We start from the raw sequence: 57,223 nt of genomic DNA on the forward strand, positions 1-57,223 counted from the left end.
CAAGACTCCCCCATGCGGCCCGTAAGGCGGCGCCGCATCGCGTTAGAGACGCCGCGGCAGCCGGTCGGGCCGCCGCGGTTCCACTTAAGTGAAGATCAGGCGTGGACCACGGCGGAGGCCGGATCCTGCAGCGCCGGCGAGGATTGCTGCAGGAAGTGCCGGATCAGGTCGCGGGCGCTGATCACCCCGACCAGGGTGTGATCCTCCATCACCGGCACATGCCGGATATGGTTCTCGTCCATCAGCCGCAGCACCGTCTCGATGCTGTCGCGCGGCTCGCAGCTGATCACGGTGCGTCCCATGAAGGCCGAGACCGGCATGGTCAGCGCCGCGGCGCCATGCGTGGCTAGCGCCCGGGCGACGTCGCGTTCGGAGAACACCCCGACCACGACATTGCCCTCGGTGCGGCACACCTCCTTGACGACGAGGGCGCCGATGATCTCCTTGGTCATCAGCGCGACGGCGGTGGCCACCGTCTCGCCGACGCGGATCATGACGACGCGCGAGTCCTTCTGGCGGAGAATGTCTTCGGCCCTCATTGGCTGGGTTCCTCCTCTGGAAAACGGCTCTTCCGGCCGCTCGGACAAGGGTCAGGCCGGCACCAGCGCCGGTGCCGGTTTCACGTTACGGCTGTAGAGCCCGGCGATCTCGGCGCGCTGCTGCACCAGGGCCAGGACGGTGTCGACCGTCGGCGTCGGCACCCCCACCATGCGGCCGAGCTCCTGGATCACGGTGACCAGCGGGTCGATCTCCATCGGCCGGCCGCGATCCAAGTCCTGCAGCATCGAGGTGCGGTGGGCGCCGACCGCGCCGGCGCCGTCCAGCCGCCGCTCGATATCGACCCGGAAATGGACGCCGAGCCGGTCGCCGATCGCCTGCGCCTCGGCCATCATCCGCCGCGCCACGTCGCGGGTGGAGGGGTCGCCGGTGATGACGTCGAGCGTCGCATGGGTCAGGGCGCTGATCGGGTTGAGGCAGAGATTGCCCCAGAGCTTCAGCCAGATCTCGTCGCGGATGTTGTCCCGCACCGGCGCGTTCAGTTCCGCCGCCGTCATCGCCTCGCTGAGGGCGGTGACGCGGGCCGACGTGCTGCCGTCCGGCTCGCCCAGCGGGAACTTGTCGCCGTAGTGATGCTCGACCACGCCGGGCGCCACCACCTCGGTGGCCGGATAGACGATGCAGCCGATGCCGCGCTCCGGCCCCAGCCGCCGCCACTGCAGCCCACCGGGATCGACCGTCTCGATGGTGCGCCCCTCGAGCGCGCCGCCATGGCGGTGGAAATACCAGTAGGGCAGCCCGTTCACCGCGGTGACCACCGCCGTCTCCGGCCCGAGCAGCGGCTGGATCGCCTCGACCACCCCCGGCACCGAATGCGCCTTGAGACAGATCACGACATAGTCCTGCGGGCCCAGCTCGGCCGGGTTGTCGGTGCAGCGGATGCGGGCGGTGCGGGTTTCGTCGTCGATCTTGAGGGTCAGGCCGTTCTGGCGCATCGCCTCGAGATGCAGGCCGCGGGCGACGAGGCTGACCTCGACCCCCGCGCGATGGAGCTGGACGCCGAGATAGCCGCCGATGGCCCCGGCGCCATAGATGCAGAGTTTCATGGCCGCGCCTTCCTCCCAGTGATTGGAGTCAGGGCCGCTGAGCAGCCGACCGGATCATCGTGGTATACAAAATACCCAATGTCAATCGATCCAAGGGAGGAAAACGGCGCTGTCGGCCGGTCACTGCGCGGTCGGCCCCTTCTGCTCGCTTCCGGTCGGCGCGCTCTGCTGGACGCCCGGCGCCGGGGCAGCGTCCTTCGCGGCCGGTGCCGGCACTGGAGCCGCATGGGAGAGGAGTATCAGCGCGATCCAGAGCGCGGCGAAGCCGATCGCGATCGACACCGCCCGACGCAGATCGGCCGTCAGGGCGCCGAGGAGCATGGACTCGCCGCGCCCGGCTTCGCTCGCCGGATGCTGTAGGTTCCACTCCGACAGCACCCGGCCGAAGGCATAGAAGCCCGAAACCGTCATCGCCTCCGCGACGAGGCCGACGGGACGGAATTCCGGGACTCCGACATACAAAGGCCCCAGGGTGAGATTGAGCCCGATGCCCGTGGCCACGGCGACAACGCCCACCAGCGCGCCCAGAAGCATCAACCACCGGCGGATGGCCACGCCGTCGACGCCGATCCAGAAGGCGATGACCAGGACGTGCGACAGCGCCAGCAGCGACAGGTTGCCCCGCATGCCAAGCTGGATATTGACCACCTCCACGTCGATCCAGCCGATGGCGAACAGGATCGGCAGGAAGCCTGCCGCCCCCGCGAATGCAGGCGGGATCCGCCAGATCCAGCCCCCCGCGCCGTCCTGATCCGTCCCGCTGCTCCGCATCCGGGCGATGGCCAGCACCAGGCCCCCCCCGACCATCGTGCTGGTGGAGGTGGAGGTGAAGCCCAGCGATCCCAGCCCCGAACTCAGCGTGATGCCGAAGATGCCGGTGCCGACGCCCACCATCGTCGCGATCGCCAGCGCCCAGGCGACCGGCCGGAAGGGGACCCGACACAGGCCGAGCAACATCACCAGCACCGTCACCAGCGACAGGGCAGACGCGATCACCACCGCACCCGAGAATTCCGGCGTCACGATCAGCAGCGTCCCGGCCCCCGTCAGCAGCGCGGTAGCGAGACGGCTGATTCTTGTCATGCCGGCGATGGCCGGAAGCAGCAGGGGATCCACGACCAAGCGGGCGACCAGGAGGGCCGCGAGCCAGAGGCCCCAACTGCCATTGGTGGCGGCGAAGGGCAGCTGCAGCGTGACCAGCATCGGCGCCAGCATGATTCCCACCGGCACCAGCGCCGCCGCCCCGTAGCGCCGCGCCAGCCAGGCGCTTAGCGGCAGGGCCAGCCAGGGAACGCCGGGCCAGGTGAGCAGGCCGGCGGAGGGGAAGAGCACGATCGTGCAGGCCAGGAGCGGCAGGGCCCGAAGCCAGAGCCCCCAATCCACCACGGGCCGGGCCCAGCGGAGGGCGGCGCGCAGCCCGGCCCATTCGACGGCGGTCACGGAGCAGGCCAGGAGAACAAGCCTTGTAATCATTGTGCTGTCCTCGGCGGCTGCGGCGCCAGCCCCCGACATGACAGCGACGACGACGCCGAGGCCGACCAGCTTGGCAGCACCGGCGGCCAGCGCCGCGGACCGCAGGCGATCCCGTTCGATACCCATGAACGCAGCCACGCCGAGGACCCGGAGCGGCAGCAGCGGGAGGGCCAGGAGCATGAGCGCCCAAACCGGGACGTTGGGCCCGATCACACCGGAAAGCGGCCAGATCGGATATTCGACGCTCAGGCTTCCGGCCGACCGGCTGAGCCATCCGAGACCCGGGCCGATCAGCCCCAGCGCCACAGCATAGCCGAGCAGCGGAACCAGCGCCCGCCGCGCCGGGCCGCCGCTCAGCAGGATCACCAGGCCCCCGCCTCCCAGCAGGCGCAGATCGGCGGCCAGCCAGAGAACCAGCCCCAGGCCCTCGGCCTGGAGCTGCTCGAAACCGACCAGCCGTAGCACCGACCAAGCCGCGGTCCCGGCCAGCGCCTGGCCACCCATCGCTAGGAGCCCCCAGGCAACGGTCGTCGCCGCCGGCACGCCCGGCGCCATCCCGGAGGCTGCGGCAAGCGTCACGATCAGCACCGCGGCGGCGATCGGCAGCTCGGCCGAAAGCCAGCTGGCGAGCCCGTCGGCCGGGGTGGCGAAGGCGAGCCAGGCGAGCACGGCGCAGCCGCCCAGCGCCACGCCATGGATCACACCCCAGGGGGCGGGCCAGGCGGAGAGCCAGGCCTGTGCCCCTTGCGGCGAGGCCGCACCGAGCCGGGCCAGCGCCGGCGACAGCGCGATCGGGACCGTCGCCAGCCCTGCCGTCACCAGCGCCCCCTGCCAGGCGCCGGGCAGCGCGCCGCCGCCGCAGAGCCCGAAAGCGAGGGAGAGGATGGCGGAGATGACGCTGACCACCATCGGGTCGACTCCGGCATATGAGCCCGGCCTCCCGGCGTGCAGCCGGGCGGTCAGGACCAGGCTGGCCAGGAGGTAGATCAGCGACAGGGCGACGCAGATCGTGCCGATGACCGGCGCATTCGCGGCCAGGATGGAGACCGCCGTGGCGGCGGCGAGGATCCGGTCGGCACCGAATACGGCGACGGCGCCCAGCACCACCGCGGCGGCGCCGGAGGCCAGCTTCCGGCGGGTGTCGTTCGGCTGCACGCCCAGCTGGTCGAGCAGCCCGGCCAGGATCGGATCCTCGCGCACCAGCGTTTCGGGATGGTGCCGCACCAGGCGGGCGAGCCGGCCCCGCTCCGCATCCCCCAGCGTCAGGGGCTGCTCCCCGGCGCCGGCGAGCAGGAGCAGGACGGTGTCGAGAGCGGCCAGGCGCTGCGCCGGCGCCAGCTGGGCCAGCAGCGCCGCCCGCAGCCAGGACGGCATCGGCGCGCGGCGCAGCCAGGGCAGCCGCGTCAGCCGGCCGAGGGTGGTCTCGTCGATCGCGAAGCCGGCGGCCCCGAAGCGCAGCCCCAGCCGGACCGTGAGGCCGGAGCCGGGCAGCGGCGAGACGGCGGCGCCGGCGAGCAGGAGGAAGCCCGTGGGGCCCAGGAATCGCCGCAGCGCCGCCACCAGCCGGCGCCGCTCCGGCCCGGTCGGCGCGGTTCCCCGCAGCATCGACGGGTCGGAATCCAACTCGGCCGCCAGGTCCCTCGGCGGGCCGCGATCGGGCTCGGGCAAGGCCGGCGGCGGATGCTCCTCGGGCGCCGTGAGCCAGTCGGCGAGCTGCGCCAGCCCGTCCGGGCCGAGCGGCAGGATGATGAACCCCTCCCGCGCCAGGAGCCGCTCGGTCGCGCCCCAGTCCGGCTGCGGCACCGGCGTCAGCAGCACGCGCGGCGTGAAGTGGCGCAGCGGCGCTAGATGCTCCGCCAGGCCGTCGGTCAGCTCATCGACCAGCGGCCGCCCGTCGGACACGACCAGGAGCCGGCGGCCGGCCGCCCGGGCGGCCGTCGCAGCCAGCGTGCCGGCGCCCGCGCCGACACGCCCGGTCCAGGGCCGCAGCAGGGCCGGATCGGCAGCGAAGGCGTAGGCGTCGACATGGACCTGCGCGATCTCCAGCCGGCGCAGCAGCAGCCGGCCCAGCATCGCGGCCTGGTCGTCCGGCCCGCGGTGCTCGGCCAGCAGCAGGTAGTCGGGCAGCCGCGGCCGCCCGCCGAACACGATCTCCGGCACGCCGCCGGCCCGCACGGTGGCCCGGATCGAAGCTGGCATGTCCTCCCAGAGGCCGTAGGGCAGGATGTGCTCGCGCAACGCCCGCAGCACCGACCGCAGCGGACCCGGCGCCAGCAGGTCGAGCCGCGCCGCCTCACCCGCCACCAGGCGCTGCCGCAGGCCGCTCTGGGGCAGGGGCGCGGCGGCGGCGCCCGGCCGGCGGGCCCACAGCAGCAGCAGCCAGGCCACCCCGGCGGCCAGCAGGCCGACCGCGAGCGGCAGCAGCTCCGGCACGCCGGACATCGCCACCGGGACGGGCGCGGCATTGCCGCCGGCCTCGCCGCCGCCTCCGGCCAGGACGGTCAGCCCCGCCAACACCGCCAGCACCAGGGCGAATCCCGCCGCCGCCATGCCCGCCGACCGGTCGGATCTGAGCCCCGGCACCGATGTCTCATCGGCAGCGGAGATCGGCTTCGGCCGGGACCGCGCATCGGCCTCCCGGTTCGCCGATCGCCGGGCAACCTCCTCGCGCAGCACCTCGCGCACCGCGCGCTGGTCCGCCTCGGTCACGCTGAGCAACGGCGCCAGCCAGTCGGCCGCGTCGGCGGGGTCGGCCAGCACCACCCCGCGGGCCGCCAGCCGTTCCAGCAGCACGGTGCAGCGGACCTCCCGGTCCACGCCGATCCGCAGGCGGAACGGCGGCCGGCGGAGGATCGCCAGCAGCCGGCGCAGATCCGGGACGGCCGGATGGAGAGCGGGATCCGCCGCGGCTATTTCTTCTGCGGCCATTGCTCCAGCAGCTCCCGCCCGACCTGCAGATCCGCCTCGGTCTTCAGCAGCGCCCCGAGCGTGTCCGCCACGTCCCGGGAGTTGCCGCGCAGGTCGGCGATCCCCTGGCGCTCCAGCAGATGCAGCCACTGCAGCATCTCGGCGAGGCCCGGCGGCCGGCTGATCCGCGGGTCCTCCCGCAGCCGTTGGACGATGGCGCGGGCCTCCGCCCGGCGCGGGTCGTTGCGCTCGAGGGATGCAATGTGCAGGCCGATGATCTCGTCCAGCCGGCCCTCCGGCCAGGCGATGTGGTGGTAGACGCAGCGGCGCAAGAACGGCTCGGGCAGCGCCCGCTCGACATTGCTGATGATGACGACCGGCGGCTGCGCGCGGGGCGGCAGCTTGACCCGGACGCCCAGCTCCGGGATGTCGAACTGCATCCGTTCCAGCTCGGTCAGGAGATCGTTCGGGAGGTCGCGCGGCGCCTTGTCGATCTCGTCGATCAGGACGACGGTCGGAAGCGACCAGTCGATGTCGCGCTGGAGGTCCTTCTTCGCGTCATCCTCGTCCCGCTCGAAATCGAACAGATCCTTGAACCGCTCGAGGCCGTGCATCGCCGCCGCCCCGGAGGCGATCGGCTCCAGCGGCGCGTCCGGACCGCCGGCCCGCAGGATCGCCCGCCCCAGGGCGCGGAAGCTGAGATACTGCCGCAGATCCTCCTCCCCGGACGACGGGGCCGCAGGGCCGCTCCTGCCCGCGATATCCAGCGCGGCATCGGCGGCCTGCCGGCCCGCCGCCATGGTGCGGAAGGCGGCCCGCATGCGGCCCAGCTCGTCGAAGCGGTACAGCAGGTCGCGCGCGCTGCTGACCGAGGTGACGGCGAAGAAGGCGAAAGGCGCGCCCTGCTCCTCCGCCAGATGGCGGGCGAGCCGGGTCTTGCCGACGCCGGGGGCGCCGGTCAGCAGCAGCGGCATGCCCAGCAGCATGGCGGCGTTGACGGCGCGCACCAGGTCGGGGGCCGGGCGGTAGACGTCGTGCCGGTCCATCAGCCGCTGCACCGCCTCGGGCCGCTGCGACAGCGGCCGCGGCCGGCCCGCGCCGCCGGTGTAGAACTGCGCAGTCTGCGGCCGGTCGCCCCTGTAGGCACCGCGCTTGGACGGAAGCAGAGCGTCCTGGCTGGAGAATTCGATGGGAGGGTCGGCGATGGGAGGGTCGGCCATGGGTGGGTCTCCGATGCGGGCCTGTCAGGGGGGCTGTTTGCCGGTCTTGAGGTAGATGTCGAGTGCGCGCAGCCGGAACGAGACGGGCAGGAAATGCTGATCCAGATCGCGCGCGGCCTCGATGAGGTGCTCCGCGGCATGCCATTCCTGCAGATCCCGGCACCAGTCGCGCACCATCCGATCGTCGCATGGTCTCAGGAATACAACCCCGGCCGAGAGCACTCCGAACGCCTGGGCGAGCTGCGGCGTCAGCGTGTCGGCGATGCCGGATATCGTGTAGATCACTCCGCAGGGCGGCAGATCGCCGATCGCTCGCGCGTCCTGCCAGAACCGGCGCCAATCCTGCAGCGGCTTGACGTCGCCGTCGGTGAACTCCTGTGCATTGATGCGCATCTCGACCCAGGCCGCCTGACCGGGCTGGTGCAGCCCACGATGCAACGCGCCGGCGATATCCGTCTCGGTCCGATCAGCGGTTGCGAGGCGGAGCAGTCCGACGCGCGCACCGATGAACCGCGCCTCCGGCTGGGACCCATCCGTCCATTCGATCGGCACGATTTCGCGGCGCAGAGGATTCACGCGCGCCGGGCTGTCGGGTTTGGCGTGCGGATCGCGGCCCGCCAGGGTGCGTTCCTCGATCCGCCGGACGAACAGGTCCAGCATGTCGTCGTCGCGGCCACAGACGAGGACCTCCACGGGGCCCGGCCTGATCAGGCCGTCGATATAGTCCGCGGGTGCCCGCCGGTCGAACAGATGGACCACCTTGGCCAGCGGCGAGGGAAAGGCCGGTAGCACGATTGCCGGGGAAGCAGAAATCGGCGGCACGACTGCCGCCGGTCCCGGGCCGCCGCCGCCCCAGGGAATCAGCATCGGCTCCTCGTCCAGGGCTTCAGCCAGCGCCGCGACGAACCTGCCGTCCGCGAAGGCATGGGATAGCCGCGCAACGTTGAGCAGTCCCCCCGCGAAATTGGGCAGCACGCTTTCCACGACACCGAAGATGTGAAGGTTTCCGGCAACGTCCTCGCGTGCGATGGCGGCGCCCGACATGCCCCGCCACATTCTGACATCGTTGGGTACGACCGCCGCGGGGACCATCCAGGAATACGGATTGTTCTGCGCACCGATGGTCAGGTCGCCCCAGAGCCTGGATTCGGACGCCCGGCTGTCTGCATCCCACATCGCTTCGGGAAAGCCGGCGGCGCGCACGTCGGACAGGTGGCCGGCAAGGTCATAGGATGCAAAAATCAACTTCCCGAGAACTGGGGCCTGGTCTTCGTCCTCGAGGCTCAGCAGCGCCAGATCGAGCCCGTTCCCGCCGCGCCACACGACCTTCGCCCGGTAGGCTTCGCCCTGCCATTGCGCATTCCTGCCGGAGGGGCGATCGCGGATCAGCCTCAACTTCCACCCGGTATCGACCGCCCCGGCCTTCTTGAGCGTGACCACATGCTCTGCCGTCAGGACCAGCCCGGGCGCGATCAGCCGACCCGAGCCGAAGGACGGCTCCGGCTCGTTCCTGTAGATCGCTGCGACATCCGCGAAGAACAGGTCGGAGGAAAGAGGCGCCATCCTCAGTTATCCCGACTAGGACAGTCCTCCGGTGCGCGTGGACCTCACCTTGAGTGGCTCGCCCTTGTCGTCCGTCGCCTTCAGCGTCAGCTTGACCCGATGCTGATTGCTCTTGCCGGCCGTGGCCTCGGCGGACAGGTCGAGGAAGGCGAACAGCTTGAAGCCGCCGCTCGCCTTCACCTCCGTGTCGAAGGTGATGCCGAGCTCCAGCTCGATAGTCTCCGGCGTGAAGACGATGTCCTGCCCCTTGCCCTCGAGGACCGCCTCGCGCAGCTCGTCGCGGAGCTGCTTGATCGCTTCGGCCAGCGTGACGCGCATATCTCCTCCTGGAATAGCTGTTTGAAATTTGGTCGTGAAATTAATCGCCTGATCTTACCAAGTTTCGGCCGAGGCGTCATGATGCCCCATCGCCAGTCCGGGCGGCGTGCGCTGGACTCTCGTCTACGGTATACTTGTGACTGGCGGCGCCCGGGGCTATAGCCGAGGGGAACGCCGGCCGCGCAGGCTGACAGAAGGGCCTTCGATGAGCTTCCCGCAGATCGACGTCAAACCGCTCGACACCGAAACGAGCTTCCGGATCAAGGCCTATAAGGCATTGAAGCAGGCCATCACCGAGATGGACATCTATGGCCATGCCGGCGAGATCAAGCTGGAGGAGCGGCAGCTGAGCGAGATGCTGGGCGTCAGCCGCACCCCGATCCGCGAGGCGATGACGCTGCTGGAGCAGGAGGGCTTCGTCCGCTCCGTGCCCCGCCGCGGCATCTTCGTGATCCGCAAGAGCAAGGCCGAGGTGCTGGAGATGGTCACGGTCTGGGCGGCGCTGGAGAGCATGGCCGCGCGGCTGGCCACCCAGGTCGCGACCGATGCCCAGATCCGCAAGCTGCACGACTATGTCGACATGTTCCACGACCGCAACCCGGAGGAGCATGTCAGCGAGTATTCCGAGGCGAACATCGCCTTCCACAAGCAGATCATCCGGATCAGCGGCTGCCAGCTGATCGTCGATATCACCGACAACCTGTTCATCCACATGCGCGGCATCCGCCGGGTGACGATCGGCCAGGACCACCGGGCGCAGCGCTCGGTGGTCGACCACCAGAAGATCGTCGCCGCGCTCGAGGCCCGCGACGCCGACCTGGCCGAGAAGCTGGTGCGCGAGCACACGCTGGGCCTGGCCGAGCATGTGCGGAAGCACGGCGACTTCCTGGACTGATCTCCCCTCGCCCGGGCTGCCCTTGCAAAAAGGATGATCGCCATCATCTAACGCTCATTGAATGATGATCGTCATGTGAAGGAGCGATCAAATGGGACTGTTGGATGGCAAGGTGGCCCTGGTCACCGGTGGCACCTCCGGGATCGGCCGTGCCAGCGCGATCCTGTTCGCCCGCGAGGGCGCCAGGGTGGCGCTGACCGGGCGGCGGGCGGCCGAGGGCGAGGCGGTGGCCGCGGAGATCGTGGCGGCCGGCGGCGAGGCGGTCTTCCTCCAGGCCGACCTGACGCAGACCGACGCCATCCCCGGCCTCATCGACCGGGTGGTGGCGCAGTTCGGGCGGCTGGACGCTGCCTTCAACAATGCCGGCATCTCCGGCGGCGGGCCGATCGAGACGCTCGACGAGGCGCGCTGGGACAGCCTGGTCGACACCAACCTCAAGGCCCATTTCTTCGCCCTGAAGGCCGAAGCCGCGCAGATGAAGGCGCAGGGCGGCGGCGGGGCAATCCTGTTCAACGGCTCGGTCCTCGCAGGCATCGCCGCGCCCGGCACCTCGATCTACAGCGCGACCAAGGGCGGCATCGTCTCGCTCGCCCGCGCCGCGGCGGTGGAGTTGGGGTCGCACGGCATCCGGGTGAACTCGATCAACCCGTCGATCACCCGCACCGAGATGACGCAGGGCCGTATCGTGACGAACCCGGACGGCACCGAATCCCATCCCCTGGCCACCGGCATCCCGCTGAAGCGGCTGGCCGAGCCGGAGGAGATCGCGCAAGTCGCCCTGTTCCTGCTGTCGGACCGGGCCTCCTATGTCAACGGCCAGGCCATCGTCGTGGATGGCGGCCAGAGCGCGGCCTGAGGCCGCCCTCCGCTCAATCCAGCGGCAGCAGCAGCGCGTCGATCTTGCCGGGGAATTTGGCCAGCAGGACCGCTGCCTTCTGCCGCAGCGCCGGGTCCTGGTAGGCGCGGGTCGCAGCCAGCAGGTTGCCCAGCGCCTCGTCGAGGCCATCGCCCGGAGTCAGCTCGGGATAGGACCAGGACGGGTCGATGGTGCCGGCCATGGTGACATAGCCGGCGACGAAGCCGTAGCCCTTCTGCAGACCGTGGCTGTCCACGGAGAAATGCCACAGGTCAGTCGGGTCGGTGTCGCCATTGGTCAGCCCGGCATCGACCAGCTCGGAATAGCGGCCGAGCCGGCTGTATGCTTGCGGGTTGAACTGGCTGTAGTGGAAGGCGCGGGTCCGCTCCAGCTCCGCCATCTGGCGGCCGTCCTTGTCGAACTGGCCGGCCACCCGGCGCAGCGCCGCGATCTTGATCTGCCGCTTGGCGACATCCGGCTGGTCGGTGAACAGCGCGAAGGCCGTCACCTGGGCGTCGTACCAGGTGCCGTGGTTGTTGTGCCAGTTGCCCTCCTCGAAGCCGTTCTCGCTGGTCAGCAGCCACAAAGTGAAGATGCGGTACCACAGCTTGATCCGCTGGTAGTCGGCCTCGCGCAGCGCGCCGCTGGGGCGGATCAGCTCGACCGCATCCATCACGTCGATGAAGGCGCGGCTGTCGATGATGCCGATGCCGCGGCCGTCGACGATGCCCGGGATGGCCTGGGCATAGGTCATGTTCGGGTTCATCCGCGTCTTCGGCTGGATGAACCACACCCGCAGCATCTCCGCCGCCTTGACCGCGTATTTCGGGTCACGGGTGAAGGTGTAGGCCAGCCCGAGGCTGCGCAGGTCGCTGCCGAAGCCGGACAGGCGGACGCTGTCGGTGGCGTCGGTCTTGCTGTCCGGGTTGGTCTGGCCGTCACGGCGGATATAAGGCAGGCCGGTCGGCGTGTCCGGATTCGGCCACCAATAGGGACCGAAGCTGAAATAGTCGTGCTTGTCGCCCGAGGCCGGGGTCAGCGTCTTGTCGGTGACCGACGGCGCCGGCTTGGCCAGTGCCTTGTCGGCGGCCTGCAGCAGCGCGGCGTAGGACGGCCGGTACAGCGGATCGCCCGCCGCGATCTTCGCCCGTGCCTGCTCGATCTTGGCCGGGTCGTAGGTGAACCAGCGCGGCTGCGCCGCCATGGCCGACGCGGCCGCCAGGAACAACGCAAGCATGGTGCAGGCGAACGCCCAAGCGCGCATGGCCGAATCCCCCCGATGGATATTTAATCCCAGGAGTAGATATCGACCGGGACTCCGGCTCAATCCTTTTCCGTGTGCTGGCTCGATTTGCCGGCTGTGTGCGGAGAGAGCAGATTGCCCTCATCGAACATTGGGCTTATGCTTGCAACTGTTGCGTTAAAGTTCGATCGAATTTTTCGAAATTCCGTTTCCACCACTTGATCTTTTCAGTCCGACAGGGGCACTGGCGGATTTTTCGGGAGGCTGAGGATGATTTCGCTCGAGGATTTGAAGGAGCTTTTCCCCAAGGGCCGCGAGCCCATCCTGGAGGCTCTGGCCAAGCAGTCCAAGACCGTGTTCGCCGAGTTCGACATGGCCGACAAGCCCAACCGGCTGCATTTCTTCCTGGCGCAGGTCGCCCATGAATCCGGCGGGCTCTCCGTCATCGAGGAGAACCTCAGATACAGCGCCAAGCGGATGACCGAGATCTGGCCGTCGCGCTTCCCCACCCTGGCCTCGGCCGAGCCCTTCGCCGGCAATCCGGAGGCGCTGGCGAACAAGGTCTATGCCAGCCGCATGGGCAACGGGGTACCGGAATCGGGCGACGGCTGGAAGTACCGGGGCCGCGGCTACATCCAGATCACCGGCCGCGACGGCTATCGCGCCATCGGCAACGCCATCGGTGTCAACCTGGAGAACGATCCTGACCGGGCCTCGGACCCGGACGACGCGCTGCGCGTCGCCTGCGGCTTCTGGAAATGGAAGAACGTCAACGCGGCCTGCGACGAGGGCGACTTCCTGAAGGTGACGCGCCTGGTCAATGGCGGCACCACCGGCCAGGCCGACCGGGAGGTCTGGCTGGCGAAGGTGCGCAAGGTGCTCAAGCCCGCGCCCGCCACCCAGCCCGCGAAGAGCACGCCGCCCACCAAGGAGGAGATCCGCAAAGTGCAGCAGGCGCTGCGCGACCGCGGCTTCACCTCGGTGACGGCCGACGGCATCATCGGCCCCAAGACCAACGCCGCGATCGACAAGGTCCGCAGCGACAACGGCCTGAAGCCGGGATCGATCGACGCCGATCTGAAGAGGGCGCTGAAGATCGCCTGATCCGGCGGCGTCACGCCGCGGCGGCGTCGTCACGCCCCGGCGGCGTCCTCCCCGGCCCGGGCCAGCACCCGGCGGGCGCGGGCGACGACCGGGGCGTCGACCATGCGGCCGTCGACCTTGGCCGTCCCCTGCCCCGGCTGCAGCGCCGCGACCACCCGGCGGGCATGCTCGAGCGCAGCCTCGTCCGGGGTGAAGGCGCGGTTCAGCACCGCCACCTGGGCCGGGTGGATGCAGCTGGCGCCTTCGAAGCCCTGGCGCGCCGCCTCCTCCGCCGCGCGGCGCAGGGCGTCGAGGTCGTCGATCCCGGCCAGCGAGCCCATCAGGCCGAAGGCGGCCAGGCCGGCGGCCCGCGCGGCCATCAGGATCTGCAGCTTGGCCAGGCGCATCACCTCGGCGGCCGGCTCGGCGCCGATCTCGGCCGACAGGTCCTCGCCGCCGCAGACCAGAGCGAGGTTGCGCGGCGTGGCCGCGGCGATCGCGGCCCGGCGGTCGAGGCCCGCCAGCGTCTCGATCATCGGCACCAGGCGGGTCCAGCCCTCCGGCCGTCCCGTCTCCCGCTCGACCTCGCCGGCGCGCTCCGCGATCAGCCGCGGCCATTGCGGGTCGTCGGTCTTCGGCACGAACAGCCCGTCCGCCCCCGCCCGCACCGCGGCCTCGACATCGGCGGCGGCGTGGGCCAGCCGGCTGTTGATGCGGACGAAGATGCAGGCGCCGGCGGCGCCCGCCTGCGGCACCGCGGCGGCCAGCGCCGCGCGGGCGGCGGGCTTGGCGGCTTCGGCGACGCCGTCCTCAAGGTCAAGGATCACGGCATCGGCGCCACGCCCGGCGGCGCCGGCCACGAAGCGCTCGCGGTCGGCCGGGACGTAGAGCAGCGAGCGCAGGCGGCGGAAGCGGTTGTCGGTCATGGCCGTTCGCCTCCAGCGCTGAACGTCCTGAGTCCCCCCTCCCCTCGCGGGAGGGGGCTAGGGGGAGGGGGTTCGGGCAGCAGGAACCGACCACCTCGATCGAAGGGTACAAATGGATCCAGGACGGGCGGCGTCACATCTCTTCGATCGACAACCCCCTCCCCCTGCCCCCCTCCCGTAAGGGGAGGGGGGACTTTAAGGGGAAGGTCGCTTCCCAGCGAATCCAGCATCACCCCAGCGCCCCCGCCGCGCGCAGGCCGTCGATCTCCGCGTCCGAGAAGCCGGCGCGGCGCAACACGTCCCCGGCGTCGGCGCCGGGCTCGGGCGCCAGGCGGCGGATCGCGCCCGGCGTGGCCGACAGCCGCGGCAGCACATTGTGCACCGGCAGGGGGCCCAGATCCGGGTCGGGGATCGACACCACCACCTCGCGCTCGATCACATGGTCGTCTTCCATGAAGTCGGCGATGTCGTGCACCGGGCCGACGGTGATGCCCTCGGATCGGAAGACCGACAAGGCCGCGTCGCGGTCGCGGGCGCCGATCCATTCGCCGATGACGGCGTCCAGCACCACCCGGTTGCGCACCCGGTCGGCGTTGGTGGCGAAGCGCGGGTCCCGCGCCAGGGCGTCGCCGCCGACCAGCAGCAGGATGCGCTTGGCCATCCGGTCGGTGGAGCCGGACATGGCGATCCAGCGGCCGTCGCGGGTCTTGTAGACGTTGCGCGGCGCGCTGTTGCCCGAGGCGCTGCCGGTGCGCTCCTTGACCTGGCCGGTGACGGCATAGCTGCCGGCCTCCGGCCCCAGCACGGAATACATCGCCTCCAAGAGCGACAGGTCGATCACCTGGCCACGGGCCATGCCGCGGTCCCGGGCCCGAAGCGCCGCCAGCACCGCCTTGGCGCCGTGCAGCCCGGCGATCATGTCGGCCAGGGCCAGGGGCGGCAGCACCGGCTCGCGGTCGGCGAAGCCGTTGCGCGAGGCGAAGCCGGACATCGCCTCGACCAGCGTGCCGAAGCCGGGCAGCCGGCTGGCCGGGCCGGTCTGGCCGAAGCCGGAGATGCGCACCAGGATCAGGTCCGGCGCCATCGCCTGCAGCCGCTCCGGCGCCAGCCCCATCTCCTCCAGCACCCCGGGCCGGAAGTTCTCAATCATGACGTCGGCGGTCGGAATCAGCCGCTCCAGCGCCGCCATGCCCTCCGGCTTGCGCAGGTCGAGCACAACCGACAGCTTGTTGCGCGACAGCTCCTTCCAATAGAGGCTGTGGCCCTTGACCTGCCAGTCGCGCAGCGGGTCGCCGCCCGGCGGCTCGACCTTGATCACTTCGGCGCCGAAATCCGCCAGCTCCAGCCCCAGCGCGTTGCCGGCGACGACGCGCGACAGGTCGAGCACGCGGATGCCGGAGAGCGGCCCCGCGCGCTCCGGCTCGATCTTGGCGGGACGCGCCTCAGCCATTTGCCGCCTCGCGGATTTCGATCACCCCGGCCTGCATGCGCCCGGCCGAGGGTAGCCGCAGCCCGGCCATGCCATAGGCCAGCGTGCTGTCGCGGGCCTCCAACAGCAGCTTGCCGTCGACCGACAGGGCCAGCCGGTCGCCCACCGCTTCCAGCGCCAGGCTGTAGCTGCGGCCGAGCTCGCGCCGGAACGGCGCCCGGGCCAGCACGGTCTCACCGAAGTCGCGGCGTAGGATCGCCACCTCGTCGGCCGAGACGAAGCCGGCGGCGTAGCAGCGCTCATTGCCCTGGCCGCGGGCGCAGACCAGGTGCCCGTCGCCGGCCAGCGGCGTCACCTCCGCCGTCACCGTCAGGTCGCGGGCGTAGAGATGGCCGGTCCACAGGTCGGCATCGGATGCCGAGAGGGCATGGATGCGGCCGTCCTCGATCTTCCAGACGCCGCGGTTCCAGGTGCAGCGGGTGATACCGCCCCACTCATTCGCCTCGATCCGCGGGTCGAGCCGGGCCGAGCCGGCGCCGGCGACGGTGAACTCGTCGATGAAGATCCGGCCAAGGAACTTCAGCCGGCCGAAATACTCGACCTTGATGCCGATCTCGTCGACCGCCTCGCCGCCCGTCTCCGGCACGGTGAAGCGCAGCTCCTGCCATTCGCCGGCGGCCGGCTGGGTCCAGGCGCCGATCTCGTCGATCGTGCCGCTCATCGCCCGGCGGACATAGGGCACGATGCGGAGATGGCCATCGCCCTCCCAGGGGTCGAGCCAGAGGCGCAGGGTCGCCTCCTGCCCGGTCGCCACCACCGGCGAGAACATCGGCCGGTAGCGCTCGTCGTCGAAATCGCTGCGGCGGTAGAACGGCTTCCAGAAGATCCGGCCGCCATCGCCCCGCTCCAGCCGGTCCAGGAGGGCGCAGAGCGCGCCGCGGCCGGTGGCCTTGCATTCGTCCGACCAGGACAGGGCGATGCGGTTGTCGGGCTCGGTGCGGAAGCCGTGGGTCGATCCCGGCAGGTCGAAGTCGAAGCGCAGGCCGCGCCGCTCCATATCCGCCGCCCAGTCCGCCGGCGGCTCCTCTCCCGCCAGGCGATGGGCCAGCACCGCCAGCTCGCGGCAGAAGCTGGGAATGTCGACGATGTTGAGCGACCCGGTGATGCCGGAGGCGACGATGCCGTCATTGATCGGCTTGCGGTAATGCGCCGCCACCCCGGCGATGCCGGCCAGGGTGCCGACGATGGCCCCGGCATTGCCGGCGTTGCAGTCGGTGTCCCAGCCGCCCATCGTCGCGATCTCGACCGTGCGCGACAGGTCGCCCTGGCCGTACAGCAGGGACAGGATCAAGAGGCCGGCATTCGGGATGATGTGGCAGACACCGGGATAGCGGTCATAGCCGAACTCGCTCTCCAGCATCCGCCGGCAGGCGCGCCAGTCCTTCGGCTTCACCCGGTGCTGGGCCTGCACCGCATGGGCGACGCGGGCGTATTCGCTGCCGGCCGGGATGGCGGCCAGGCCCGCCTCCACCACCTCCTCGATAGTCTCGGCGACGAAGGCCTTGGCGATGGCGGCGGCGACGAAGCGGGCGCCGTGCAGGCCGTTGCCGTCATGCGAGACGCTGGCGGCGCGGGCGGCCAGCTCGGCGGCGCGGGCCGGATCGCCCGGGCACACCCAGCCCCAGGAATCGACGAAGATCTGGCCGCCGATCTGCTCGGCGATCACCGCGCCGTTGCGGGCGATCGAGCCGGAGTCCGGCGCCGGGACGCCGGATTGGAGATTGGCGAAGGCGGTGTGCTCGGTCGAGATGCCGTAGCCGCCCCACCAGAACATGCCGTGCAGCTCGGCGGCATAATTCAGCCAGGTGCGGCCGACATCCTGCGGCGACGGGTCCAGCCCGAAATCGCGCAGTGCCCGGATGAAATAGACCGGCCCGTTGGTGTCGTCGTCGGCGGCGAAATTCTTGAAGTCGCGCAGATAGCCGGTGATCTCGCCATAGGTCTTGTCGATCCGGTCCCAGGTCCAGATCGTCGGCTCGACCGGGGCGCCGAGGCGCACGCCGATGGCCTTGCCGAGGAAGCCGGCATAGATGCGGTCGAGGGTGTCAGCAGGGATGGGCATTCCGGGGCCTTGGTCTTCGGGCGGGTCAGCGGCCGGCGGCGGCGCGGGCGGGCTGGGCGGGGTCGGCGGTCAGCGCCAGGCGCTGGGCGTCGCGGCGGCGGGTGCGGTCGAGATCGGCGGCCAGGATGGCGGCGGCGGCCTGGTGGAAGCGGTCGGCCTCGGCGGCCAGGTCGAAGCGGTTGGCGCGGTCCAGCAGGTCACGGTCGGCCGGGTCGATCACCGCCTCGCCATGCATCGCGCCGAGGATGGCGCCGGCCATGCAGCCGATGGAATCGGTGTCGCGGCCGGAATTGACGCCGTCGACCACCGCCGCGCGGAAATCGCCGTCATGGATCAGGCAGAAGCCCAGCGCCAGCGGCAGCTCCTCGATCGTCCGCAGGCGCGACGGGGTGTAGTCATGCGTCGGCAGCCCGGCCTTCTCCATCCGGCGGTGGACGTCGTCGCCCATGCTGGAGTAGCGGCCGATGATCGACTGGAACTCCGCCGTCACCCTTGCATGGTCGGCGCGGTGAGGCCGGAGCTGCCGCGCCACCTCGGCGATGTCGGCGATCGCGGCGCGGGTGCCGTCCTTGGCGAGATCGATCGCCGTATCGACAACCGTTTCAACGGTGGTGCCGGGCACCATGGCGGCGGCGACGCAGGCGGCCATCACCCCCGCCGCCTCCAGCCCGTAGCTGTGCTGGTGGCCGGCGGCGAGGTCGACGGCCTCGTCATAGGCCGCCTTCGGGTCGCAGGCGTTCACCGCCCCGACCGGGGCGATGTACATGGCGGCGCCGCAATTGACCATGTTGCCGATGCCGCCCTCGCGCGGGTCGCAGCTGGTCAGCTGGTGGCGCTGGAAGATCCACTTCTCCGGGTAGAACAGCCGCTCGATCAGCATGGTCTCGCGCTGCATCTCGGGGATCCAGCGCGGCGTCCAGGCGATCTGGCGGACCATGCCGCCGGCCATGTCCCAGGCGTCGAGATGGCGGCCCGCCTCCTCGTAGACCGCCATCAGGCACAACGTCATCAGCGTGTCGTCGGTGATGATGCCGTGGCCGCGGATCCGGCCGCCGCGCGCCGTCTCCGGCGCGTCCTTGCGGTGCCAGTCGACATCCAGCGAGGTGACCCGGCCGTAGCGCTGCCGGATCTCGGCCGCGGACAGCTTCTCGATCGTGGCGCCCATGGCGTCGCCGAACGCGACGCCATGCAGCATGCCCCGGATCCGGCCCTGCAGCGAGGACCCGGCGTCAGTTGGTTCCATTCAGCTTGGTCCTCGCATATTCGGTGATCTCGGCGCCGCCCTTGGCATTCCACTCGGCGACATACTCGTCCCACTTGTCGATCGGCAGCTCGCCGGAGATGAACTTCCAGACATAGCTGCGATAGACGTTCTCCGCCGCGTCCAGCCGGGCCGTGTACTCGCTCGGGAAGACGAAGGCGTCGTCCGGCGCATAGTATTTCTGCGCCAGCGCGATCGACTTCTGGGCCTGCTCGGACAGCAGCGGCACCGGCGGCGTCCAGGCGTCCGGCTGGTCGATGACGAAGCGCGGATACCAGGTCGCCATCTTGTCGGTGGTCTTGACGGTGCCGCCGTCCTTCACCCACTCCTCGCCCTCGAAGCCCATGCGGTCGATCTGCTGGCCCTCGGGGCTGGCCATGAAGTCCATCAGGGCGACCACATCCTCCTTGTGCTCGGAGATGGCGGACATGGCGAAGCCGCGGCTCTCGCGGCTGACGTCGACGGCGCGCAGCCCCTGCCCGCCCGGGCCCTTCGGCGGGTCCAGCGGCACCAGGGTCGTGCCCGGATGCACCTGGCGCATCTTGCCCTGGTAGATGTCCATGTTGACGCCGACCACGCCGAGGATCACGCCGACCCGGCCGGAGTAGAACTTGTCCTCACGCGTGTCCCACTTGGTGGTGATGAAGTCGGGGTCCAGCAGGCCTTCCGCGAACAGCTTGCGGTAATAGGCGACCTTGTCGCGCTCCTGCGGCGAGACGCGGGAATGGATCCACTGGCCGGAGGCATCCTTCAGCCAGGTGGCGCTGACGCCGAAGGCCTGGTTGAAGATCTCGTCCAGCTCGTCGGTGGCGCCGGCCGGCGGGATGGTGGCCACCGTGATGCCGTAGGTGTCCTTCTTGCCGTTGCCGTCGAGATCGCCGTCCGCGATCTTGCGGAACAGGGCCTCCCAGTCGTCCAGCGTCTGCGGGGCCGGCAGGCCGGTCTTCTCCAGCCAGTCCTGGCGCATCACCCCGACCTTGGCCCGCACCGGGAACGGGTAGATCAGATAGGGGTAGTTCTCGAGCCGCGGCTTGTTGTGCGCCCACAATGCGTTCTTCAGGTTCGGCGCCTTGTCCAGCCAGGGCCGCCAGTCCTCGAGCAGGCCCTGCTCGACGATCTTCTGGTCGCCGCCCTGGAAATAGATCAGGTCCGGGATGTCGCCCGACAGCAGCATCAGCGACAGCTTATCGGCATAGCCGCCGGGCGGCACGTCGACCAGGTCGATCTTGATCGGATGGCCCTTGGCGGCCATGCCGGCCTCGATCGCCGCCACCAGCTTGACGTCGTCCGGGTTCGCCTTGGTGAAGTCCTTGCTGACGACGCGGAGGGTCACCGGGTCGGCGGCCTGCGCCGACGAAACCATCGCCGCCGCGAACACCAGGGCCAGCGCGGAACCCAGCAGCATCTTGTTCATTGCGTCTCTCCCATGTCTCTCTGTTTTGTCGGCCGATGCGCGGGTCATCCCTTGACCGCCCCGCTCATCGTGCCTTTGGTGAAGAACTTCAGGATCAGCGGATAGATCGCCAGCACCGGGATCAAGGTCAGGATGATCATCCCGGCCTTCAGCGCCCTGAGGTCGATCTGGCTGCCGCCGGTGTATTTGTTCATGGCGTCCAACCCGACCATCAGCGACTTGTCGCCCTCGACCACGAACTGGCGCAGCACCACCTGCAGCGGCCATTTGCCGGTGTCGCTCAGGTAGATCATCGCCCGGAAATACTCGTTCCAGTGCAGCACGGTGTAGAACAGGGTGATGGTCGCGATCGCCGGCAGCGCCAGCGGCGCCACCACATGCCACAGGGTCTGCAGCGGCGAGGCGCCTTCGATCTCGGCCGCCTCCAACAGCTCCTTCGGGATCTCCTCGAAGAAGCGGATCAGCACGATCAGGTACCAGGCGAAGACGCCGCGATAGAGGATCACCGACCAGTAGGAGTTGAGCAGGCCGAGCTGCTTCATCACCAGATAGTCCGGCACCACCCCGGGCTCGAATACCACGGTGACCAGGATGAAGATCAGGATCGCCCGCCGCCCCGGCAGCCCCTCGCGCGACAGGGCCCACGCCATCAGCGTGGTGGCGACGACGTTGATCACCGTGCCGGCGATGGTGATCAGCAGGCTGTTGGCCAGGCCGCGCAGCACCTGCGGATGGGTCAGCAGCACCCGCCAGACATCGAGCGAGAAGCCGTGCGGCAGCACCGCCAGGCCGCTCATCCCCGGCACCTCGGCGCTGTCGGACAGCGACACGGCCAGCAGGTTCAGGATCGGCTGGACCGTCACCACCACCATCAGCAGCAGGGTCGAGCAGATGATGGCGTATTCGATGCGCTCGAAAGGCGTCTTGCGGATCTGGGAGGCGGCCATCACCACACCCCCTTGCCGGTGACGCGCTTGGCGACGAAATGGGCGACCAGGATCATGGCCATGCCGATCACGCCCTTGAACAGCCCGGCGGCGGTGGCATAGGCGTATTCGCCGCCCACCAAACCCATGCGGTAGACATAGGTGTCGAGGATGTCGATCCGGTCGCGGATCGCATCGTTGGAGAAGTTGAACACCTGGTCGAAGCCGGCGCTCATGAAGGCGCCGAGATTGAGGATGAACACCGTCGCCATGGTCGGCACCAGCGCCGGCAGGGTGACGTGCCAGATCTTGCGCCAGCGGCCGGCGCCGTCGATCGTCGCGGCGTCGTAGAGCTGCGGGTCGATCGCCATCACGGCGGCAAGGAACAGCAGCGAATCCCAGCCGGCGCTGCGCCACATCTCGGAGAAGACCAGGACCCAGAGGATCGAGCCCTCCGAGGTCATGAACGGCACCGGCGCGATGCCGACCAGGCCGAGGATGTCGTTGACCGTGCCGTCGGTCGGCGACAGCACGGCGATGAACACGCCGGCAATGACGATCCAGGACAGGAAATGCGGCAGGTAGATCGCCGACTGCACGAAGCGGCGGTAGCGGCTGCCCTGCACCTCGTTGACCAGCAGCGCCACGATCACCGGCACCGGGAACAGGATCACCAGCTTCATGGCGCTGATCAGCACCGTGTTCCACAGCACCTGGTAGAACACCGGGCTCTCGAACAGCGCCCGGAAATGCTTCAGCCCGACCCAGATGCTGGGGCCGATGATGCGGTAGTCCTGGAACGCCAGCTTGGCCTGCCACATCGGCAGGTAGTGGAAGACCACGAAGTACAGCAGGCCCGGCAGCAGCATCAGGTAGTAGCCGCGCCAGTGCCAGGCGCGCCGAAGACCGGACCGGCGGGCTTTGGGAACGTTCCCAGAGACGGCCTGCGTCAGGCCCGGAGAGCTTTGATCGAGGCCGGTCACGTCAGGCGGACTTCTTGCGGAGGTTGCGCAAGGCAGGCGGCGGGGCGGCGACCGAGGCGCGCTCGACCACCCGGCAGGGCAGCACCGTGTGGACGATCTCGCCGGCGCCGTCGATTTCGGCCTGCAGCTGGCGCATCGCGTGGACGCCCATGTCGTAGCGCGGCTTGTCGACCGTGGTCAGGCCGGGATCGGTGAAGCTGCCGGCCTCGACCCCGTCCATGCCCATGATCGAGATGTCGCGCGGGCAGGACCGGCCGGCGGCGCGGGCGGCCAGGATGGCGCCGACCGCCATCAGGTCGTTGGCGGCGAAGATCGCTGTCATCCGGCCCCCTTCCCGCTCGATCAGCCGATGCGTCGCCGCCTGGCCGGAATCCGCGGTGTAGTCGCCCTCGTCCATCGGCAGCGACGCGGGGTCGAAGCCGTGGCGCTGCCAATGCGCCTGCGCCTCGGTGACGAAGCGGGTGCGGGCGACGCGCCGGTCGCGGCCGTTGATCAGGCCGATATGGCGGTGCCCGGCGGCGATCAGGTAGTCGAGCGCCAAGCGCACGCCCTGGGCGACGTCGCTGCGCACGCTGGAGAATTCGGGGAAGCGCTCGCCCGAGGAGCCGATCACCACCACCGGCGCCTCGGTCTGGCGCAACAGGCCGCGGTCGTCGGTCGCCGGATTGAGGATGATGCCGTCGACCCGGGCCTGGCGCAGCGCCTGCAGGTGGCGGCGCTCACGCTCCGCATCCCAGTCGGAGCTGAAGATCAGCAGCGACCGCTTCTCCGCCTCCGCCCGGTCCTGGGCGCCGCGGGCGAGGTCGGCCCAGAACGGGTTGGAGATGTCGGGGATGACCAGGCCCATCATCCGGCTGCGGCCGGTGCGCAGGCCGAAGGCCAGGTGGTTGCGCTCGTAGCCCGATTGCCGGACCGCCTCCTCCACCCGCCGGCGGGTCTCGGCATGGACCGCGCCGACGCCGGACAGCACCCGCGCCACCGTCGTCTTCGACACGCCGGACAGGCGGGCGACATCGATGATCGTGGGCTGGCGCTTGCCGGTCAAAGCCGTCTCCCCGGTGGAACATCGCCCTGCCTCTTGGACAGGTTGTGTGGGAACGTTACCAATTCCCTTGTCCACCCGTCAAGCGGGCATCGCTGAGGATGATGATGCCGCATTCGTTCCGGAACTGGAAAGACTATTTTCCCAGCTTGAAAAAATCTGCGAGCGGGCCGGAACCGAACCGCTCAGCCGCTATTGACGCTGATGAGGCCGATGTGGGCGCGTTTCCGCCGCGGCAGCCTCGCCGAGTTTCCAAGACCAGCGGGCGCAGCCGCCTCGGTGCGCGTCGCCGTAGACAGGAAGAAATACTTCGGCCTGAGGCGAAGCGATTTCTTTTGCCTGACAATAAATTTGTGCGCGAATGCCCCATGAGTATCACGATACGACGGAATGGAAAGATCATTCCAATTTACAAAACATTCACATTTGCTGGTGCGAATCGCAGTGCGAGGCCGAACGAATGGGTCATAATGGCCCTAATACTAAAGAAGGATGTGGTGGAATGAATGACGATCGCGACGAGCGGATCCGACGCCGCGCCTATGGGATCTGGGAGGCTCTGGGCCGGCCCGAGGGCGGGCATCAGCAGCACTGGACGCAGGCCGAGGCTGAAATCCTGGCCGACGAAGGCACGGGCACCGGGAGCGCTCCGGAAGGGGCGGAGGAGCTGGATGCTGATGGCGCACCCAAGCGGGGCTGAGCGGATGCAGGTCTTGCGGCCGGAGGGCCGGCGATGACCCCGCCGGCCGCCGCCCGCGCCGCGCCGGCGCTGCAGCCGGAACGCACCACCCATGCCATGCCCTTCGGCGCCGAGCTGCGCCCGGATGGCGGCACCCGCTTCCGCCTGTGGGCGCCGGATGCCGAGGCCGTGACCCTGCTGCTCGGCCAGGACGGCGCGCCCCTGCCCCTGGAGCGCCTGGACGACGGCTGGTTCGGCCGCATCGTGGCGGGCGCGCCGGCGGGCACGCCCTATCGCTACCGCCTGGCCGACGGCACCGCGGTGCCGGACCCGGCGTCACGGGCCCAGGACGGCGGCCCCTTCGGCCCGTCCCTGGTCACGGATCCGAACGCCTATGACTGGCAGGAAACCGACTGGCGCGGCCGCCCCTGGCACGAGGCGGTGGTCTATGAGCTGCATTGCGGCGCCATCGGCCGGCCGGGCGGCTTCGCCGCGGTGGAACGGCGGCTCGACCACCTCGCCAAGCTCGGCGTCACCGCCATCGAGCTGATGCCGGTCGCCGATTTCCCCGGCGCGCGCGGCTGGGGCTATGACGGGGTGCTGCCCTTCGCCCCGGCCTCGATCTACGGCACGCCGGACGACCTCAAGCGCCTGGTCGACGCCGCGCATCGGCGCGGGCTGATGGTGCTGCTGGACGTCGTCTACAACCATTTCGGCCCGGCCGGGAACTTCCTGCCGCTCTATGCGAAGTCCTTCTTCGACGCGGACCGGCCCACGCCCTGGGGTCCGGCGATCGACTTCCGCCGGCCGCAGGTGCGCGCCTTCTTCCGCCACAACGCCCTGTATTGGCTGGAGGAGTTCCGCTTCGACGGGCTGCGCCTCGACGCCGTGCACGCGATCCGGGACGACAGCCGGCCCGACATCCTGACCGAGATCGCCGGCGCCGTGCGCGCCACCTTCCCCGACCGCCACATCCATCTGGTGCTGGAGAACGACCGCAACGAGGCGCGGCGGCTGCGCGGCACGCCCTGCCCCGCGGGATGCTACGAGGCGCAGTGGAACGACGATGTCCACCACGCCGCCCATGTCGCTTTGACCGGCGAGGATGACGGCTACTACGCCGACTATGCCGACGCCCCGGTGCCGCGGCTGGGCCGGGCCCTGGCCGAAGGCTTCGTCTACCAGGGCGACTGGTCGGAGCGGCGCCGTGCCCCGCGCGGCCAGCCCAGCGCCCATCTGCCGCCGACCGCCTTCGTCAACTTCCTGCAGAACCACGATCAGATCGGCAACCGCGCCCTCGGTGACCGGCTGACCGCCCTGGCCGAGCCGGCGGCGGTCGAGGCGATGACCGCGGTGCTGCTGCTGGCGCCGCAGATCCCGATGCTGTTCATGGGCGAGGAATGGGGCAGCCGCCAGCCCTTCCCGTTCTTCTGCGACTTCGAGGGCGAGCTGGCCGATGCGGTGCGTCGCGGCCGGCGCGAGGAGTTCGCCCAGTTCGCAAGCTTCGCCGACGCGACCCTGCCCGACGCGCTCGACCCCGCCACCTACGAGTCTGCGGTGCTGCAGCAGCCTGACGACAGCGAGGCCGCCCGCCGGCTCGATCTGGTGCGGCGGCTGCTCGACATCCGGCAGCGGCGGGTGGTGCCGCTGCTGGCGCCGCGCGGGATCGGCCCCGGCATCGACCGCAGCCGCGGCCGGATGCTGGACGTCGCCTGGATGCTGAAGGGCGGCGGCTGGCTGCGCATCGTCGCCCATCTGGCGCCTGACAAAGGGCCAGCCTGGGAGGTGCCGGCCGGCGAGATCCTGTTCGAGAGCGCCTCCGGCCTCGCCGCCGCCTTGGCCGAAGGCGTGAAGGGCTGGGGCACGATCGCGGCGCTGGAGCCGCCGGCATGACCATGGTCGCCGACCCGCCCCGCGCCACCGCCCGGCTGCAGCTCCATGCCGGCTTCACGCTGGACGACGCTTGCGCCGCCCTGCCCTATCTCGCCCGGCTCGGCATCAGCCATGTCTACGCCTCGCCGCTGCTGGCCGCCCGGCCGGGCTCGGCCCATGGCTACGACGTCATCGACCCGACCCGGATCGACCCGGAGCGCGGCGGCGAGGCCGGCTTCGAGCGCTTCGCCGCGGCGCTGCGCTCCCACGGCCTGGGCCTGATCCTCGACATCGTGCCGAACCACATGGCGGCCAGCCTGGACAATCCCTGGTGGCGCGACGTGCTGGAGCACGGCCGGGCCAGCCCGCGCGCCGCCGTGTTCGACATCGACTGGGACGCGCCGGGCAATCCCGGCCGGGTGCTGCTGCCGATCCTCGGCAGGCGCTATGGCGAGGCGCTGCGCGCCGGCGACATCCGGCTGACCCGCGATCCCGCCACCGGCCGCCCCGTCATCGCCATCCCCGGCCACACCCTGCCGGTCGCCGCCGGCACGGTGGAGGCGATCGACGAGAGCCTGGGGCCGGACGCGCTGCATGCGGTGCTGGAGCGGCAGCATTACCGCCTGGCCCATTGGCGGGTGGCGGCGGCCGAGATCAACTACCGCCGCTTCTTCGACATCGACGACCTGGTGGCGGTGCGGGTCGAGGACCCGGCGGTGTTCGACGCCACCCATGGCCGCATCCTCGCCGCCATCGCCGCCGGCCAGGTCCAGGGCCTGCGCATCGACCATATCGACGGGCTGGCCGACCCGGCCGGCTATCTGGCCCGGCTGCGCCAGGCGGTCGACGCCGTCCGGCCCGGGCCCTTCATCCTCTGGGTCGAGAAGATCCTGGCCGAGGGCGAGGACCTGCCCGCCGCCTGGCCGGTCGAGGGCACCACCGGCTATGAGGTCGCCAACGCGATCCATGCGCTGCAGGTCGATCCGGCCGCCGCCGGCCCGATCCGCGCCGCCCATGCCCGCTTCACCGGCGACCAGGGCAGCATGACCGCCACCATCCGAAGCTGCCGCCGCGCCGTGATCGAGGGCAGCCTGGCCGCGCCCTTCGAGGCGCTGGTCGACGCCATCGACCGGCTGGCCTATGCCGGCTGGGAGAACCGCGACCTGACCCGCGCCGCGCTGCGCCAGGCCCTGGCCGCGGTGATCGAGCAGCTGTCCGCCTATCGCGGCTATCGCGACGGCCCGACCTTCGGCCTCGACGCCGCGATCGCCCGGGCCCGCGACGCCACGCCCGGGCCGGCGCTGGATTTCGTGGCGACGCTCCTGACCGGTCGGATCCCGGGCGACGAGGCCGCGTTGGTGCTGCAGCGCTTCCAGCAGCTGACCGGCGCGGTCGCGGCCAAGGCGGTGGAGGACGCGGCCTTCTACCGCCACCTGCCCCTCGCCTCGCTGAACGAGGTCGGCGGCTGGCCCGAGCGCTTCGGCCTCGAGCCGGACGATGTCCACGCCGTCTTCGCCCGCCGTCGGCGCGACGCGCCGGATGCCCTGTCGGCGCTGTCGACCCATGACCACAAGCGCGGCGCCGATGTCCGCGCCCGCCTCGCGGCGCTGACCGAGCTGGCGCCGGAATGGCAGTCCGGCCTCACCGCCTGGTCGGCCCTGCTGGCGCCGCATCGCGGCGGCACCGCCGATCGCCCGGTGCCGAGCCGCCGGCACGAGCACCTGTTCACCCAGACCGTGCTGGGCACCTGGCCCGCCGGCGGCCCGGACAAGGATTATGCCGACCGGATCGCGGCCTACCTGCTGAAGGCGGCGCGCGAGGGCAAGGACGAGACCAGCTGGACCGACCCGGACCAGGCCTATGAGGCCGGGCTGGAGCGCTTCGTCCGCGCCGCCCTGGACCCGGCCGGTCCCTTCCCGGCCGCAATCGCGCCCTTCGCCGAGCGCGTCGCCCGCATCGGCGCCGTCAACGGCCTGGCCCAGCTGGCGCTGCAGATGACCCTGCCCGGCGTGCCCGACCTGTACCAGGGCACCGAGGAATGGGACCTGTCGCTGGTCGACCCGGACAACCGCCGCCCGGTCGAGTGGGACCGGCTGGCGCGGCAGCTTGACGACATCGCCGAGGCCGATCCGGCGGAGCTGGCCGCGGCCTGGCCGGACGGGCGGATCAAGCACTGGCTGGCGGCGCGGCTGCTGCGCCTGCGCCGCGACGACCCGGCGCTGTTCGCCCGCGGCGATTACGCGCCGGTGCCGGTGCAGGGCCCGGCGGCGGCACATGTCGTGGCGTGGCGCCGGTCGCTGGACGACCGGCACCTGGTCGTCGCCGTGCCGCGGCTGGTGGCCGGCCAGCTGAACGGGGCGCTCGGCCTGACCGGCTTCGACGGCACGGCCCTGGCGCTGCCGGATGCAATCGATGGTGGGGGTGGAGAGCGAGGGAATGGGGACAGCCGGGCCGATCTCGGCCCCGTCTTCGGCCGGCTGCCGGTGTTCCTGCATCGACTTGGAGGTCGCGATGGTGAATAGGATGCTTCGCCTGATCTCGAACCCCGCCGCGCAGGGCGGGCCCGGCCTGCCGCTGCCCCGCACCCCCGCCGCCCCCGACGAGCCGCAGCGCGAGCATTTCGAGCGGCTGGGCCTGAGGGTCGCCGCCACCGGCCCGGAGCGGATCGAGCTGACCGGCTGCTTCGCCGAGCGCGTCGACATCCGCGCCGTCGCCCACCCGCCGGAGGATGACGAGGAGACAGCGCCGGTGGTCTGGGACGTGCTCGGCCATTGGCGCAAGCGGCGCCGGCTGTGCCTGTACCCGACCGATCTCGACGAATGGCTCGGCCTGCGCCCGGTCGACGCCTTCGCCCTGTTGCGCGGCCTGCGGAACGATGCGCTGGCCGAGGCGTTGGGACCCTCGGCGGCCACCGACGTGTTCGACTGGCGCGGCCACCGCGTGCTCAACCCCTTCCGCGACCGCTTCGGCAACGAGACCAGCCCGGCGTGCGAATACGGGGCGGATTACCGGCTGTGGCGGGCCCGCTGGCGCGAGGCGCTGTGAGGGGCGGCGGGGCCGAACCTGAGGAACAAGCCGATAACCGCGACGTTACGGATGGGCCGGAGCCACCCCCTCACCCGAAATCGCTGACGCGATTTCGACCTCTCCCCGAGGAGAGGTGAATTCCCTCTCCTCGGGGAGAGGGGGGGCCCGACGCCGAAGGCGGCGGGAGGGTGAGGGGGAGTGCGGACGGTGCCTTGCAGAGAGGCGGGCGAAGACAGAGCCGGCCGGAGGGGAAAGAACGGATGAAGCGGGTAAGGCCGGCGGCCATCCGGGTGCTGGAGGGTCAGCCCTTCCCGCTCGGCGCCACCTGGGACGGGCTGGGTGTGAACTTCGCCCTGTTCTCGGCCAACGCCACCAAGGTCGAGCTGTGCCTGTTCGACGACGAGGGCAAGCGCGAGCTCGCCCGGGTCGAGCTGCCGGAATACACCGACGAGGTCTGGCACGGCTACCTGCCCGACGCCCGCCCCGGCACGATCTACGGCTATCGCGTGCACGGCCCCTACGAGCCGGCCGCCGGCCACCGCTTCAACCCGAACAAGCTGCTGCTCGACCCCTATGCCAAGCGGCTGGTCGGGCAGCTGAGCTGGGACGACGCGCTGTTCGGCTACACCATCGGCGCGCCGGAGGAGGACCTGTCTTTCGACAGCCGCGACAGCGCCCCCTTCATGCCGAAATGCCGGGTGGTGGATCCCGCCTTCACCTGGGGCCGCTCGCGCCCTCCGGCCATCGGCTGGGACCGCAGCGTGGTCTACGAGCTGCATGTCCGCGGCTACACCATGCGCCACCCGGCGGTGCCGCGGCGCCAGCGCGGCACCTTCGCCGGGCTCGGCCACCCCGAGGTGGTCGGCCATCTGAAGAGCCTCGGCGCCACCACGGTCGAGCTGATGCCGGTGCACGCCTTCGTCCAGGACCGGCACCTGCTGGAGCGGGGCCTGAGCAACTTCTGGGGCTACAACACCATCGGCTTCTTCGCGCCGCACCCCGCCTATTCCGCCACCGGCGAGACCGCCGAGTTCAAGGAGATGGTGGCGCGGCTGCACGATGCCGGGCTCGAGGTCATCCTCGACGTCGTCTACAACCACACGGCCGAGGGCAATGAGCGCGGCCCCACCCTCTCGCTCAAGGGCATCGACAACGCCAACTACTACCGGCTGGCGGAGGACAAGCGCTACTACATCAACGACACCGGCACCGGCAACACGCTGAATCTCAGCCACCAGCGGGTGCTGCAGATGGTGACCGACAGCCTGCGCTACTGGGTCACCGAGATGGGGGTCGACGGCTTCCGCTTCGACCTCGCCACCATCCTCGGCCGCGAGGCGCACGGCTTCGACGAGGGCGGCGGCTTCCTCGACAGCTGCCGCCAGGACCCGGTGCTGGAAAGCGTGACGCTGGTCGCCGAGCCCTGGGACCTCGGCCCCGGCGGCTACCAGGTCGGCGGCTTCCCGCCCGGCTGGGCCGAGTGGAACGACCGCTTCCGCAACACCGCCCGCGCCTTCTGGAAGGGCGACGAGGGCAAGGTGGCCGACCTCGCCTCCCGCCTCGCCGCCTCGGGCGACCTGTTCAACCGCCGCGGCCGCCGGCCCTGGGCCAGCGTCAACTTCGTCACCGCCCATGACGGCTTCACGCTGAACGACCTCGTCTCCTACAACGACCGGCACAATGAGGCGAATGGCGAGGACAACCGCGACGGCCATTCCGACAACCTGTCCTGGAACCACGGCGCCGAGGGCCCGACCGACGACCCGGCCATCCGCGCCCTGCGCGAGCGGCAGAAGCGCAACCTGCTGGCCACGCTGCTCTTGTCCCAGGGCACGCCGATGGTGCTGGGCGGCGACGAGTTCGGCCGCACCCAGCGGGGCAACAACAACGCCTATTGCCAGGACAACGAGATCGGCTGGGTGGATTGGGCGGCGATCGGCGAGGACGGCCGCCGGCTGACCCAGTTCACCCGCCGGCTGATCGGGCTGCGCCAGCGCTTCCCGGTGCTGCGCCGCACCCGCTTCCTGACCGGCCTCTACAACGAGGAGCTGGACGTCAAGGACGTGGCCTGGCTGCGCCCGGACGGGCAGGAGATGGAGAACGGCGACTGGACCAACCCGCAGACCCGCTGCCTGGGCATGCTGATCGACGGCCGCGCCCAGCCGACCGGCATCCGCCGCCGCGGCTCCGAGGCGACGCTGCTGCTCCTGCTGAACGCCCACCACGAGCCGGTGCCCTTCCTGCTGCCGGAGGTCCCGGACGGCGCCTTCTGGACCGCGCTGATCGACACGGCCGAGCCGGAGGCGGCGCCGAAGGGGCATCTGCCGGCGGGGAAGACTTTTGCGCTGCAGGGCCGGGCGGTGGTGCTGCTGTCGGCGCAGACGGGGGTGTGAGGAAAAGCACCCTCGTCATTCGGCAAAGAAATTGTAGCTCTCAGTCTAATTTCACCTGATTCAGTCCTTTTTTCAGACCAGAAACAACTTTGTCCAGATTTTTCCTTATATCTGTAACCGAAATACTTGCTTTGAGTAGAATCTCCATGCTTCTATATCTACTATCATCTTCTGGCTCCCATCCATGAGAAGCCAATATGTCTTTTGCGCTTTTGAGTTTTGCTGACCACAATTTGTCTATTCCCGTTCTATTTTCAATTCCGGTCGCTTGGTTTTTAAATACGACCGAAACCGAATTGGATTTTATATCTCCTACGACAGAAACAACCCGACCAAGTTTAGCAGATCTGGAAAATTCATATCCATTTATCGCAACCTCGTATTTGTATTCTTCAGAACGACTAAGGATCTCCTCAGCCCAATAATCGACCGGTAGCTTTTCATAGGCCCCCTCAACAGCTGCAGCCAGAAGATCCAGCTCTGCCTTTATCTGTGTCATATTTAAACGATCCTTTTGATTCGGACACGTGGCTTGCCGAATCAACCGCCTAAGACGTTCCGGAAGAGATCGCCACTGCAAGCCGGGTTCATTCCGTATCTTGGTCTCCAACATTTCTTCCCATTCTTTTGCCGCGCTACCTCCTGTTGGCGGTGGGACGCGTGCAAACGCATAGAACAGTGACATTCCAACGCCGTAAGAATCCACCAATGTCGTCCTAGCCGCATCTCCATCTCCCTTTAATTGCTCCGGGGCGTAGTATCCCGCTTCCTCTATGTTTCCAGATATCGACTGTCCTTTCGCGTTTGCATGCCAAGACATATCATAATTCAAAAGAATAACTTCAAATCGATCTGTATGATTTAAAATATTTTCTTCCAAATATGAAAATATATTGGGAATCATGATGCTAGATGGCCGTACGTCTCGATGCATTACACCTTGCGGCAGATTGTGACTATATATCAAATGACTACAAACATTCGACATAACATAAATGAGACCCGGCCACGGCTCCAGCATTGATGCAGGAACTACGTCATTTAAACTTGCGCCCTCAACATACTCCATGATCATCGAAGTAGGTATCTCAAATGCTTCTACGAGATGGGCCGTTCCGGGAACGTCAGCATTTGTCAGATAATGCAGAGACTGAACCCCTCGGCGGAAACTCTCAATCTATGGGCCAGATTTAAGATTCTCTATAAGTAGAATTTTTAGTGCGAGTTTTCTACCCTCATTGTCCGAAAGCTCCCATATAGTGGAAAAAGGTGATCCATGGACTTTTCCAACAACCCTGTATCCGTAGAATATGTTTTGTGGCTCATCCGGCGTAATATGCCAGGCTTGGTGCACATTGGATGAATAGGTAGAAAGAAAACTCATGTAAGATGGATCAGAAGTATTAGAAGAGGTTTCTTCCAGTATCTTTTTCGCAAATCCAGATAACTTTTTTCTAAGATCGTCGTCATCAAGCATTCGAAGCTCTCGAGAGCTCGGCAAACTCTCAACCCTATCAACATCTGGAACAATGGTCGCAGCAGGGGTGTCGTGAGAGGTGAAATTTATTATATCTCCAAATAACTCACGCAATGGAGGGATATGACGAAGAGATTCTTGCCCCTCTTTAATAGGAGTGTAGCTGATTATCTGCACGCCAGCTTTGTCGGCCCACTCCCCAGCACCAGATCGATCTGTAATCCAATAGTGCGCTCCGAGATCCAGCCCCAGCTCAGTAGGCGAGCTAAAGTGCCTCCGGCAGCACCATCCTCCGCGGATATACCAGCAAATACTACAGTCATATTTCCAAATACTATGCTAAGAAAATTTCTATATGACTCGCTTGAAAACAATTTTTCGACATCCGACTGAGTAAAAATCCAAGACGTTTGATCATCAATTATGCCATGAAGATTTGCTATAAACGGCCTTCTTGCGCCTACAACGTGTGCATAGGAGGGAGCGTCTCTTCCACTAAAACTCGCCGGTCGTTCTTGTGGTCTAATAATTCTATGGGATCCATCGACAAATCCATCTAGGTTCAACGTCAAAACCGCTCCAACTCCCGGCAATCTCCATACATCGTTATACAGTTCTGGTATTTGTATTTTCTCGACATCGCCTATTTTTTCTCTTATACTGGCAACAAAATTTGTTCTACCAATGATGTTCTTGATGGTTTCAAAGGAACTCCAATAGTTTTGGTTTAATTTTATTTCTTCAAGTTTTCTTTCTTTCAGTTCAGTTTCGTCTTTTTCGAGACCGGATAATGAGTCGAGAGCCTCACCAATAAGATCATCTTTGAGTTTTTGCCATGTAGGCAATCCAGCGGGAGCACTAAAGCCTGCTCCTATCCAGAAAGCGATGGGTCGACGACGTTCTGCATGTTCTGTACGCAGTCTCTGATATGTTCGTTGAGATAATTTGAACATCCTATCACCTCAGATTATCAAACGTTTATACATATTTATTTTAACATCACGGCAACGAAGACCTCTCTTCCATTCAGGTTGAATCCAAACCTAGAATCCTGTCTATTCTTGACCACCATACTCCCTTCATCATATTTTAGCTTCGCACCACCCTTCGGCTAAAGAATCTCACGCCTCGCTTATGAGGTCACGAATCTGTAACTCCATATTGGACTAGCGCCAAGCGGCTTCTCAAACCACTGGACAGCATCTTGAGTCAGCACCGGTCCCGCGCCTTGGATTGTCGGGGACATGAGAGTGCCGGCACAATCATAGTCGTGCACAGACGCTCCTCGGGATCTCCCACCACGTTCGAGTTATAATTCCCAGATTTTGCGCCTCGCCAAGGATCACCCCCATACCCACCCTCCTCCCCGCCGAGCTCGTCTGGTATGTCACCGGCCGCTTCTAACAGGCCGAGCCGGACGGCCCGGTGGCGGATTACGGCTATTTCCTGCACCTGCCCTTCCTCGACGTGCCGCTGATCCCCGGCCGCGCGGCGAAGGCACCGCCCACTTCACCTTGGCCGCCCGATAACGCCCAGCAATCCTGACTACGCCTCCACTTTCGGCCGGAACGTCTCCACCGCCTCCCGATCGCCCACCCTGGCCCGGACGTAGCAATCGGCCCAGGCGGCGACGTCCGGGTAACCGGACCGCGCCACCGTCGCGGCGCAGGCCGCGTCGAGGTCGAGATTCGTGCGCCGGAGGTGCACGCCGCGGTCGAGCAGGGCCCAATGCGCGCCCGGCCGGCCATAGGGCATGCCGATGCTGCCGGGATTGACCACCAGGCGGCCGTTCACCAGGCGCAGGAACGGCATATGGGTGTGGCCGCACACCACCGTCCCGACCTCGGCGCCCAGCCCGTCGAAGACCTCCGCCCAGCGGTCGAAGCCGGAGTCGACCAGGACCATCTCGTCGTCGCGGCGCGGGGTGGCGTGGCAGAAATGCACGCGGCCGAGGCCGGCGACCGGCAGGGACAGCGAGAGCGGCAGCCGCGACAGCCAATCGAGGTGGCGGTCGCTCAGCTGCCCGGCGGCCCAGGCCCCGATCAATCCGGGGGTCGCCGCCGGCTTGCCGCGCCGGTATTCGACCAGCTCGCGGTCGGCATTGCCGCGAATCCAGGCGGCGCGGTCGCCGAGGGCGAGCAGCCGGTCGAGCACCTCGCAGGGATGCGGCCCCGCCGCCGCGTCGCCGAGGATGACGATGCGCTCGGCGCCCGCCACCTCGGGCTCGGCCAGCACTGCGTCGAGGGCGGGCAGGACGCCGTGAATATCGGCGAGGACAACGATCCGGTCCGGCATGGCTCCCCCAGGGGATCGAAGGATCGATCGGCGCCATCGAGACCCGGCACCCGTTCCGGCATCATAGCGCGCCCCCGCCCCGGCGCATGGTATCGATCAGCTTTGACACGACCAGCCCATGACCGAGGCCATGCCCCATGTCGCCATGGGCCGCCTTCTTCACTGCCGCATCTCTCGCTGAATTCAGCTCCCAGATCGGCTCTGCGATTTTAGGTAAAATCAAACCTCTTTTCATCATCTGAATTTCTAAATTGATATCGTGTTTTAGTATTGAAAATACCTGTTTTTCATAAAAATAAATTCTTTGACTAACTGTCGAATCGGAATGACTTTGCTGCTACCCGCCGCTCCGACTTGGCATTTTGCAGAAGAACTGTCCTGAACGCAGATGCCGATCCGGAGATCGCGGGTGGTCGACGCCTACGCCAAGCGGCTGCACGGCGGCGGGGCGCGCAGACGGCTCTCGCCAGATCGGGAGGGCCCGCGTTGCAACAGACCGTCATGATCGTCGGCAACGGGCCGGTCGGCGCCCACGCCGCCGCAAGAATTGCCACGGCGGCCTATGTCATCCGCTTCAACGACTGCCGCTCCTTCCCGGAAGCGCGAGGCCGCACCGATGTGGTCGCGGTCTGCAACACCGGCAGGCCGGGCCCGGCCATGCTGTCCAGCCAATCCTGGCGCCGGCATCCCGCAATCCGCGTTGCCTCCGAGATCTGGTCCGTCCGCGATCCGCAGAAATTCGCCGAGATGCGCGGCCCGCTGTCGGCACGCCGTCCCGACCTGCACGATTTCTGCGACGACCACACCGACGGGTTCGCCGCCTTCGCCGCCGACACCGGCAAGCTGCACCGGATCCTCGCCCGGTCGATCCACGAGCATGTCGACGCGCAGCTCGCCGCCTTCGACCCGCCCCCCTATATCGTGCCGAGCAGCGGCGCGGTCGTGATCGCCGCGGCCCTGCAGTGGTTTCCGGATCATGCCGTGGCTCTCGCCGGATTCTCCCACCAGGGCTCGGATTGCCACCCGTTCTCGGCCGAGCGGTGCTTCGTCGACGCGCTCGTCGCCGCAGGACGGCTGCACCGCGTCGGTCCCGACCAGGAACTGACGTCGGCGGGGATCGAGTTGGCCGGCAGCCCGGCAGCCGGATGATGCCGGGGGCGGGGCGGTCGTGGACCGCAAGCGGGACATCCGGTAAGCACGAGGTCTCCGACGCCATGATCCCCGTCCCCCGACGAAGGACCGCCGTATGACCGCCCTGCTTCCCGCCGAGCTCGCCTGGTACGTCACCGGCCGCTTCTACCAGGCCGAGCAGGACGGCCCGGTGGCGGATTACGGCTATTTCCTGCACCTGCCCTTCCTCGACGTGCCGCTGTTCGACGGCAAGCGCGGTGAGACGACCGCCCATTTCACCTTCGCCGCCCGCCCGTTCCAGGCGCATGGCGTTGGCAATGGCGGGCTGCAGCTCGGGATTGATCCGGTCGGCGAGTTCTCGATCTACCTGCAGCGCCGGCCGGAAGGGACCTTCGACGACCCGGCCTCCTTCGCCCGGGGCGACTGCATCGCCACCTTCCGCCGCGCCAGCCTGGTGGTCGGCACCACGGTCACCCAGCCCGACGGCTCGAAATCGACTGCGCTGGTCGGCACCAACGTGTTCTCCGCCCGCCTGGTCGACAGCCGGCCCTTCGACTTCGCCGGCAGCCGCCACGACGTCGCCGAGCATCTCGGCCGCGGCGTCACCCAGTTCGGCACCGCCGCGGGCGCGCCGATCCTGCCGACGCCGGCGGGCTTCTACCTCGTGGTGCCCTTCACCGGCTCGGCCATCGCGCTGGGCCGGTAGGCGGGATGGAGGGTCCCCTCGCGCGGCTGCTGCAGCACGTCCTTCCCGGCGCCCGCCTGCGCGCCGCGCGCCCCCTGGCCGGCGGTGTCTCGGCCGAGGTGACGGCGCTGGAGGTCGTGCATCCGGACGGACGGGCCGAGACCCTGGTGCTGCGCCGGCACGGCGCCGCCGACCTGGCGCGCGACCCGGACATCGCGGCGCATGAGTTTCGGCTGCTGCAGCTGCTGCAGGCGGCCGGCGTGCCCGCGCCCCTGCCGCTGTATCTGGACGAGAGCGGCACGATCCTGCCCACGCCCTTCCTGCTGCAGAGCTTCGTCGACGGCGACACCGAGGACGTGCCGGCCGACCTCGACGACCATATGCGCCAGCTGGCCGGGGCGCTGGCCGCGATCCACCGCGTGCCGGCGTCCGAGGTGCCGTTCCTGCCGCTGCAGGAAGAGCAGGCGGCGGCGCTGATCGCCCAGCCGAGGCCCGAGCTGGATGAGAGCTTGGCCGAATCCCGCCTGCGCACCGCCCTGGCCGCCTCCTGGCCCCCGCCCCGCCGCAACCCGCCGGTGCTGCTGCATGGCGATGTCTGGCCCGGCAACCTGCTGTGGCGCGGCGGCCGGCTGCAGGCGATGGTCGACTGGGAGGACGCCGCCATCGGCGACCCGCTGGCCGACCTGGCCAATGCCCGGCTGGAGCTGTTCATCGCTCTCGGCGAAAACGCCATGGCCGCCCTCACCCGCCACTATCTCGCCATCTCCGCGATCGACACGGCCGCCCTGCCCCTCTGGGATCTATGGGCGGCGCTGCGCCCGATCGCCGGCCTGCCCGGCTGGGGCCTGGAGCCGGAGGTCGAGCACCGCCTGCGGGAAAGGCACCGCGCCTTTACCGCCCGCGCATTGGCGGCAGAAGCATCGCCGACCTCCGGACCGGCGGCCGCCGCACCGGCGCGTTTATGAGCGACACTCCCGCTCCAGGCGCGTTATCGTGCCTCGCATAGCCGGCCGCCCCCGCTGGAAGCGCCGTCGCTGCGCCGAATATTGGATGGGAGATCGTCGATGTCGTTCCGTCTCTGCGCCATTGCCGCCGCCCTCACCGCCACATTGGCCATGCCGGCCCAAGCCCAGCTCCTGTTCATGCTCACCCGCAGCGGCGCCAAGCTGACGGCCGAGGACATGGCCACGGTGCGCGGCTCAGTGGGGCGCCTGCTCGCCCAGCAGAAAGTCGGGACGTCCGACGGCTGGACCGCCTCGAACGGCGTGACGGGCGAGACCACCCTGGCGCGCCTGTTCGAGAGCGACGGCTATCCCTGCGCCGAGATCAAGCTCCAGATCAGCCGCGCCGGCCGGCAGACGCCCTACGCCTTCAACGTCTGCAAGAACACCGACGGCCAGTGGCTGATCGCGCCCTGACGCCGCCGGATCCGGTCACGTCGCCGATCCCGGCAAGGCGGTCAGCCAGATCAGCAGCGTCGGGACCGACAGCAGCGTCGTGATCGAGACCGTGGCGGCGACCAGCGGCTCCTCGACCTTGTACTCGCCGGCCAGGATATAGACCGTCTTCGCGGTCGGCACGGCGGCGCAGACCACGGCGGCGATGGTGTAGAGCGGGTTCAAGCCCGTCGCCAGGCACAGGCCGTAGACGATCAGCGGCATGACCACCAGCTTCACGGCCGCGAGGATGAGCGACGCCCGCAGGTTCGCGCGCAGCCCCGCGACCGACAGGCCGAGCCCGATGGCGAACAGCGCGCAGGGCGTCAGCGCGTCCGCGAAGATGGTCAGATAGGCCGCGACCGGGGCCGGGATCGGCAGGCCCGCGACCGCCCCGGCCAGGCCGAGCAGGGTGGACAGCACCATCGGGTTGAGCAGGATCTGCCGCGCCAGGGCCGCCGGGCGCACCCCCTGCCCGCCCCGCCCGCCGCTTTCCAGCAGGATCACGGCCGCCGGGAACATCACCCCCGCCACGAACACCGTGGCGATGGCGGCTGGCAGGACGGCGGGCTGGCCGTAGATCGAATGCAGGATCGGCAGCGCCACGAAGCCGGTGTTGGTCATCGCCGCGGCCATGCCGTGGATCGTGCTGCTGGCGAGGCCGCGCCCCCACGCGGCGCGGACCGCCAGGAACACCAGTGCGAAGCACAGGGCGGAGCCGCCGCCGAACGCCAGCAGGAAGCGTCCTTGCAGCAGGTTGCGCGCCGGCTCCTGCGCGATGGTGACGACCAGCAGCGCCGGCATCGCGACGTTGTAGGCGAAATGCACCAGCCCGTCGGCCAGCGACCGCGAGACATAGCCGGACCAACCGGCCAGCCAGCCGGTGACGATGATCGCGAACACGGGAAGAACCAGGTTGGCGACGTCCATCCGGATCTGCTCCCCCGATCGGGCCGCGGTGCGCACCCACGGCGCAGCATATCGCGCCGGGCGGTGTCGCGGGTGGCACATGTTGGTGGTCGCCGACGACCGCCCTACGCCCTCCGACTTATCTCCTAGGAGCCATGTCCAGCCCTCCGGAGAATGGGCATGCGATGAACGAGGGATTCGGACGCGCCGGAAAGGCTCTCTTGGTGGAGATGCTCGCCACGGATAGGATGCTACGCAAAGTCGTTGTATAGGGAACGGCAAACATGAACGAACTCCCCGAATCCCACGATCCGGACAGTTCAAAACAAAATCGGCGTGACTTCATGTCGAAATGCGGACGGTTTGCGGTGATTACACCGCCTGCGATGACGATCTTGTTGTCGACGAGCCTGACGTCCGAGGCCATCGCCAAATCAGGCGGCAAAAAAGGCGGCTCCTTCGCCGAGCACACCCCCTCCACGAGGCCCGGAAGCTGATCCAAATCTCAGTGTGACGTCGAGATCGCTCCTCGACGGATCACAGGCCTGGGCAGGGTACTGCACCGCAGCCTTGGGGGCCGACCCGCAACCCGGCCCCCTCTTTTTTTGCGGCTTCGGCCGATCAGGCCTGCAACTGCCCGGGGTCGGCCGGCGAAGTGCGGACGCGCCGCAGCAGCCCGTTCTTCGGGGCGAACAGGAAGGCCAGGGCGAACAGCAGCGCCTGGACCACGACGATCGACGGGCCGGTGGCGCCGTCGAGCCAGAAGCTGAGCAGGGTGCCGAGGACGCTGGACAGCACCGCGGACCCGACCGCCGCCGCCATCACCCGGCCGAAGCGGTCGGCCAGCAGGAGGCCGATGCAGCCCGGCGTCACCAGCATCGCCATCACCAGCACCACGCCGACCGCCTGCAGCGCCGCGACGATGGTGGCGGCCACCAAGAGCAGCAGGATCAGCTCCAGCCGCCGCGGCGAGATCCCGGTCACCCGGGCCTGGCCGGGGTCGAAGCAGAACAGGATCAGGTCGCGGCGCAGCACCAGCACCGCGGCGAGCGTGACCGACCCGACCGCCAGGGTCTGGATCATGTCCGCCGGCTCGATGCCCAGCAGGTTGCCGAACAGCACATGCATGAAGTGGATGTCGCTCGGCGTCGCCACCAGCAGCACCATGCCGAGCGCCAGGAAGCCGGTGAAGGCGATGCCGAGCACGGCGTCGCTCTTGACCCGGCAGCGTGCCTCGATCGCCCCGGCCGACAGCACGCAGGCCATGCCGCTGGCGACCGCGCCGAGCGACATCGGCAGCCCGGCGACATAGGCCAGGATGATGCCGGGCAGCACGGCGTGCGAGACCGCGTCGCCGACCAGGGCCCAGCCCTTCAGCACGACGAAGCAGGACAGCACGGCGCAGACCGTGCCGACGAAAGCGGCGACCAGCATCGCCTCGACCATGAAGCCGTGCCGCAGCGGCTCGGCCGCGGCCTCGAGCAGGGATTGGAGGGCGGTCACGGCACCGCCTCCTCGACCTTGGCCCGCCGCAGCAGCCCGTGCTTCGGCGCCAGGGCCAGCGCCAGCAGGAACAGGCCGGTCTGGGCCAGCACGATCAGCCCGCCGGTCGACCCGTCGAGGAAATAGCTGGCATAGGCGCCGGCCATCGCCGTCACCGCTCCCATCGCCGCGGCCAGGACCAGCATGCGCGGGAAGCGGTCGGTCAGCAGATGGGCGGTGGCGCCGGGCGTGATCAGCATGGCGACGACCAGCAGCGCGCCGACCGCCTGCAGCGCCGCCACCGCGGTCAGCGACAGGAGGCCGAGCAGCAGCAGGTGCAGCCGCCCGCTCGGCAGGCCGATGGCGCGGGCATGCTGGGCGTCGAAGCAGTACAGCAGCAGGTCCTTCCACTTCGCCGCCACCACCAGGAGACAGCCGGCGCCGACGGCGAAAAGCTGCCACAGATCGGCGTCGGCGATGCCCAGCAGGTTGCCGAACAGGATCGTGGTCAGCCGCAGGTTGCTGGGATACAGCGAGATCAGCAGCAGGCCGAGGGCGAAGAAGGCGGTGAAGACGACGCCGATCACCGCGTCGCCGCGCAGCCGGGTGGCGCGCTCGATCGCGCCGATGCCGAGCACCGCGAACAGGCCGGACAGCGCGGCGCCGAGCAGGAAGGGCGCGCCGGCCAGATAGGCGATGGCGACGCCCGGCACCACGGCGTGCGACAGCGCGTCGCCCAGCAGCGACCAGCCCTTCAGCGTGACGAAGCACGACAGGACGGCGCAGACCGCCCCGACCGCGCCGCCGCCGAGGATGGCCTTGACCATGAACTGGTAGCCGAAAGGCTCGGCCAGCAAGTCGAGCGGCGCGGTCATCCCGCCGCCCGCCGTCGCGGCTCCGCCAGATCGGTCAGGCCGAAGGGCAGCTGGTGCAGCGCGCCGCCGAAGGTGCGGGCCAGGGTGTCGGCGGTGAACACCTCCGCGACCGGGCCGAAGGCGACCAGGCTGCGATGGATCAGCGCCGCCTGGTCGCAGAATTCCGGCACGCTGGCCAGGTTGTGGGTCGACACCAGGATCAGGTGGCCGGCGTCGCGCAGCCCGGACAGGATGCCGGTGATCGCCCGCTCGGTCTTGACGTCGACGCCGGTGAAGGGCTCGTCCAGCAGGATGATCCGCGCCTCCTGCGCCAGCGCCCGGGCCAGGAACACCCGCTTGCGCTGGCCGCCGGACAGCTCGCCGATCTGGCGGCCGGCGAAATCCTGCATCCCCACCCGCTCCAGGCTGGCCGCCACTGCCGCGCGGTCGGCGGCCGACGGGATGCGCAGGACGCCCATCCGCCCCTGCCGCCCCATCATCACCACGTCGCGGACCGAGACCGGGAAGCTCCAATCCACCTCCTCGGTCTGCGGCACATAGGCGACGATCTGGGCCTTCTGCGCCCAGGCCACCGGCCGGCCGCAGATCGCGACCGAGCCGGCGGCCGGCGCGACGAAGCCCATGATCGCCTTGAACAGGGTCGACTTGCCGCTGCCGTTCATGCCGATCAGGCCGCAGATGCTGGGTCGGTCGAGCGTCAGCGACACGTCGCTGAGGGCGACATTGCCGGCGCGATAGCGGACGGTGATGCCGGAGACCGCGATCGAGGGCGCCTCGGTGGCCAAAGCGTTATTGGCCGACATTGAAGCCGTCCTGGATCACCTTGGCGTTGTACCGAAGCATGGCGAGATAGGTCGGCGCCGGACCGTCCTCGGTGGTCAGGCTGTCGACATAGAGGGTGCCGCCGAAGCGGGTGCCGGTCTCCTGCGCCACCTGCCGCATCGCCTTGTCGTTGACCGTGCTCTCGCAGAACGCCACCGGCACGTGGTCGCGGCGCACCGTGTCGATCACCTTGCGGATCTGCTGCGGCGTGCCCTCCTCATCGGCGTTGACGGCCCAGAGGTAACCCTCCTTCAGCCCGTAGTCGCGGGCCAGGTAGGAAAAGGCGCCCTCGCAGCTGACCAGCATCCGCTGGTCGGCCGGGATCCTGGCCAGCGCCTCGCGGATCGGCGCGTCCAGCGCCTTCAGCTCGGCGGTATAGGCGGCGGCGTTGCGGTCGTAGGTGGCGGTGTTGGCGGGGTCGAGCGCGACCAGCGCCTTGCGGATGTTCTCCACGTAGATCACGGCGTTTGCCGGCGACATCCAGCTGTGCGGGTTCGGCTTGTCGGTGTAGGGGCCCTCGGTGATCGAGACCGGCTGGATGCCGTCGGTCACCACCACGCTCGGCACGTCCTTGACGCCCTGGAAGAACTTCTCGAACCAGCGCTCGAGGCCCAGGCCGTTCCACAGCACCAGGTCGGCGTCCTGCGCCTTGACCACGTCCAGTGGCGTCGGGTCGTAGTCGTGGATCTCCGCCCCCGGCTTGGTGATCGATTCGACGATCGCCGCGTCGCCGGCCACCTGCTGCGCCATGTCCTGCAGGATGGTGAAGGTGGTGACGATGCGCTTCGGCCGCGCCCCGTCCGCCCAGGCGCTCCCGGCCGTCAGCACGCCCGCCAGTGCCAGCACCGCCGCCAGCATGCTCCGAATCCCCGACCGCGCCATGAGCCTCTCCATCGCTTCGCCATCCGATGCGAATCCCTCGCATCGATTCAAATGTAGCTCAAGCTAAATTTTGAGATTCAGGCTTAAGAGAGAATCATGAGCTTCTTCTTGATGCCTGGGCACGAGGTGAAAACAAGCCAAACCACCGGCGGCCGGCTTTGATCCGGCGCTGTCGTGGGTCGGCTGGTGGTGGCATCGAGAACCGGAGCGCAGCGGACGTTTGGGTCCGTGAGCACCGGAAGCGGAGAGGCCGCCATCAGACGGCCGCGACAGGTGCAGTATCAGGCAGTCTCAGCGGCGGCCGCCGACCTCGTCGATGTGCAGCAGCATATCCGCAGGGTCCTCGAAAACCCGGTAGGCGCCGGCGCGCTCCAGCTCGTCCTGGCCGTAGCCGCCGGACAGGAAGCCGATGCCCAGCGCCCGCGCCCGCTGCGCCGCCAGCATGTCCCAGACGCTGTCGCCGACGACATGGGCGCGCTCGATCGGCACGCCCAGCTTCTCCGCCGCGGCCAGGAACAGGTCGGGGTCGGGCTTGGCGTATTTCACCAGGTCGCGGGTGACGACCGGCACCTTGTCGAAATCGACGCCGAGATTCTCCAGCACGGGCCGGGCCGTCTCCATCCGGCCGCTGGTGGCGATGGCCCAGGGGATGCCGGCCTCGGTCAGCCAGGCCAGCAGCTCGCGCGCGCCGGGCAGCGGCACGCTCTGCTCCGGGTGACGGTTATAGGCCTCGGCATGGCGGCGGCGCAGCCGCTCCACCCGCTCGTCGCTGATGTCGAGGCCGGTCTCGCGCAGCAGCATGTTGGTGAACAGCCCGCCGCTCATGCCGATCTTGCGGTGGATGCGCCACACCGACAGCTCGATGCCCTCGGCGTCCAGCGCCTCGCGCCAGGCCATGACGTGGTGATAGACGCTGTCGACCAGCGTGCCGTCGAGGTCGAACAGGAACGAGGTCTGCTGGCGCATCGGACTCTCCTGGGTTCAGCGGACGGGGTCGGGATGGTGCGGCACGAACAGCCGGCCGCGCTCGGTCCACAGCACGATCAAGAGCGCCAGCAGGCCGAGGCCGAAATAGCCGAAGGCCAGCGGCACCACCGTGCCGTCGAAGGCCTGGCCGACGAAGGCGCCGAGGATCGCGCTGACGATGGTGGTGTAGCTGCCGAACACCGAGGAGGCGGTGCCGGCGACGTCGCCCAGCGGCTCCATCGCCATGGCGTTGAAGTTCGGCACGGTCAGGCTGAACAGGAACATGTTGGCGGCCAGCACCACGCCGAACAGGAACAGCGGCGGCTTGCCGCCGAAGACGTGGGCGAAGATCACCTGCAGCGCGCCGACGGCGACGAAGCCGAGGATGCCGGTGTGCGACAGGCGCCGCATGCCCAGCCGGCGCACCAGCCGCGAGTTGAGGAAGGAGGCGAAGCCCATCACCATCGCGATCAGCCCGAAGGCCATCGGGAAATAGGTGCCCAGCGCGTAGACATCGGTCTCGAAGATCGCCTGGGACGAGCCGAGATAGGACATCAGCGCGCCCATCATCAGCCCCATGGCGGTGGCGTAACCGATCGACACCCGGGTGGTGACGCAGCGCCGCGCGGCGCCGGCGATCTGCGACGGCGAGAACCGCTTGCGGTATTCCGGATGCAGCGTCTCGGGCATGCGCAGGTTGAACCAGACGATCTGCACCAGGGCCAGCACCAGCATGCTGGCGAAGATCGCGTGCCAGCCGCCGAGGAACAGGAAACCCTGGCCGATCGCCGGGGCGAGGATCGGCACGATGATGAACACCATCATGGTCAGCGACATCACCCGCGCCATCTCGCGGCCGGAGTAGCGGTCGCGGACGATGGTGACGGTCAGGACGCGCGCCGCGGCGGCGCCCATGCCCTGCACCACCCGGGCGATCAGCAGCCATTCGAAGCCATGGGCGACGATCGCCAGGATGCTGCCGAAGGTGTAGATGGTCAGCCCGATCATCAGCGTCGGCCGCCGCCCGATGACGTCGGAGACCGGGCCGTAGACCAGCTGCATCACGCCGAAGCCGGCCATATAGGCGGTCAGCACATATTGCAGCGAATTGGCGTCGGCGATGCCGAGATCGGCCTGGATGGCGCCGAAGGCCGGCAGCAGGTTGTCGATCGACAGCGAGATCAGCGCCATCATGAAGGCGATCAGGCCGACGAACTCGACGAAGCCCGGCGCCGGCATGGCGCGGCCGGACGCGGTGCCGGTGATCCTGCTGACGAACGACATCGCGATCGGTCTCGCCTAAACGCGGCACGGCACGGCCCGCGCCATGCCGCCTGGGCGGTGGTGCCGGTCGAGCGCTGCCCGCCCCCGCGGGGATGATTGAGAAACAGGATGAGCTTCGGCCAGGACCGCAATCCGGGCAAGGGCTTGTCGTGCAAGGCTGCTGCGCGCCCGCAGGGCGGGTCTTCACATTTGGTCCGAGCGTCCGGCTACATCCCGCCGCCCAGCGCCAGTGCCAGCGACAGGCCGCCGACCAGGATCAGGCTGCCGGCCCAGACGATGTCGAGGTTGAACCAGCTGCGCGCCACCGCCTTGAGGCCGAGAACGCGATAGACCAGCCAGGCGAAGGCTCCGCCGGCCGCGACCATGGCCACGGAATGCACGGCCGCGACCAGCACGCCCATGCCGAGGCTGCCGCCGATCAGCGCCCCCGCCGCCTGGTCGGTGCCGGCCGCGCGGCAGAGGCCGAGATAGATCGGCACCAGCATCAGCCCGGCGCCATGCGCCGTCGCCACGGCGAAGGACCACAGCCCCAGCTGGGCCGGCCGGATCCGCGCCAGCGCCCGCGGATGGCGCCGGTTTACCAGGCGGAACACGCCGAAGCCGATCACCAGCAGGCTGGCGCCGATCCGGATCGGCTGCTGCCAGGCCACCAGCGTCACCAGCAGGGCGAAGGGCAGGATCACCACCGCCATCGCCAGCAGATGGCCGATGGTGAGCGGCCCCAGCGCCGCCACCAAGGCGCGCGGGCTGCGCTCCATCAGCCCGGCGGAAACGGCGAGCGGCCAGCCCATCCCCGGGTTCACCCCGTGATAGAGGCCGCTCGCCACCACCGCGAGCCACAGGCCGGCCGCCTCCGGCATCGCTCAGGCCGACGGGTAGCAGAAGCTGTCGGTCGAGCAGTCGCCGCCCTGCAGCCGGACCTGATGCGCCCGGTAGCCGTCCGGGAACTCGACCCAGTAGTCCTTGGCCAGCTCCAGCCCGCCATCCGGCCCGGCCTGCGCCATCACCTGGGCGCCGGGCACGCCGTCCGGATAGAACTGGTCGTCCCAGGTCGAGTACAGCGAGTTGGTCCAGTACACCCGGCGGCCGTCGCGGCTGATCTCGACCATCTGCGGCCCGCCGGTATAGGCCTTGCCGTTCGGATGGGCCGTGCGCCGGGCGATGCCGCCGATATGGACCGAGCCGGACAGCTTCGGCTTGCGCGGGTCGCTGACATCGTATTGCCGCATCTCGCCGGTGCCCCAGCAGGAGACGTAGAGGAAGCGGTCGTCCATCGACAGGTCGATGTCGGTGACCAGCGGCGGCACCGCGCCGAAGCCCTTCAGCAGCGGCGGCAGCCGGTCGGCCTCCGCTGGCTCGGGCGGGATCGTCGCGGTCTTCTCGATGTGGAACCGGCCATCCTCGCGCCACCAGGTCCAGATTGACCCCTCAAGGTTGGTGGTGTCGACCACGACGCCGAGGAAGCCGTATTCCTTCGCCGGGTCATGCGCCGGCCGGATCTCCAGCGCCATCTGGTGGTTGGCGCCGAGATCGATGGTCTGGACGTTGCGCCGGGCCCGCAGGTCCCAGAAATGCACCCGGTGGCCGTATTTGTTGGCCAGCAGGTCTTCCGGCACAATGCCGTTCTCGAATTGCGGCGGCAGCCCCCATTCGCTGGAGACCATGTAGTCGCGCGGCAGGTTCCACCAGAAATCGTAATGCAGCTCCTGCGGCCCGCGGTCGATCTCCCAGCGGCCCATCACCTCGAAGCTCTCGCAATCCATGATGAAGATGCCGGGCGGGCCGTCGGTGCCGTCCTTGCCGCCGCCGCCGAGGGTCGAGACATAGATGCCGTCCGGGCCGCAATGCACGGTGTGCGGCCGGGAATATCCGGTCTTCCGGAACACCTCCTCCGGCTCGATGACCTTGTGGATCTTGGCCTGGGTCGGGTCCGGCCTGGTGTCCACGACATAGATCCGGGAGGATCGGATGCCGGGGATGATCAGGTAGCGCCGCTCCAGGAAGGCATGCCCGGTCAGCGGCGACAGGGCTGAGGAGCAGGCGTTCCAGCCGAAATGGTGGAACTCGTCGCCCTTCTCCGGCATCGTCACCGTGTGGACGATGCGGCTGTAGCTAGGCGATCCGGGCTTGACGTCGATCACCGCCAGCGCGTCGGGCTGTGAGAAGTCCGGGCTGAGCAGCAGCGTGTAGGCGAAATCTTCGGGCGGAGCTTCCATCGCCAGCTTCGGCGAGGCGTGGAAGGTCGGGTCGGGCCTCATGGCCATGGGCTGTCTCTCCCTCTCAGCGTCGAGGCGCAACGGCCTCTCGTCATCACGGGTTCGGCACCCTTTCCGAACGAAGCGAGCCTACCACACGACATGGCCGAAACCGGGCCGGATCATTGTCCGTCTTTAGGCGCCGCGCACCTGCCGCGCGGCGTCGCGCACCATGGCCATGAAGATCCGGCCGGAATCGGTCGGCGGCACCTCGGCCCGCATGGTCAGCCCGACCGGGCCGGTGGAATCGCCGTCGTCGAGCGGCAGCTCGGCCAGCACGCCCTCCTCCACATCCTGGGCCACGGCGCCGCGCGAGATGATCCAGACCGCGTCGGTGCGGCGGACATAGGATCGGCCGAAGGTCGGCGACACGCTCTCGATCCGGTCCGGCAGCGCCTCGATGCCGGCGGCGATCAGCAGGCGGTCGACGGTCGGCTGGATCACCGATCCCGGCGGCGGCGCGATCACCGGATAGGCGCGGATATCGCGCATCGCCACCGCCGGGCGCGACAGCAGCGGATGGCCGGGCCGCACGGCGAAGGCGATGCGCTCGGAATAGAGATGCTCGAAGGAGAGGCCGGTCATCTGCTCCGGCTCCGCCAGCCGGCCGAGCACGAGGTCCAGCCCGCCGACGCGCAGCTGCCCCAGCAGCATCTGGTTCGGCCCGTCCACCACCCGCACCACCACGCCGGGGCAGGCCGTGCGGAACCGCTCCAGCGCCGCCGGCATCATCTGGCCGGCCACGGTCGGCAGCACGCCGACGCGCAGCAGCTCCTCCCCCGCCGCCCGCGCCCGCACCACGCTCTCGATGCCCTGGCGCAGCGCCGTGACGCTGGTGCCGGCATGGTGCAGGAAGGTCCGGCCGAACGGCGTCAGCACCACGCCCTTGCGGCTGCGGTCGAACAGCGGCGCGCCCAGCGCCTCCTCCAGCTCGCGCAGGGTCTTCGACACCGCCGGCTGGCTGATCCCCAGCGCATCTGCCGCCGCCACCACGCTGCGCAGCCGCACCGCCTCGAGGAAGCATTGCAGGTGGCGCAGCTTGATCCGCCGCTCGATCGACCCCGCGCTGTCGCGTTCCACCATAATCGTCCGGTTATGTTTATCGGCGAATTCCTCATTTTACATAACCGTGCCCGCCGCGCACAGTGCAGCACGACACCCGGGCGGAACCAGGGACGAGGGATGGACGCGGTCAAGGCGAACGGCATCGTGCTGCATGTCGAGGACAGGGGCCCGCGCGACGCGCCCGCTTTGGTCTTCATCAACTCGGTCGGCACCGATTTCCGCATCTGGGATGCGGTGGTGCCGCGGTTCCAGGACCACCGGACCCTGCGCTACGACAAGCGCGGCCACGGCCTGTCCGGCAGCGAGGGCGGCGACAGCATCGAGCCCCATGCCGCCGACCTCGCTGCGCTGCTCGACGCCCGCGGCATCCGCCGAGCCACCATTGTCGGCCTGTCGATCGGCGGCATGATCGCGCTCGGCCTCACCCGGCTGCGGCCGGACCTGGTCGGCCGGCTGATCCTGTGCGACACGGCCCACAAGATCGGCACGGCCGAGGCCTGGCAGGCGCGGATCGCTGCGGTCGAGGCCAATGGCGTCGCCAGCATCGCCGAGGCGACGATGGAGCGCTGGTTCTCCACCGACTTTCGCGCCCGGCAGCCGGACCTGGTCGCGGCCGCCCGCAACATGCTCAGCCGCACCCCGGCCGACGGCTACATCCGCGCCTGCGCCGCCCTGCGCGACGCCGACCTGACCGCGGCGGCCCGGGCCGTGGCGGTGCCGACCCTGTGCCTGTGCGGCACCGCGGATATCGCGACGACGCCGGAGCTTGTGCGGTCCCTGGCCGCCCTGATCCCCGGCGCGCGCTACGCGGACATCCCGGGCGCCGGCCATATCCCCTGCGTCGAGGCGCCGGAGCTTCTGGGCGGGCTGATCCGCGACTTCATCGGAAACGAGGACGCCCATGGCTGACCCGCTGCACGACCAGGGCATGGCGGTGCGCCGCACCGTGCTGGGCGACGCCCATGTCGACCGCGCCCAGGCCCGCACCACGGAGTTCGACGCGCCGTTCCAGGAGTTCATCACCCGCGGCGCCTGGGGCGGCGTGTGGAGCCGGCCTCACCTCACCCATCGCGAGCGGTCGATGCTGACCATCGCCCTCCTGGCCGCGCTGGGCCATCATGAAGAGCTGGCGATGCATATCCGCGCTACCGCCAACACCGGCGCGACGCCGGAGGACATCCGCGAGGCGCTGCTGCATGTCGCGGTCTATGCCGGGGTGCCGGCGGCAAACGCCGCCTTCGCCATCGCCAGGAAGGTGCTCGCCGAAGGGGAGGAACCCAAGTGAGCTTCCAACCGCGCGACTGGCACATCCATCCGCCGCATCTCTACGAGGGCTACCGCTCCACCGTGCTGCGGGCACCGTCGCAGACGCTGGTGCCGCTCTCCGGCGCGCTGTCCGAGCATCAGGGCCCGTCCTTCGCCGCGGCCCCGGCGGGCGAGGCCGACCTGACCCGCAACGGCCGGGTCAATGGCGAGCCTCTGGGCGAGCGCATCATCGTCACCGGAAGGGTGCTGGACGAGGACGCCCGCCCGGTGGTGAACACGCTGGTCGAGCTGTGGCAGGCCAACGCCTCCGGCCGCTACATCCACAAGGTCGACCAGCACGACGCGCCGCTGGACCCGAATTTTCTGGGCGCCGGCCGCTGCGTCACCGACGCCGAGGGCCGCTACCGCTTCCTGACGATCAAGCCGGGCGCCTATCCCTGGCGCAACCACCCGAACGCCTGGCGGCCGCAGCACATCCATTTCTCGCTGTTCGGCCCGGCCTTCGCCACCCGGCTGGTGACACAGATGTACTTCCCCGGCGACCCGCTGCACACGCTGGACCCGATGTTCAACAGCATCCCCGACCCGGCCGGGCGCGAACGCCTGATCGCGGCCTTCAGCCTCGACCTCACCGAGCCGGAGGTCGCGCTGGGCTACGCATTCGACATCGTGCTGCGCGGGCGCCTGGCGACGCCGATGGAGAAGTGAAAGTGGCGAAACTTCCCCAGACCGGGTCCCAGACCGTCGGCCCCTTCTTCGCCTATGGCCTGACACCGCGGCAATATGGCTACGACTTCCCGCAGATCGCCGACGGCACCATCGCCGGCGACGCCGTGCCGGGTGAGCGCATCCGCGTCACCGGCCGGGTGCTGGACGGCGCCGGCCAGCCGATCGAGGATGCGCTGATCGAGATCTGGCAGGCGGATTCGAAGGGCGTGTTCCCGGGGCCGCAGCGTAATGACGGCTTCACCGGCTTCGGCCGCTGCGGCACCGGCACGGATCCGGAGCGGCGCTTCGTCTTCGACACCATCCGGCCGGGCGCGCCGGGGCCAGGCCAGGCGCCGCATCTCAGCGTCATCGTCTTCATGCGCGGCCTGCTGGTGCATTGCTTCACCCGCATCTACTTCCCCGAGGAAGCGGCCAACGCAAGCGACCCGGTGCTGAACGCGGTGCCCGAGGCACGCCGCGGCACTCTTATCGCTCAAAGCGACGGCCCCGGCCGCTACCGCTTCGACATCCGCATGCAGGGCGACGGCGAGACCGTCTTCTTCGAGATCTGACCCATGGCAAAATTCCAGACCCTGGCCGAGGCCGTCGCCGAGAACCTCCATGACGGCGACACCGCGGCCTTCGAGGGCTTCACCCATCTGATCCCGCACGCCGCCGCGCATGAGGCGATCCGCCAGGGCCGGCACGGCCTGACCCTGGTGCGGATGACGCCCGACCTGGTCTACGACCAGATGATCGGCATGGGCTGCGCCCGCAAGCTGGTGTTCTCCTATGCCGGCAACCCCGGCGTCGGCCTGCTGCGCCGCGTCCGCGACGCGATCGAGAAGGGCTGGCCGAACCCGGTCGAGATCGAGGAGCACTCCCACGCCGCCATGGCCAACGCCTATGAGGCCGGGGCGGCCGGCCTGCCCTGCGCCGTGTTCCGCGGCTATCGCGGCGCCGGCCTGGCCGAGGTGAACCCGAACATCAGATCGGTCACCTGCCCCTTCACCGGCGAGACCCTGGCCGCCGTCCCGGCGATCCGCCCGGACGTCACCTTCATCCACGCCCAGAAGGCCAACCGCCGCGGCGACGTGCTGATCGAGGGCATCGTCGGGGTGCAGAAGGAGGCGGTGCTGGCGGCGAAGCGGTCGGTGGTGACGGCTGAGGAGATCGTCGAGGATTTCGACGGCGTCCATCCCAATGCCTGCGTGCTGCCGCGCTGGACGGTGACCTCGATCGTCCATGTCCCGGGCGGCGCCCACCCCTCCTACGCCCATGGCTATTATCCGCGCGACAACGCCTTCTACCTGGCCTGGGATAGGATCGCCGCCGACCGCGAGACCTTCCTGGCCTGGATGAAAGAGAACGTGATCGAGAGCGGCCCCGACGCCTTCGCCGGCCGGGTCGCGCCGCTGAGCGGGAGGGCGTGAGCATGGCCGAGTTCACCCCCGACGAGATGATGACCATCGCGGCGGCCCGGGCGCTGCGCAACGACGATGTCTGCTTCGTCGGCATTGGCGCGCCGTCGGCCGCCTGCAATGTGGCGCGGCTGACCCACGCCCCGGATATCACCCTGATCTATGAATCCGGCACCATCGGCACCGCGCCCGACGTGCTGCCGCTGTCGATCGGCGACGGCGAGCTGTGCGACACCGCAATCACCACCGTCCCGGTGCCGGAAATGTTCCGCTACTGGCTGCAGGGCGGGCGCATCACCATCGGCTTCCTCGGCGCCGCCCAGCTCGACCGCTTCGGCAACATCAACACCACGGTGATCGGCGACTATCACAAGCCGTCCGTCCGGCTGCCAGGCGGCGGCGGCGCGCCGGAGATCGCGACCTCCTCGGGCGAGATCTTCATCACCATGAAGCAGAACAAGCGCGGCATGGTGGAAAAGATCGACTTCTTCACCTCGCTCGGCCACGGCACCGGCGGCGACGACCGCGCCCGCCACGGCGTCACCACCAAGGGCCCGACCCTGCTGGTCACCGACCTCGCCGTCTGGCGGCCCGACCCGGTGACCAAGGAGTTCACCGTCGTCTCGCTGCATCCGGGCGCGACCCGCGACCAGGTGCAGGACAGCTGCGGCTGGACCGTCCGCTTCGCCGACAATATCGAGCAGACGCCGCCGCCCTCGGCGCTGGAGTTGAAGACGCTCCGCGACCTGAAGGAGCGCACCCGCATCGCCCATGGAGAGGCCGCATGAGCCGCGACGCCTATATCTGCGCCTATCTGCGCACCCCGATCGGCCGCTATGCCGGCGCCCTGTCCGCCGTCCGCGCCGACGACCTCGCCGCCATCCCGCTGAAGGCGCTGATGGAACGCCATGCCAAGGTCGACTGGGAGGCGGTCGACGACGTCGTCCTCGGCTGCGCCAACCAGGCCGGCGAGGACAACCGCAACCTCGCCCGCATGGCCCTGCTGCTGGCCGGGCTGCCGGCCGCGATCCCCGGCTCGACCATCAACCGCCTCTGCGGCTCCGGCCTCGACGCCGTGACCATCGCCGCCCGCGCCATCAAGGCCGGCGAGGCCGAGCTGATGCTGGCCGGCGGCGCCGAGAGCATGTCGCGGGCGCCCTTTGTCATGCCGAAGGCCGACACCGCCTTCTCCCGGTCCAATGCGGTCTACGACACCACCATCGGCTGGCGCTTCGTCAACCCGCGGATGGAGCAGCTGTACGGCACGGATTCGATGCCGGAGACCGGCGAGAATGTGGCCGAGCAGTTCCGCGTCACCCGCGCCGACCAGGATGCCTTCGCCCTGCGCAGCCAGCAGAAGGCGCTGGCGGCCCAGGCCAATGGCCGCCTGGCGCGCGAGATCGCCCCGGTGACCATCCCGCAGAAGAAGGCCGAGCCGATCGTGGTCGACCGCGACGAGCATCCGCGCCAGACCTCGCTGGAGAAGCTGGCGGCGCTGCCCACCCCGTTCCGCAAGGGCGGCACGGTGACCGCCGGCAACGCGTCGGGCGTCAATGACGGCGCTGCGGCGCTGATCGTGGCGTCGGAGGAAGCGGCGGCGCGCCACGGCCTGACCCCGATCGCCCGGGTGCTCGGCGGCGCCGTGGCGGGCATCGAGCCACGGATCATGGGCTTCGGCCCCTCCCCGGCCAGCCGCAAGCTGCTGGCGCGGCTGGGCCTGTCGATCGGCGATTTCGACGTGATCGAGCTGAACGAGGCCTTCGCATCCCAGGCCCTGGCGGTGACCCGCGACCTCGGCCTGCCGGACGACGCGCCGCAGGTGAACCCGAATGGCGGCGCCATCGCTCTCGGCCACCCGCTCGGCATGTCCGGCGCCCGCCTCGCCGGCACCGCGGCGCTGCAGCTGAGCCTGGGCGGCGGCAAGCGGGCGCTCGCCACCATGTGCATCGGCGTCGGCCAGGGCATCGCCCTGGCGCTGGAAGCGGTCTGAAGTCCCCACCCCGTCATTGCGAGGAGGCGAAGCCGACGAAGCAATCCATCGGCCCGCACGAGCTGCGCTATGGATTGCTTCGCTGCGCTCGCAATGACGGCGCGGGATTCTCGGGAGAGGTGACGCAGAGCCCGATCCCCATCATGCTGCAGGCCATGACCGTCTCGCCCTTCGACTCCGCCCTCTTCGGCCCGCTCCTCTCCGACGCCGAGACCGCCCTCCTGTTCAGCGACAAGGCGGCGCTGCGGGCGATGCTGCGGGTCGAAGGCGCGCTGGCCGAGGCCGAGGCGCGCTGCGGCGTGATCCCGCCCGCATCCGCCAGCGCCATCGCCGCGGCCGCCGGCGCGCTCATTCCCGACCCGGCGGCACTGGCCGCGAAGACGGCCGAGGACGGCGTGCCGGTGCCGGCCCTGGTCGCGGCGCTGCGCCAGGCGGTGGCCGTGTCGGCCGGCGAGGATGCCGCCCAGGTGGTGCATTGGGGCGCCACCAGCCAGGATATCCTCGACACCGGGCTGGTGCTGCGGCTGCGCCGGCTGATCGCGATCCTGGAGACCCGGCTGGCGGCCCTGATCGAGGCCCTGGCCGGCCTCGCCGACGCCCATCGCGCCACGGTGATGCCGGGCCGCACCCGGTCGCAGCAGGCGACCCCCGTGTCCTTCGGCCTCAAGGCCGCCGGCTGGCTGGCGCCGCTGCTGCGCGACCGCGACCGGCTCTTCGAGCTGAAGCCCCGCCTGCTCGTGCTCTCCTTCGGCGGGGCGAGCGGGACGTTGGGCGCGCTGGGTGAGGACGGGGTGGAGGTCGAGGCGGCGCTGGCGGAGATCCTGGAGCTCGCCGTGCCGCCGATGCCCTGGCACAGCCAGCGCGACGGCATCGCCGAATTCGCCGGCTGGCTGGCGCTGGTCACCGGCACGCTGGGCAAGCTGGGCCGCGACCTGTGCCTCCTGGCCCAGACCGAGGTGGCGGAGGTGCGGCCGGGTGCCGGCGGCGGCTCCTCGACCATGCCGCAGAAATCGAACCCGGTGGGGCCGGAGACGCTGGTCGCCCTCGCCCGCTTCAACGCCGGCCTCGTCGGCCAGATCCACCAGGCGATGCTGCACGAGCACGAGCGCGACGGCGCCGCCTGGCCGGTCGAATGGCTGGCCCTGCCGCAGATGGCGGTGGCCGCCGGCGCGGCGCTGAACCATGCTTTGGCCGTCACCGCCAGCCTGACGGTCGACGCCGCCCGGATGGCAGAGCGATTCGAGGCCTCGCACGGCCTGCTGCTGGCCGAGGCGGCCAGCTTCGCCCTCGCCGCCCACATGCCGCGCCCCGAGGCGCAGCGCCTGGTGAAGGATGCGGCGACGAAGGCCACCGCCACCGGCCGCCATCTGTTCGACCTGCTGGCCGGGATGTCCCAGGCCCCGGTCGACTGGCCCGCCTTGCGCGACCCCGCCAGCCACCTCGGCGCCGCCGACGCCTTCATCGACCGCGTGCTGGCGGCAGCGAAGCAGGGCTGAGAGCCACGCACGCCGGATGGCGGCAAAGGGCGGGAGCGGTATGAGGCGAAGGCACGGTGACGCCCTGTCGCCTGGCCGCAAAGGGTGAGGAGCGGTCACCGCACCAAACTCCCGAGAGCGGACACGGCGAACGCGAGAGCGGCCGGTCTCTTGCTCCTGCCAAGCGTGGGCGGAAACCCGCTGAAAGTGCACTGTTGGAAGGCCCGATCCGGGCACTGGGCGCCTGATCGCGGCAGAGCGGTCCGTTGAAGGAGCTGGAACACTGTGTCGAGCCAGGATGCGCGGCGTGAGGCATGTTCAATCATGCATAACGGCACAATCCAAATATGGCGGGATCGCAATCATTGGCGGCTTGGCTCTCAGGGATTCTAAAAAATCCGAAGGTAGGAGGTAGAATCCTTGATAATCGGAACCTCGGCCCAGACGCCGCTTTCCGCGGCAGCCTCGTTGATACTATGGATCATGACTTCTATCTCAGTAAATTTGGTGCCGATCATCTGGGCAGCACGACCAGAAGGGCGATCCTCTTCTTCCAGTATTGCGTCCGCTACGGAAATTTCCAACCAGCTGGCGGTTTCAGCCCCCCAACGGGCGCGACTTCAGTGGGCGATGTCATCAGGTTGGACACATAGGCAGGGTCGCTTGGCACATGGTAGGAACATTTTCTATCTTCCACGTCCTGCCCATTGCCCGGGATTATCACGCTCCTTTCTTCATCATCCCGCGCAACCAAAATATATTCTCCAGCAGCCGCGAACTTGTCGAGTTGCTTTGGAATCTCATCTGGGTATTTCGAAATATGACAGCAGATTCCCAACCAGACATCGAATACTTGACAGAAATTGGATCGAGAGATGGCTTTCCATTCTGAAATGGATACCTCGGGTGGTTCCTCGCCAATCACAATTAGGCTATGATCTCCTGGAGGCCTAAGTCTGATAATGAACAAATTGTCGTCCGGAAATTGCTTATTTAACACGTATGCCGCATAAGCGGATGTTTCTGCACAATTCCCATATTTAGCATTGCTGCGGAATAATTCTTCGCCACGCTTTAAAGTTGGGAGCGGTTTGCCGTCTAATTTTATTCTAAATTTGCTAGTTTCTATAAAGGACTGCATCGCTTCGGCATTTCTTCGTTGCGCCTTCGGTGACGCACTGTCTAGTGGGAGGCAAATTCTATCCCACCATTTCGGTCCATCGCGGTAATGATTTTCAATATCGTCAAAAGTCTCCTTAACAGCAAACTCTTTTGCCGTAACCGATTCAGGTGGTCCAGGCTCTTGTGTCGGACTTTCAGAAATCGGGATTGTCAATGGCTCGGGTGGTGCTGCGGGCACCTCCGCTCCTGGAGCGTGTCGGTCGGCATAGCTCCGTAACGTTCTTGAACCCAAAATAGTGTCTGACTGCTCTCCACCAGTGAGGCGCGCAACCCAGTTTAAAACTATAGCTCGCCGCCGGACGCTCGTTTCACTGTGCATTTGCGATTCAGATTCGTTTGCCGTTTCCCCCGCTTCGTCGGCCATTGCACAGATCCTGAATG

52 protein-coding genes are annotated in these 57,223 nt (G+C 68.6%); 22 read left to right on the top strand and 30 right to left on the bottom strand.

Annotated elements, in window-relative coordinates:
- Positions 1-95 precede the first annotated feature (95 nt).
- From FFK22_RS25070 to FFK22_RS25095, 6 genes are all read right to left on the bottom strand, one after another.
- Positions 96-539 (bottom strand): CBS domain-containing protein, encoded by a 444-nt coding sequence (locus FFK22_RS25070; RefSeq protein ID WP_138890232.1) that lies wholly within the window; start codon positions 537-539, stop codon positions 96-98.
- Positions 540-590: 51 nt separating this feature from the next.
- Positions 591-1,604 (bottom strand): 2-dehydropantoate 2-reductase, encoded by a 1,014-nt coding sequence (locus tag FFK22_RS25075; RefSeq protein WP_138890231.1) that lies wholly within the window; start codon positions 1,602-1,604, stop codon positions 591-593.
- 120 nt (positions 1,605-1,724) lie between these two features.
- Complete coding sequence (locus FFK22_RS25080) at positions 1,725-6,005, bottom strand: hypothetical protein (RefSeq protein ID WP_138890230.1); 4,281 nt, start codon at positions 6,003-6,005, stop codon at positions 1,725-1,727.
- Positions 5,987-7,204: a MoxR family ATPase gene (locus tag FFK22_RS25085; RefSeq protein ID WP_138890229.1), complete on the bottom strand. Its 1,218-nt coding sequence runs from the start codon at positions 7,202-7,204 to the stop codon at positions 5,987-5,989. Before FFK22_RS25085 ends, FFK22_RS25080 begins: the two co-directional genes overlap by 19 nt.
- Positions 7,205-7,228: 24 nt before the next feature.
- Positions 7,229-8,767 carry a serine protease gene (locus FFK22_RS25090; protein WP_138890228.1) on the bottom strand — a complete coding sequence of 513 codons (1,539 nt, stop codon included), beginning with the start codon at positions 8,765-8,767 and terminating at the stop codon, positions 7,229-7,231.
- 15 nt (positions 8,768-8,782) lie between these two features.
- Positions 8,783-9,085 carry a trypco2 family protein gene (locus FFK22_RS25095; protein WP_138890227.1) on the bottom strand — a complete coding sequence of 101 codons (303 nt, stop codon included), beginning with the start codon at positions 9,083-9,085 and terminating at the stop codon, positions 8,783-8,785.
- Between the two features lie 205 nt (positions 9,086-9,290).
- Between FFK22_RS25095 and FFK22_RS25100 the strand changes: the two genes are divergently transcribed.
- Entirely contained in the window at positions 9,291-9,980 is a 690-nt protein-coding gene (locus tag FFK22_RS25100; protein ID WP_138890226.1) for a GntR family transcriptional regulator, read from the top strand.
- Positions 9,981-10,071: 91 nt separating this feature from the next.
- Positions 10,072-10,836, top strand: coding sequence for an SDR family NAD(P)-dependent oxidoreductase (locus tag FFK22_RS25105; RefSeq protein ID WP_138890225.1), 765 nt, complete (start codon positions 10,072-10,074; stop codon positions 10,834-10,836).
- Positions 10,837-10,849: 13 nt separating this feature from the next.
- Here the strand turns inward: FFK22_RS25105 and FFK22_RS25110 are convergent, their stop codons facing one another.
- Entirely contained in the window at positions 10,850-12,100 is a 1,251-nt protein-coding gene (locus FFK22_RS25110) for an alginate lyase family protein (RefSeq protein ID WP_138890224.1), read from the bottom strand.
- A 249-nt stretch (positions 12,101-12,349) separates the two neighbouring features.
- On the opposite strand from FFK22_RS25110, the gene FFK22_RS25115 reads away from it, so the two are divergent.
- Positions 12,350-13,183, top strand: a complete 834-nt coding sequence (locus tag FFK22_RS25115; RefSeq protein ID WP_138890223.1) for a glycoside hydrolase family 19 protein — start codon at positions 12,350-12,352, stop codon at positions 13,181-13,183.
- 29 nt (positions 13,184-13,212) lie between these two features.
- On the opposite strand, the gene FFK22_RS25120 is transcribed toward FFK22_RS25115, so the two are convergent.
- The 8 genes from FFK22_RS25120 to FFK22_RS25155 form a co-directional block, all read right to left on the bottom strand.
- The gene (locus FFK22_RS25120; RefSeq protein ID WP_138890222.1) at positions 13,213-14,088 is read right to left on the bottom strand and encodes a CoA ester lyase; all 876 of its coding nucleotides are present in this window, start codon (positions 14,086-14,088) and stop codon (positions 13,213-13,215) included.
- Between the two features lie 229 nt (positions 14,089-14,317).
- Complete coding sequence (locus FFK22_RS25125; protein WP_138890221.1) at positions 14,318-15,538, bottom strand: CaiB/BaiF CoA-transferase family protein; 1,221 nt, start codon at positions 15,536-15,538, stop codon at positions 14,318-14,320.
- The gene (locus FFK22_RS25130; protein WP_186002635.1) at positions 15,531-17,639 is read right to left on the bottom strand and encodes an ADP-ribosylglycohydrolase family protein; all 2,109 of its coding nucleotides are present in this window, start codon (positions 17,637-17,639) and stop codon (positions 15,531-15,533) included. Before FFK22_RS25130 ends, FFK22_RS25125 begins: the two co-directional genes overlap by 8 nt.
- A 25-nt stretch (positions 17,640-17,664) precedes the next feature.
- Positions 17,665-18,882 carry an ADP-ribosylglycohydrolase family protein gene (locus tag FFK22_RS25135; protein WP_138890220.1) on the bottom strand — a complete coding sequence of 406 codons (1,218 nt, stop codon included), beginning with the start codon at positions 18,880-18,882 and terminating at the stop codon, positions 17,665-17,667.
- On the bottom strand, positions 18,869-20,314 hold the full coding sequence (locus FFK22_RS25140) for an extracellular solute-binding protein (RefSeq protein WP_221938836.1): 1,446 nt from the start codon (positions 20,312-20,314) through the stop codon (positions 18,869-18,871). The genes FFK22_RS25135 and FFK22_RS25140 overlap by 14 nt, the downstream gene beginning before the upstream one ends.
- 44 nt (positions 20,315-20,358) lie before the next feature.
- Positions 20,359-21,261 carry a carbohydrate ABC transporter permease gene (locus FFK22_RS25145; protein ID WP_138890219.1) on the bottom strand — a complete coding sequence of 301 codons (903 nt, stop codon included), beginning with the start codon at positions 21,259-21,261 and terminating at the stop codon, positions 20,359-20,361.
- A complete protein-coding gene (locus FFK22_RS25150; RefSeq protein WP_221938837.1) occupies positions 21,261-22,223 on the bottom strand; it encodes a sugar ABC transporter permease in 963 nt (320 codons plus the stop codon). Before FFK22_RS25150 ends, FFK22_RS25145 begins: the two co-directional genes overlap by 1 nt.
- 1 nt (position 22,224) lies before the next feature.
- Positions 22,225-23,268 (bottom strand): LacI family DNA-binding transcriptional regulator, encoded by a 1,044-nt coding sequence (locus tag FFK22_RS25155; protein WP_138890218.1) that lies wholly within the window; start codon positions 23,266-23,268, stop codon positions 22,225-22,227.
- A gap of 98 nt (positions 23,269-23,366) precedes the next feature.
- Here FFK22_RS25155 and FFK22_RS43965 point away from each other — a divergent pair, with 98 nt between their 5' ends.
- From FFK22_RS43965 to glgX, 6 genes are all read left to right on the top strand, one after another.
- Positions 23,367-23,771, top strand: coding sequence for a hypothetical protein (locus tag FFK22_RS43965; RefSeq protein ID WP_138890217.1), 405 nt, complete (start codon positions 23,367-23,369; stop codon positions 23,769-23,771).
- Positions 23,768-23,965: a DUF2934 domain-containing protein gene (locus FFK22_RS25165; protein WP_138890216.1), complete on the top strand. Its 198-nt coding sequence runs from the start codon at positions 23,768-23,770 to the stop codon at positions 23,963-23,965. The genes FFK22_RS43965 and FFK22_RS25165 overlap by 4 nt, the downstream gene beginning before the upstream one ends.
- 33 nt (positions 23,966-23,998) lie before the next feature.
- On the top strand, positions 23,999-25,837 hold the full coding sequence (treZ, locus tag FFK22_RS25170) for a malto-oligosyltrehalose trehalohydrolase (protein ID WP_221938838.1): 1,839 nt from the start codon (positions 23,999-24,001) through the stop codon (positions 25,835-25,837).
- Positions 25,834-28,338 carry a malto-oligosyltrehalose synthase gene (treY, locus tag FFK22_RS25175; RefSeq protein ID WP_138890215.1) on the top strand — a complete coding sequence of 835 codons (2,505 nt, stop codon included), beginning with the start codon at positions 25,834-25,836 and terminating at the stop codon, positions 28,336-28,338. Before treZ ends, treY begins: the two co-directional genes overlap by 4 nt.
- Position 28,339: 1 nt before the next feature.
- A complete protein-coding gene (locus FFK22_RS25180; RefSeq protein ID WP_138890214.1) occupies positions 28,340-28,861 on the top strand; it encodes a hypothetical protein in 522 nt (173 codons plus the stop codon).
- Positions 28,862-29,103: 242 nt separating this feature from the next.
- Positions 29,104-31,236 (top strand): glycogen debranching protein GlgX, encoded by a 2,133-nt coding sequence (glgX, locus tag FFK22_RS25185; protein WP_138890213.1) that lies wholly within the window; start codon positions 29,104-29,106, stop codon positions 31,234-31,236.
- 40 nt (positions 31,237-31,276) lie between these two features.
- Here glgX and FFK22_RS25190 read toward each other — a convergent pair whose 3' ends face one another.
- From FFK22_RS25190 to FFK22_RS25205, 4 genes are all read right to left on the bottom strand, one after another.
- On the bottom strand, positions 31,277-32,413 hold the full coding sequence (locus FFK22_RS25190; protein ID WP_306770165.1) for a protein kinase: 1,137 nt from the start codon (positions 32,411-32,413) through the stop codon (positions 31,277-31,279).
- Entirely contained in the window at positions 32,414-32,890 is a 477-nt protein-coding gene (locus tag FFK22_RS25195; RefSeq protein WP_138890211.1) for a hypothetical protein, read from the bottom strand. It lies immediately after the preceding gene.
- Complete coding sequence (locus tag FFK22_RS25200; protein WP_138890210.1) at positions 32,881-33,666, bottom strand: SIR2 family protein; 786 nt, start codon at positions 33,664-33,666, stop codon at positions 32,881-32,883. Before FFK22_RS25200 ends, FFK22_RS25195 begins: the two co-directional genes overlap by 10 nt.
- 592 nt (positions 33,667-34,258) lie before the next feature.
- Positions 34,259-35,008, bottom strand: coding sequence for a metallophosphoesterase (locus tag FFK22_RS25205; protein WP_138890209.1), 750 nt, complete (start codon positions 35,006-35,008; stop codon positions 34,259-34,261).
- A 486-nt stretch (positions 35,009-35,494) separates the two neighbouring features.
- On the opposite strand from FFK22_RS25205, the gene FFK22_RS25210 reads away from it, so the two are divergent.
- The 4 genes from FFK22_RS25210 (at position 35,495) to FFK22_RS25225 (ending at position 38,242) form a co-directional block, all read left to right on the top strand.
- On the top strand, positions 35,495-36,157 hold the full coding sequence (locus FFK22_RS25210) for a hypothetical protein (RefSeq protein ID WP_221938839.1): 663 nt from the start codon (positions 35,495-35,497) through the stop codon (positions 36,155-36,157).
- A 97-nt stretch (positions 36,158-36,254) separates the two neighbouring features.
- Positions 36,255-36,845 (top strand): hypothetical protein, encoded by a 591-nt coding sequence (locus FFK22_RS25215; protein WP_138890208.1) that lies wholly within the window; start codon positions 36,255-36,257, stop codon positions 36,843-36,845.
- A 5-nt stretch (positions 36,846-36,850) separates the two neighbouring features.
- Positions 36,851-37,789, top strand: coding sequence for a phosphotransferase family protein (locus FFK22_RS25220; RefSeq protein ID WP_138890207.1), 939 nt, complete (start codon positions 36,851-36,853; stop codon positions 37,787-37,789).
- A gap of 99 nt (positions 37,790-37,888) precedes the next feature.
- A complete protein-coding gene (locus tag FFK22_RS25225) occupies positions 37,889-38,242 on the top strand; it encodes a hypothetical protein (protein WP_138890206.1) in 354 nt (117 codons plus the stop codon).
- A 15-nt stretch (positions 38,243-38,257) separates the two neighbouring features.
- On the opposite strand, the gene FFK22_RS25230 is transcribed toward FFK22_RS25225, so the two are convergent.
- Positions 38,258-39,190: an AEC family transporter gene (locus tag FFK22_RS25230; protein WP_138890205.1), complete on the bottom strand. Its 933-nt coding sequence runs from the start codon at positions 39,188-39,190 to the stop codon at positions 38,258-38,260.
- Positions 39,191-39,453: 263 nt separating this feature from the next.
- Between FFK22_RS25230 and FFK22_RS25235 the strand changes: the two genes are divergently transcribed.
- Complete coding sequence (locus FFK22_RS25235) at positions 39,454-39,666, top strand: hypothetical protein (protein WP_138890204.1); 213 nt, start codon at positions 39,454-39,456, stop codon at positions 39,664-39,666.
- A 124-nt stretch (positions 39,667-39,790) separates the two neighbouring features.
- Here FFK22_RS25235 and FFK22_RS25240 read toward each other — a convergent pair whose 3' ends face one another.
- The 9 genes from FFK22_RS25240 to pcaQ form a co-directional block, all read right to left on the bottom strand.
- Entirely contained in the window at positions 39,791-40,672 is an 882-nt protein-coding gene (locus tag FFK22_RS25240; protein WP_306770163.1) for a metal ABC transporter permease, read from the bottom strand.
- A complete protein-coding gene (locus FFK22_RS25245) occupies positions 40,669-41,526 on the bottom strand; it encodes a metal ABC transporter permease (RefSeq protein ID WP_138890203.1) in 858 nt (285 codons plus the stop codon). The genes FFK22_RS25240 and FFK22_RS25245 overlap by 4 nt, the downstream gene beginning before the upstream one ends.
- Complete coding sequence (locus FFK22_RS25250; RefSeq protein ID WP_138890202.1) at positions 41,523-42,329, bottom strand: metal ABC transporter ATP-binding protein; 807 nt, start codon at positions 42,327-42,329, stop codon at positions 41,523-41,525. Before FFK22_RS25250 ends, FFK22_RS25245 begins: the two co-directional genes overlap by 4 nt.
- Entirely contained in the window at positions 42,316-43,230 is a 915-nt protein-coding gene (locus FFK22_RS25255) for a metal ABC transporter substrate-binding protein (RefSeq protein ID WP_306770164.1), read from the bottom strand. Before FFK22_RS25255 ends, FFK22_RS25250 begins: the two co-directional genes overlap by 14 nt.
- Before the next feature lie 291 nt (positions 43,231-43,521).
- Positions 43,522-44,196, bottom strand: a complete 675-nt coding sequence (locus tag FFK22_RS25260; protein WP_138890201.1) for an HAD family hydrolase — start codon at positions 44,194-44,196, stop codon at positions 43,522-43,524.
- A gap of 15 nt (positions 44,197-44,211) precedes the next feature.
- Positions 44,212-45,480 (bottom strand): multidrug effflux MFS transporter, encoded by a 1,269-nt coding sequence (locus tag FFK22_RS25265; RefSeq protein ID WP_221938840.1) that lies wholly within the window; start codon positions 45,478-45,480, stop codon positions 44,212-44,214.
- Between the two features lie 206 nt (positions 45,481-45,686).
- Positions 45,687-46,340 carry a hypothetical protein gene (locus FFK22_RS25270; RefSeq protein ID WP_138890200.1) on the bottom strand — a complete coding sequence of 218 codons (654 nt, stop codon included), beginning with the start codon at positions 46,338-46,340 and terminating at the stop codon, positions 45,687-45,689.
- Between the two features lie 3 nt (positions 46,341-46,343).
- Positions 46,344-47,744 (bottom strand): selenium-binding protein SBP56-related protein, encoded by a 1,401-nt coding sequence (locus FFK22_RS25275; RefSeq protein ID WP_138890199.1) that lies wholly within the window; start codon positions 47,742-47,744, stop codon positions 46,344-46,346.
- Between the two features lie 126 nt (positions 47,745-47,870).
- Positions 47,871-48,815: a pca operon transcription factor PcaQ gene (gene pcaQ, locus FFK22_RS25280; RefSeq protein WP_221938841.1), complete on the bottom strand. Its 945-nt coding sequence runs from the start codon at positions 48,813-48,815 to the stop codon at positions 47,871-47,873.
- 102 nt (positions 48,816-48,917) lie between these two features.
- Between pcaQ and pcaD the strand changes: the two genes are divergently transcribed.
- The 8 genes from pcaD to FFK22_RS25320 all read left to right on the top strand — a co-directional run bounded on the left by pcaD (position 48,918) and on the right by FFK22_RS25320 (position 55,681).
- On the top strand, positions 48,918-49,709 hold the full coding sequence (pcaD, locus tag FFK22_RS25285) for a 3-oxoadipate enol-lactonase (RefSeq protein ID WP_138890197.1): 792 nt from the start codon (positions 48,918-48,920) through the stop codon (positions 49,707-49,709).
- Positions 49,702-50,085 carry a 4-carboxymuconolactone decarboxylase gene (gene pcaC, locus FFK22_RS25290; protein WP_138890196.1) on the top strand — a complete coding sequence of 128 codons (384 nt, stop codon included), beginning with the start codon at positions 49,702-49,704 and terminating at the stop codon, positions 50,083-50,085. The genes pcaD and pcaC overlap by 8 nt, the downstream gene beginning before the upstream one ends.
- Positions 50,082-50,774, top strand: a complete 693-nt coding sequence (gene pcaH, locus FFK22_RS25295) for a protocatechuate 3,4-dioxygenase subunit beta (protein ID WP_138890195.1) — start codon at positions 50,082-50,084, stop codon at positions 50,772-50,774. The genes pcaC and pcaH overlap by 4 nt, the downstream gene beginning before the upstream one ends.
- A 2-nt stretch (positions 50,775-50,776) precedes the next feature.
- Positions 50,777-51,346 (top strand): protocatechuate 3,4-dioxygenase subunit alpha, encoded by a 570-nt coding sequence (gene pcaG / locus FFK22_RS25300; protein ID WP_138890194.1) that lies wholly within the window; start codon positions 50,777-50,779, stop codon positions 51,344-51,346.
- Between the two features lie 3 nt (positions 51,347-51,349).
- Positions 51,350-52,207, top strand: a complete 858-nt coding sequence (locus FFK22_RS25305; RefSeq protein ID WP_138890193.1) for a CoA transferase subunit A — start codon at positions 51,350-51,352, stop codon at positions 52,205-52,207.
- A 2-nt stretch (positions 52,208-52,209) separates the two neighbouring features.
- Positions 52,210-52,983, top strand: a complete 774-nt coding sequence (locus FFK22_RS25310) for a CoA-transferase subunit beta (RefSeq protein WP_138890192.1) — start codon at positions 52,210-52,212, stop codon at positions 52,981-52,983.
- Positions 52,980-54,185, top strand: a complete 1,206-nt coding sequence (gene pcaF, locus FFK22_RS25315; RefSeq protein ID WP_138890191.1) for a 3-oxoadipyl-CoA thiolase — start codon at positions 52,980-52,982, stop codon at positions 54,183-54,185. Before FFK22_RS25310 ends, pcaF begins: the two co-directional genes overlap by 4 nt.
- A gap of 119 nt (positions 54,186-54,304) precedes the next feature.
- Positions 54,305-55,681 carry a 3-carboxy-cis,cis-muconate cycloisomerase gene (locus FFK22_RS25320; RefSeq protein ID WP_221938842.1) on the top strand — a complete coding sequence of 459 codons (1,377 nt, stop codon included), beginning with the start codon at positions 54,305-54,307 and terminating at the stop codon, positions 55,679-55,681.
- Positions 55,682-56,228: 547 nt separating this feature from the next.
- Here the strand turns inward: FFK22_RS25320 and FFK22_RS25325 are convergent.
- On the bottom strand, positions 56,229-57,206 hold the full coding sequence (locus FFK22_RS25325; protein ID WP_138890190.1) for a hypothetical protein: 978 nt from the start codon (positions 57,204-57,206) through the stop codon (positions 56,229-56,231).
- Positions 57,207-57,223 lie beyond the last annotated feature (17 nt).

The organism is Mycobacterium sp. KBS0706 (assembly GCF_005938675.2).
GTDB lineage: Bacteria > Pseudomonadota > Alphaproteobacteria > DSM-16000 > Inquilinaceae > Inquilinus.

Excerpts from the sequence above, each read along its gene's own strand:
- FFK22_RS25070 (WP_138890232.1), bottom strand. The coding sequence starts at position 539 with ATGAGGGCCGAAGACATTCTCCGCCAGAAGGACTCGCGCGTCGTCATG.
- FFK22_RS25075 (WP_138890231.1), bottom strand. The coding sequence starts at position 1,604 with ATGAAACTCTGCATCTATGGCGCCGGGGCCATCGGCGGCTATCTCGGC.
- FFK22_RS25080 (WP_138890230.1), bottom strand. The coding sequence starts at position 6,005 with ATGGCCGCAGAAGAAATAGCCGCGGCGGATCCCGCTCTCCATCCGGCC.
- FFK22_RS25085 (WP_138890229.1), bottom strand. The coding sequence starts at position 7,204 with ATGGCCGACCCTCCCATCGCCGACCCTCCCATCGAATTCTCCAGCCAG.
- FFK22_RS25090 (WP_138890228.1), bottom strand. The coding sequence starts at position 8,767 with ATGGCGCCTCTTTCCTCCGACCTGTTCTTCGCGGATGTCGCAGCGATC.
- FFK22_RS25095 (WP_138890227.1), bottom strand. The coding sequence starts at position 9,085 with ATGCGCGTCACGCTGGCCGAAGCGATCAAGCAGCTCCGCGACGAGCTG.
- FFK22_RS25100 (WP_138890226.1), top strand. The coding sequence starts at position 9,291 with ATGAGCTTCCCGCAGATCGACGTCAAACCGCTCGACACCGAAACGAGC.
- FFK22_RS25105 (WP_138890225.1), top strand. The coding sequence starts at position 10,072 with ATGGGACTGTTGGATGGCAAGGTGGCCCTGGTCACCGGTGGCACCTCC.
- FFK22_RS25110 (WP_138890224.1), bottom strand. The coding sequence starts at position 12,100 with ATGCGCGCTTGGGCGTTCGCCTGCACCATGCTTGCGTTGTTCCTGGCG.
- FFK22_RS25115 (WP_138890223.1), top strand. The coding sequence starts at position 12,350 with ATGATTTCGCTCGAGGATTTGAAGGAGCTTTTCCCCAAGGGCCGCGAG.
- FFK22_RS25120 (WP_138890222.1), bottom strand. The coding sequence starts at position 14,088 with ATGACCGACAACCGCTTCCGCCGCCTGCGCTCGCTGCTCTACGTCCCG.
- FFK22_RS25125 (WP_138890221.1), bottom strand. The coding sequence starts at position 15,538 with ATGGCTGAGGCGCGTCCCGCCAAGATCGAGCCGGAGCGCGCGGGGCCG.
- FFK22_RS25130 (WP_186002635.1), bottom strand. The coding sequence starts at position 17,639 with ATGCCCATCCCTGCTGACACCCTCGACCGCATCTATGCCGGCTTCCTC.
- FFK22_RS25135 (WP_138890220.1), bottom strand. The coding sequence starts at position 18,882 with ATGGAACCAACTGACGCCGGGTCCTCGCTGCAGGGCCGGATCCGGGGC.
- FFK22_RS25140 (WP_221938836.1), bottom strand. The coding sequence starts at position 20,314 with ATGAACAAGATGCTGCTGGGTTCCGCGCTGGCCCTGGTGTTCGCGGCG.
- FFK22_RS25145 (WP_138890219.1), bottom strand. The coding sequence starts at position 21,261 with ATGGCCGCCTCCCAGATCCGCAAGACGCCTTTCGAGCGCATCGAATAC.
- FFK22_RS43965 (WP_138890217.1), top strand. The coding sequence starts at position 23,367 with ATGATGATGCCGCATTCGTTCCGGAACTGGAAAGACTATTTTCCCAGC.
- FFK22_RS25165 (WP_138890216.1), top strand. The coding sequence starts at position 23,768 with ATGAATGACGATCGCGACGAGCGGATCCGACGCCGCGCCTATGGGATC.
- treZ (WP_221938838.1), top strand. The coding sequence starts at position 23,999 with ATGACCCCGCCGGCCGCCGCCCGCGCCGCGCCGGCGCTGCAGCCGGAA.
- treY (WP_138890215.1), top strand. The coding sequence starts at position 25,834 with ATGACCATGGTCGCCGACCCGCCCCGCGCCACCGCCCGGCTGCAGCTC.
- FFK22_RS25180 (WP_138890214.1), top strand. The coding sequence starts at position 28,340 with ATGCTTCGCCTGATCTCGAACCCCGCCGCGCAGGGCGGGCCCGGCCTG.
- glgX (WP_138890213.1), top strand. The coding sequence starts at position 29,104 with ATGAAGCGGGTAAGGCCGGCGGCCATCCGGGTGCTGGAGGGTCAGCCC.
- FFK22_RS25200 (WP_138890210.1), bottom strand. The coding sequence starts at position 33,666 with ATGTTCAAATTATCTCAACGAACATATCAGAGACTGCGTACAGAACAT.
- FFK22_RS25205 (WP_138890209.1), bottom strand. The coding sequence starts at position 35,008 with ATGCCGGACCGGATCGTTGTCCTCGCCGATATTCACGGCGTCCTGCCC.
- FFK22_RS25215 (WP_138890208.1), top strand. The coding sequence starts at position 36,255 with ATGACCGCCCTGCTTCCCGCCGAGCTCGCCTGGTACGTCACCGGCCGC.
- FFK22_RS25220 (WP_138890207.1), top strand. The coding sequence starts at position 36,851 with ATGGAGGGTCCCCTCGCGCGGCTGCTGCAGCACGTCCTTCCCGGCGCC.
- FFK22_RS25225 (WP_138890206.1), top strand. The coding sequence starts at position 37,889 with ATGTCGTTCCGTCTCTGCGCCATTGCCGCCGCCCTCACCGCCACATTG.
- FFK22_RS25230 (WP_138890205.1), bottom strand. The coding sequence starts at position 39,190 with ATGGACGTCGCCAACCTGGTTCTTCCCGTGTTCGCGATCATCGTCACC.
- FFK22_RS25235 (WP_138890204.1), top strand. The coding sequence starts at position 39,454 with ATGAACGAACTCCCCGAATCCCACGATCCGGACAGTTCAAAACAAAAT.
- FFK22_RS25245 (WP_138890203.1), bottom strand. The coding sequence starts at position 41,526 with ATGACCGCGCCGCTCGACTTGCTGGCCGAGCCTTTCGGCTACCAGTTC.
- FFK22_RS25250 (WP_138890202.1), bottom strand. The coding sequence starts at position 42,329 with ATGTCGGCCAATAACGCTTTGGCCACCGAGGCGCCCTCGATCGCGGTC.
- FFK22_RS25255 (WP_306770164.1), bottom strand. The coding sequence starts at position 43,230 with ATGGCGCGGTCGGGGATTCGGAGCATGCTGGCGGCGGTGCTGGCACTG.
- FFK22_RS25260 (WP_138890201.1), bottom strand. The coding sequence starts at position 44,196 with ATGCGCCAGCAGACCTCGTTCCTGTTCGACCTCGACGGCACGCTGGTC.
- FFK22_RS25265 (WP_221938840.1), bottom strand. The coding sequence starts at position 45,480 with ATGTCGTTCGTCAGCAGGATCACCGGCACCGCGTCCGGCCGCGCCATG.
- FFK22_RS25270 (WP_138890200.1), bottom strand. The coding sequence starts at position 46,340 with ATGCCGGAGGCGGCCGGCCTGTGGCTCGCGGTGGTGGCGAGCGGCCTC.
- FFK22_RS25275 (WP_138890199.1), bottom strand. The coding sequence starts at position 47,744 with ATGGCCATGAGGCCCGACCCGACCTTCCACGCCTCGCCGAAGCTGGCG.
- pcaD (WP_138890197.1), top strand. The coding sequence starts at position 48,918 with ATGGACGCGGTCAAGGCGAACGGCATCGTGCTGCATGTCGAGGACAGG.
- pcaC (WP_138890196.1), top strand. The coding sequence starts at position 49,702 with ATGGCTGACCCGCTGCACGACCAGGGCATGGCGGTGCGCCGCACCGTG.
- FFK22_RS25305 (WP_138890193.1), top strand. The coding sequence starts at position 51,350 with ATGGCAAAATTCCAGACCCTGGCCGAGGCCGTCGCCGAGAACCTCCAT.
- FFK22_RS25310 (WP_138890192.1), top strand. The coding sequence starts at position 52,210 with ATGGCCGAGTTCACCCCCGACGAGATGATGACCATCGCGGCGGCCCGG.
- pcaF (WP_138890191.1), top strand. The coding sequence starts at position 52,980 with ATGAGCCGCGACGCCTATATCTGCGCCTATCTGCGCACCCCGATCGGC.
- FFK22_RS25325 (WP_138890190.1), bottom strand. The coding sequence starts at position 57,206 with ATGGCCGACGAAGCGGGGGAAACGGCAAACGAATCTGAATCGCAAATG.